At 71.6% G+C, this 56459-nt stretch carries 52 protein-coding genes (1 of these 52 only partly in view); 20 read left to right on the forward strand and 32 right to left on the reverse strand.

Annotated elements, in window-relative coordinates:
- Nucleotides 1–37: 37 nt before the first annotated feature.
- The 4 genes from dnaG to ACIP63_RS04115 form a co-directional block, all read right to left on the reverse strand.
- Nucleotides 38–1945, reverse strand: coding sequence for a DNA primase (gene dnaG, locus ACIP63_RS04100; RefSeq protein ID WP_401511267.1), 1908 nt, complete (start codon nucleotides 1943–1945; stop codon nucleotides 38–40).
- Between the two features lie 96 nt (nucleotides 1946–2041).
- The gene (locus ACIP63_RS04105; RefSeq protein WP_401511269.1) at nucleotides 2042–3301 is read right to left on the reverse strand and encodes an NAD(P)/FAD-dependent oxidoreductase; all 1260 of its coding nucleotides are present in this window, start codon (nucleotides 3299–3301) and stop codon (nucleotides 2042–2044) included.
- A 118-nt stretch (nucleotides 3302–3419) separates the two neighbouring features.
- Nucleotides 3420–4730, reverse strand: coding sequence for a deoxyguanosinetriphosphate triphosphohydrolase (locus ACIP63_RS04110; protein WP_401511271.1), 1311 nt, complete (start codon nucleotides 4728–4730; stop codon nucleotides 3420–3422).
- A gap of 36 nt (nucleotides 4731–4766) precedes the next feature.
- Entirely contained in the window at nucleotides 4767–5672 is a 906-nt protein-coding gene (locus ACIP63_RS04115) for a sirohydrochlorin chelatase (protein ID WP_401511273.1), read from the reverse strand.
- Between the two features lie 246 nt (nucleotides 5673–5918).
- On the opposite strand from ACIP63_RS04115, the gene ACIP63_RS04120 reads away from it, so the two are divergent.
- Together ACIP63_RS04120 and ACIP63_RS04125 are read left to right on the forward strand one after the other, a co-directional pair.
- The gene (locus ACIP63_RS04120) at nucleotides 5919–6674 is read left to right on the forward strand and encodes a vancomycin high temperature exclusion protein (protein WP_401511275.1); all 756 of its coding nucleotides are present in this window, start codon (nucleotides 5919–5921) and stop codon (nucleotides 6672–6674) included.
- Nucleotides 6675–6741: 67 nt separating this feature from the next.
- Nucleotides 6742–8817 carry a molybdopterin oxidoreductase family protein gene (locus ACIP63_RS04125; protein WP_401511276.1) on the forward strand — a complete coding sequence of 692 codons (2076 nt, stop codon included), beginning with the start codon at nucleotides 6742–6744 and terminating at the stop codon, nucleotides 8815–8817.
- On the opposite strand, the gene ACIP63_RS04130 is transcribed toward ACIP63_RS04125, so the two are convergent.
- The 3 genes from ACIP63_RS04130 to ACIP63_RS04140 are packed head-to-tail and all read right to left on the reverse strand — an operon-like array spanning nucleotide 8780 to nucleotide 10258.
- Complete coding sequence (locus tag ACIP63_RS04130; protein WP_401511278.1) at nucleotides 8780–9289, reverse strand: gamma-glutamylcyclotransferase family protein; 510 nt, start codon at nucleotides 9287–9289, stop codon at nucleotides 8780–8782. The genes ACIP63_RS04125 and ACIP63_RS04130 overlap by 38 nt on opposite strands.
- Nucleotides 9286–9624: a divalent-cation tolerance protein CutA gene (gene cutA, locus ACIP63_RS04135; RefSeq protein WP_401511280.1), complete on the reverse strand. Its 339-nt coding sequence runs from the start codon at nucleotides 9622–9624 to the stop codon at nucleotides 9286–9288. The genes ACIP63_RS04130 and cutA overlap by 4 nt, the downstream gene beginning before the upstream one ends.
- Before the next feature lie 55 nt (nucleotides 9625–9679).
- On the reverse strand, nucleotides 9680–10258 hold the full coding sequence (locus tag ACIP63_RS04140) for an NADPH-dependent FMN reductase (protein ID WP_401511282.1): 579 nt from the start codon (nucleotides 10256–10258) through the stop codon (nucleotides 9680–9682).
- A 69-nt stretch (nucleotides 10259–10327) separates the two neighbouring features.
- Between ACIP63_RS04140 and ACIP63_RS04145 the strand changes: the two genes are divergently transcribed.
- The 4 genes from ACIP63_RS04145 (at nucleotide 10328) to ACIP63_RS04160 (ending at nucleotide 13369) form a co-directional block, all read left to right on the forward strand.
- Nucleotides 10328–11122: an aminotransferase class IV family protein gene (locus ACIP63_RS04145; RefSeq protein WP_401511283.1), complete on the forward strand. Its 795-nt coding sequence runs from the start codon at nucleotides 10328–10330 to the stop codon at nucleotides 11120–11122.
- A 28-nt stretch (nucleotides 11123–11150) separates the two neighbouring features.
- Nucleotides 11151–11627, forward strand: coding sequence for a DUF5990 family protein (locus tag ACIP63_RS04150; RefSeq protein WP_401512254.1), 477 nt, complete (start codon nucleotides 11151–11153; stop codon nucleotides 11625–11627).
- Between the two features lie 356 nt (nucleotides 11628–11983).
- Nucleotides 11984–12694: a hypothetical protein gene (locus ACIP63_RS04155; RefSeq protein WP_401511285.1), complete on the forward strand. Its 711-nt coding sequence runs from the start codon at nucleotides 11984–11986 to the stop codon at nucleotides 12692–12694.
- A 42-nt stretch (nucleotides 12695–12736) separates the two neighbouring features.
- Entirely contained in the window at nucleotides 12737–13369 is a 633-nt protein-coding gene (locus ACIP63_RS04160; protein ID WP_401511287.1) for a class F sortase, read from the forward strand.
- Here ACIP63_RS04160 and ACIP63_RS04165 read toward each other — a convergent pair whose 3' ends face one another.
- A complete protein-coding gene (locus tag ACIP63_RS04165; RefSeq protein WP_401511288.1) occupies nucleotides 13370–14158 on the reverse strand; it encodes a sulfite exporter TauE/SafE family protein in 789 nt (262 codons plus the stop codon). It abuts the gene before it with no gap.
- A 147-nt stretch (nucleotides 14159–14305) separates the two neighbouring features.
- Here ACIP63_RS04165 and ACIP63_RS04170 point away from each other — a divergent pair, with 147 nt between their 5' ends.
- From ACIP63_RS04170 to ACIP63_RS04185, 4 genes are all read left to right on the forward strand, one after another.
- The gene (locus ACIP63_RS04170) at nucleotides 14306–15568 is read left to right on the forward strand and encodes an NAD(P)/FAD-dependent oxidoreductase (protein WP_401511290.1); all 1263 of its coding nucleotides are present in this window, start codon (nucleotides 14306–14308) and stop codon (nucleotides 15566–15568) included.
- Nucleotides 15568–18153, forward strand: a complete 2586-nt coding sequence (gene nirB / locus ACIP63_RS04175) for a nitrite reductase large subunit NirB (RefSeq protein ID WP_401511292.1) — start codon at nucleotides 15568–15570, stop codon at nucleotides 18151–18153. The genes ACIP63_RS04170 and nirB overlap by 1 nt, the downstream gene beginning before the upstream one ends.
- Nucleotides 18153–18512 carry a nitrite reductase small subunit NirD gene (nirD, locus tag ACIP63_RS04180; RefSeq protein ID WP_356707647.1) on the forward strand — a complete coding sequence of 120 codons (360 nt, stop codon included), beginning with the start codon at nucleotides 18153–18155 and terminating at the stop codon, nucleotides 18510–18512. Before nirB ends, nirD begins: the two co-directional genes overlap by 1 nt.
- A gap of 116 nt (nucleotides 18513–18628) precedes the next feature.
- The gene (locus ACIP63_RS04185; protein WP_401511294.1) at nucleotides 18629–19795 is read left to right on the forward strand and encodes an alkaline phosphatase PhoX; all 1167 of its coding nucleotides are present in this window, start codon (nucleotides 18629–18631) and stop codon (nucleotides 19793–19795) included.
- Between the two features lie 58 nt (nucleotides 19796–19853).
- Here ACIP63_RS04185 and ACIP63_RS04190 read toward each other — a convergent pair whose 3' ends face one another.
- The gene (locus ACIP63_RS04190) at nucleotides 19854–20264 is read right to left on the reverse strand and encodes a VOC family protein (RefSeq protein WP_401511296.1); all 411 of its coding nucleotides are present in this window, start codon (nucleotides 20262–20264) and stop codon (nucleotides 19854–19856) included.
- Nucleotides 20265–20429: 165 nt separating this feature from the next.
- On the opposite strand from ACIP63_RS04190, the gene ACIP63_RS04195 reads away from it, so the two are divergent.
- Entirely contained in the window at nucleotides 20430–21014 is a 585-nt protein-coding gene (locus ACIP63_RS04195) for a hypothetical protein (protein WP_401511297.1), read from the forward strand.
- A gap of 4 nt (nucleotides 21015–21018) precedes the next feature.
- On the opposite strand, the gene ACIP63_RS04200 is transcribed toward ACIP63_RS04195, so the two are convergent.
- From ACIP63_RS04200 to ACIP63_RS04215, 4 genes are all read right to left on the reverse strand, one after another.
- On the reverse strand, nucleotides 21019–22020 hold the full coding sequence (locus ACIP63_RS04200; RefSeq protein ID WP_401511299.1) for an ArsR/SmtB family transcription factor: 1002 nt from the start codon (nucleotides 22018–22020) through the stop codon (nucleotides 21019–21021).
- 528 nt (nucleotides 22021–22548) lie between these two features.
- Nucleotides 22549–25260, reverse strand: a complete 2712-nt coding sequence (gene ppdK / locus ACIP63_RS04205; RefSeq protein WP_401511301.1) for a pyruvate, phosphate dikinase — start codon at nucleotides 25258–25260, stop codon at nucleotides 22549–22551.
- 573 nt (nucleotides 25261–25833) lie between these two features.
- Nucleotides 25834–26982 (reverse strand): tRNA dihydrouridine synthase DusB, encoded by a 1149-nt coding sequence (gene dusB, locus ACIP63_RS04210; protein ID WP_401511303.1) that lies wholly within the window; start codon nucleotides 26980–26982, stop codon nucleotides 25834–25836.
- 45 nt (nucleotides 26983–27027) lie between these two features.
- Entirely contained in the window at nucleotides 27028–27999 is a 972-nt protein-coding gene (locus tag ACIP63_RS04215) for a helix-turn-helix transcriptional regulator (RefSeq protein ID WP_401511305.1), read from the reverse strand.
- Between the two features lie 101 nt (nucleotides 28000–28100).
- Here ACIP63_RS04215 and ACIP63_RS04220 point away from each other — a divergent pair, with 101 nt between their 5' ends.
- A complete protein-coding gene (locus ACIP63_RS04220; RefSeq protein ID WP_401511307.1) occupies nucleotides 28101–29570 on the forward strand; it encodes an MFS transporter in 1470 nt (489 codons plus the stop codon).
- A gap of 102 nt (nucleotides 29571–29672) precedes the next feature.
- Here ACIP63_RS04220 and ACIP63_RS04225 read toward each other — a convergent pair whose 3' ends face one another.
- From ACIP63_RS04225 to ACIP63_RS04235, 3 genes are all read right to left on the reverse strand, one after another.
- The gene (locus ACIP63_RS04225; protein WP_401511309.1) at nucleotides 29673–29876 is read right to left on the reverse strand and encodes a DUF6243 family protein; all 204 of its coding nucleotides are present in this window, start codon (nucleotides 29874–29876) and stop codon (nucleotides 29673–29675) included.
- A gap of 185 nt (nucleotides 29877–30061) precedes the next feature.
- A complete protein-coding gene (locus ACIP63_RS04230; protein WP_362933032.1) occupies nucleotides 30062–30265 on the reverse strand; it encodes a hypothetical protein in 204 nt (67 codons plus the stop codon).
- Nucleotides 30266–30359: 94 nt separating this feature from the next.
- The gene (locus ACIP63_RS04235; protein WP_356707657.1) at nucleotides 30360–31742 is read right to left on the reverse strand and encodes a glycine--tRNA ligase; all 1383 of its coding nucleotides are present in this window, start codon (nucleotides 31740–31742) and stop codon (nucleotides 30360–30362) included.
- Between the two features lie 258 nt (nucleotides 31743–32000).
- Between ACIP63_RS04235 and ACIP63_RS04240 the strand changes: the two genes are divergently transcribed.
- The 4 genes from ACIP63_RS04240 (at nucleotide 32001) to ACIP63_RS04255 (ending at nucleotide 35187) form a co-directional block, all read left to right on the forward strand.
- Nucleotides 32001–32969, forward strand: a complete 969-nt coding sequence (locus tag ACIP63_RS04240; protein ID WP_401511310.1) for a metal ABC transporter substrate-binding protein — start codon at nucleotides 32001–32003, stop codon at nucleotides 32967–32969.
- Nucleotides 32970–33011: 42 nt separating this feature from the next.
- Nucleotides 33012–33788, forward strand: a complete 777-nt coding sequence (locus ACIP63_RS04245) for a metal ABC transporter ATP-binding protein (protein WP_401511312.1) — start codon at nucleotides 33012–33014, stop codon at nucleotides 33786–33788.
- Nucleotides 33788–34687 (forward strand): metal ABC transporter permease, encoded by a 900-nt coding sequence (locus tag ACIP63_RS04250; RefSeq protein ID WP_401512256.1) that lies wholly within the window; start codon nucleotides 33788–33790, stop codon nucleotides 34685–34687. Before ACIP63_RS04245 ends, ACIP63_RS04250 begins: the two co-directional genes overlap by 1 nt.
- A gap of 65 nt (nucleotides 34688–34752) precedes the next feature.
- Nucleotides 34753–35187: a Fur family transcriptional regulator gene (locus ACIP63_RS04255; protein WP_104785532.1), complete on the forward strand. Its 435-nt coding sequence runs from the start codon at nucleotides 34753–34755 to the stop codon at nucleotides 35185–35187.
- A gap of 64 nt (nucleotides 35188–35251) precedes the next feature.
- Here the strand turns inward: ACIP63_RS04255 and ACIP63_RS04260 are convergent, their stop codons facing one another.
- The 7 genes from ACIP63_RS04260 to leuA all read right to left on the reverse strand — a co-directional run bounded on the left by ACIP63_RS04260 (nucleotide 35252) and on the right by leuA (nucleotide 43828).
- A complete protein-coding gene (locus ACIP63_RS04260; protein WP_401511314.1) occupies nucleotides 35252–36064 on the reverse strand; it encodes an isoprenyl transferase in 813 nt (270 codons plus the stop codon).
- A 22-nt stretch (nucleotides 36065–36086) separates the two neighbouring features.
- Nucleotides 36087–36833, reverse strand: coding sequence for a DNA repair protein RecO (recO, locus tag ACIP63_RS04265; protein ID WP_401511316.1), 747 nt, complete (start codon nucleotides 36831–36833; stop codon nucleotides 36087–36089).
- 43 nt (nucleotides 36834–36876) lie between these two features.
- Nucleotides 36877–37551, reverse strand: a complete 675-nt coding sequence (locus ACIP63_RS04270) for a response regulator (protein ID WP_401511318.1) — start codon at nucleotides 37549–37551, stop codon at nucleotides 36877–36879.
- Complete coding sequence (locus ACIP63_RS04275) at nucleotides 37548–38825, reverse strand: sensor histidine kinase (RefSeq protein WP_401511319.1); 1278 nt, start codon at nucleotides 38823–38825, stop codon at nucleotides 37548–37550. Before ACIP63_RS04275 ends, ACIP63_RS04270 begins: the two co-directional genes overlap by 4 nt.
- Before the next feature lie 32 nt (nucleotides 38826–38857).
- A complete protein-coding gene (locus ACIP63_RS04280) occupies nucleotides 38858–40966 on the reverse strand; it encodes an MMPL family transporter (protein ID WP_401511320.1) in 2109 nt (702 codons plus the stop codon).
- 164 nt (nucleotides 40967–41130) lie between these two features.
- Nucleotides 41131–41832 (reverse strand): TerB family tellurite resistance protein, encoded by a 702-nt coding sequence (locus tag ACIP63_RS04285; RefSeq protein WP_401511322.1) that lies wholly within the window; start codon nucleotides 41830–41832, stop codon nucleotides 41131–41133.
- Nucleotides 41833–42034: 202 nt separating this feature from the next.
- Nucleotides 42035–43828 (reverse strand): 2-isopropylmalate synthase, encoded by a 1794-nt coding sequence (gene leuA / locus ACIP63_RS04290; RefSeq protein ID WP_401511324.1) that lies wholly within the window; start codon nucleotides 43826–43828, stop codon nucleotides 42035–42037.
- A gap of 293 nt (nucleotides 43829–44121) precedes the next feature.
- Here leuA and ACIP63_RS04295 point away from each other — a divergent pair, with 293 nt between their 5' ends.
- Nucleotides 44122–45198 carry a M4 family metallopeptidase gene (locus ACIP63_RS04295; protein ID WP_401511326.1) on the forward strand — a complete coding sequence of 359 codons (1077 nt, stop codon included), beginning with the start codon at nucleotides 44122–44124 and terminating at the stop codon, nucleotides 45196–45198.
- Nucleotides 45199–45260: 62 nt separating this feature from the next.
- A complete protein-coding gene (locus ACIP63_RS04300) occupies nucleotides 45261–45527 on the forward strand; it encodes a protealysin inhibitor emfourin (RefSeq protein ID WP_401511327.1) in 267 nt (88 codons plus the stop codon).
- A gap of 128 nt (nucleotides 45528–45655) precedes the next feature.
- Here ACIP63_RS04300 and era read toward each other — a convergent pair whose 3' ends face one another.
- From era to ACIP63_RS04315, 3 genes are read right to left on the reverse strand one after another with little or no spacing between them, the layout of a single operon-like run.
- Entirely contained in the window at nucleotides 45656–46630 is a 975-nt protein-coding gene (gene era, locus ACIP63_RS04305) for a GTPase Era (protein WP_187281951.1), read from the reverse strand.
- Nucleotides 46631–46682: 52 nt separating this feature from the next.
- Complete coding sequence (locus ACIP63_RS04310) at nucleotides 46683–47036, reverse strand: cytidine deaminase (RefSeq protein WP_104785542.1); 354 nt, start codon at nucleotides 47034–47036, stop codon at nucleotides 46683–46685.
- A gap of 49 nt (nucleotides 47037–47085) precedes the next feature.
- A complete protein-coding gene (locus tag ACIP63_RS04315) occupies nucleotides 47086–47994 on the reverse strand; it encodes a helix-turn-helix transcriptional regulator (protein WP_401512258.1) in 909 nt (302 codons plus the stop codon).
- Nucleotides 47995–48122: 128 nt separating this feature from the next.
- Here ACIP63_RS04315 and ACIP63_RS04320 point away from each other — a divergent pair, with 128 nt between their 5' ends.
- A complete protein-coding gene (locus ACIP63_RS04320; protein WP_401511330.1) occupies nucleotides 48123–49535 on the forward strand; it encodes an MFS transporter in 1413 nt (470 codons plus the stop codon).
- 21 nt (nucleotides 49536–49556) lie between these two features.
- Here ACIP63_RS04320 and ACIP63_RS04325 read toward each other — a convergent pair whose 3' ends face one another.
- The 5 genes from ACIP63_RS04325 to ACIP63_RS04345 form a co-directional block, all read right to left on the reverse strand.
- Nucleotides 49557–49910: an MmcQ/YjbR family DNA-binding protein gene (locus tag ACIP63_RS04325; RefSeq protein ID WP_401511332.1), complete on the reverse strand. Its 354-nt coding sequence runs from the start codon at nucleotides 49908–49910 to the stop codon at nucleotides 49557–49559.
- The gene (locus ACIP63_RS04330; RefSeq protein WP_401511334.1) at nucleotides 49907–51190 is read right to left on the reverse strand and encodes a hemolysin family protein; all 1284 of its coding nucleotides are present in this window, start codon (nucleotides 51188–51190) and stop codon (nucleotides 49907–49909) included. Before ACIP63_RS04330 ends, ACIP63_RS04325 begins: the two co-directional genes overlap by 4 nt.
- On the reverse strand, nucleotides 51187–51684 hold the full coding sequence (gene ybeY / locus ACIP63_RS04335; RefSeq protein WP_277334053.1) for an rRNA maturation RNase YbeY: 498 nt from the start codon (nucleotides 51682–51684) through the stop codon (nucleotides 51187–51189). Before ybeY ends, ACIP63_RS04330 begins: the two co-directional genes overlap by 4 nt.
- Before the next feature lie 12 nt (nucleotides 51685–51696).
- Nucleotides 51697–52719: a PhoH family protein gene (locus ACIP63_RS04340; RefSeq protein WP_401511335.1), complete on the reverse strand. Its 1023-nt coding sequence runs from the start codon at nucleotides 52717–52719 to the stop codon at nucleotides 51697–51699.
- Nucleotides 52720–52846: 127 nt separating this feature from the next.
- On the reverse strand, nucleotides 52847–53950 hold the full coding sequence (locus tag ACIP63_RS04345) for a carbohydrate kinase family protein (protein WP_393761877.1): 1104 nt from the start codon (nucleotides 53948–53950) through the stop codon (nucleotides 52847–52849).
- 405 nt (nucleotides 53951–54355) lie between these two features.
- On the opposite strand from ACIP63_RS04345, the gene ACIP63_RS04350 reads away from it, so the two are divergent.
- The gene (locus ACIP63_RS04350; RefSeq protein WP_401511336.1) at nucleotides 54356–55693 is read left to right on the forward strand and encodes an MFS transporter; all 1338 of its coding nucleotides are present in this window, start codon (nucleotides 54356–54358) and stop codon (nucleotides 55691–55693) included.
- On the opposite strand, the gene ACIP63_RS04355 is transcribed toward ACIP63_RS04350, so the two are convergent.
- Nucleotides 55678–56459, reverse strand: the 3' portion of a protein-coding gene (locus ACIP63_RS04355) for an adenosine deaminase (RefSeq protein ID WP_401511338.1). 211 nt of this gene lie beyond the right edge of the window; only the last 782 of its 993 coding nucleotides appear in the window; the start codon falls outside the window, past its right edge — the gene reads right to left on this strand; the stop codon is at nucleotides 55678–55680. The genes ACIP63_RS04350 and ACIP63_RS04355 overlap by 16 nt on opposite strands.

The raw sequence follows: 56459 nt of genomic DNA on the forward strand, positions 1-56459 counted from the left end.
TGGACGCCGCGGGACAACTCCACACAGGCCCTGAGGCTCAGAGGGCGTCGGCGCCGTGGCTCCGCAGCGACTGTGCGTACTGCTGGAGGACCCAGACCTCGTTCTGCGCGGCGGCCAGATGGTCCGGGGCGACATTGCTGCCGAGGCGGGCGAGGCTGCTCTGTACGTCGTCGATCCTGCGGTCGACGGCGCGGAGGCGGACGTTGACGAGGTGCTGGCCCGCGTACGACTCGTCGATGGTCTTGCCGTGGAAGACCTCGACCGCGAGCTCGGTGACGAGCTTGCGCACCGTGTCGTCGGGGGTCGCGTCGAGCACCTGGACCAGATACTCGCGGGTCTCCGCGACGCCCAGCTCCGCGCCGCCCGCCTCCGCGATGCACTGGCGCACGGCGGCATAGGGCGGGGCGGTGAACTCGTCGACTCCGTAGGCGTCGAACGCCGGGGAGACCAGGGCGGGCTTCTGCAGAGCGAGCTTGAGCAGCTCGCGCTCGGTGCGGTGCGCGGGGCTGCGGAGGTTGAGCGCGGGGCCGGGCGGGACCGCGGGGGCCTGGGCCTGCTGGTGCTGCGCGTTGCCGGCGCGCGAGGCCGGCGCGGGTCCTCGCTGGTCTCCCCGCCCGCGGGCCCACTGGGCGAGCTGGTTGACCCGGTGGACGACGAATTCCTGGTCGAGGATGCCGACGAAGCCGGCGAGCTGGACGGCCACCTCTCGCTGCACGCTGCTCGTCTTGATCTTGGCGACGACGGGCGCGGCCTCGTCGAGCGCGGCGGCCCGGCCGGCCGGGGTCTCCAGGTCGTACCGGCCGACGATCTGGCGGAGCGCGAACTCGAAGAGCGGGGTGCGGGGCTCGACCAGGTCCCGGACGGCGTCGTCGCCCTTGGCGAGCCGCAGGTCGCACGGGTCCATGTTGTCCGGGGCGATCGCGATGTACGTCTCGGCGGCGAACTTCTGGTCGTCCTCGAAGGCGCGCAGGGCCGCCTTCTGGCCCGCGGCGTCACCGTCGAAGGTGAAGATGACCCGGGCGCTGCCGTTGTCCATCAGGAGCCGTCGGAGGATCTTGATGTGGTCGTTGCCGAACGAGGTGCCACAGGTGGCGATGGCGGTCGTGACCCCGGCGAGGTGGCAGGCCATGACATCGGTGTAGCCCTCGACGACGACGGCGCGGCTCGCCTTGGCGATGTCCTTCTTGGCCAGGTCGATGCCGTACAGCACCTGGGACTTCTTGTAGATCGAGGTCTCGGGGGTGTTGAGGTACTTCGGGCCGTTGTCGTCGTCGCGGAGCTTGCGGGCGCCGAAGCCGACGATGTCGCCCGAGGTGTCGCTGATCGGCCACATCAGCCGGCCGCGGAAGCGGTCGATGGGGCCTCGGCGGCCGTCCTGGGAGAGACCGGAGCTGATGAGCTCCTTGTCGCTGAAGCCCTTGCCGCGCAGATAGCGGGTGAGGTGGTCCCAGCCCGCGGGGCTGTAGCCGACGCCGAAGTGGGCCGCCGCGTCCTGGTCGAAGCCGCGCGCGGCGAGGAAGGCCCGGCCGATCTCCGCCTCCGGGCCGTTCAGCTGCTCCTGGTAGAAGTCAGCGGCGATCTTGTGGGCCTCGACCAGGCGGATGCGCTCGCCGCGCTGGTGGGAGGGGTTGTAGCCGCCCTCCTCGTACCGCAGGGTGATGCCCGCCTGGCCGGCGAGGCGTTCGACCGTCTCGGAGAAGGTGAGGTGATCGATCTTCATCACGAAGGCGATCGTGTCGCCGCCCTCCTGGCAGCCGAAGCAGTGGAACAGGCCCTTGGCCGGACTCACCTGGAAGGAGGGGGACTTCTCGTCGTGGAAGGGGCAGAGTCCCTTGAGGTTTCCGCCGCCCGCGTTGCGCAGCTGAAGGTACTCGGACACGACGGCGTCGATCGGGACCGCGTCCCGGACCGCCTTCACGTCGTCGTCATTGATCCTGCCTGCCACGCGTGAAGTCTACGGGTGGGGCCGGGCATCCGGGACCGGCGGCAGCGGGGGCACACCCCCGGGCGCCGGCCCCGTCCCGGATGTCCGGGCCACCGGTCAGACCAGGGATTCCAGGGGCACCGAGGGGTCGCCCAGGGTGTCCGGGTCGACCGGCCGGGCGGCCTTGATCAGCTTCTGGATGCTTTCGGTGACGTCCCACACATTGACGTTCATCCCGGCGAGAACCCTGCGGTCCTTCAGCCAGAAGGCGATGAACTCGCGCTTGCCGGCGTCGCCCCGGATGACGACCTGGTCGTACGAACCGGGCGGGGCCCAGCCGGAGTACTCCAGGCCGAGGTCGTACTGGTCGGAGAAGAAGTACGGCACCCGGTCGTACGCCACGTCCTGGCCGAGCATGGCCTTCGCGGCGACCGGTCCGCTGTTCAGGGCGTTCGCCCAGTGCTCCACGCGGAGCCGGCCGCCGAAGAGCGGATGGTCCACGGACGCGATGTCCCCGGCGGCGTAGATGTGCGGGTCGGACGTGCGCAGGGAGGCGTCGACGACGACGCCGCCGCCCTCGGCCCGGCGCGCCATGTCGAGCCCCGCGGCCTCGGCGAGCGAGGTGCGGGGGGCCGCGCCGATGGCGGCGAGCACGTCGTGGGCGGGGTGCTCCTCGCCGTCGTCGGTACGGGCCGCCAGGACCAGGCCGTCCTGACCGGTGATCTCGGTGAGGCGGGCGCCGAAGTGGAAGCGGACGCCGTGCTCCGCGTGCAGCTCGGTGAAGATCTGGCCGACCTCCGGGCCGACGACGTGGTGCAGCGGGGTCGGCGAGGGGGCGACGACGGTGACCTCCGCGCCGTAGCCGCGGGCCGCCGCGGCGACCTCCAGGCCGATCCAGCCGGCTCCGGCGATCACCAGGTGGCCGTTGTCGCGGCCGAGGGCGGCGAGGACGTTGCGCAGCCGGTCGGAGTGGGCGAGACGCCGCAGGTGGTGGACGCCGGCGAGGTCGGTGCCCGGGATGTCGAGACGGCGGGGCTCCGCGCCCGTGGCGAGCAGCAGCTTGTCGTAGTGGAGGACCGTGTTGTCGCCGAGCTGCACGGAGCGGCCGGCCCGGTCGATGGAGGTGACGACCTGGCCGAGGTGGAGCTCGATGTCGGCGCCCGCGTACCAGGCGGTTTTGTGGACGAAGACCGAGTCCCGCTCGTCCTTCCCCAGCAGGTACCCCTTGGACAGGGGCGGCCGCTCGTACGGGTGGTCGCGCTCGTCGCCGATGAGGATCACCCGGCCGCTGAAGCCCTCCGCCCGGAGTGTCTCGGCCGCCTTCACTCCGGCGAGCCCCCCGCCGATGATGACGAACGTCCGATGTGCGTCGACCACTTGATGCCTCCTCGGTACTGTGCTGCGCGGCGCCGCCACCTGCGAGCGTCCCGCACGCAGCGTGATGGCGAAAGAGGGTGTGCCCCGATCAGGTCACCGCCGCTGGCATGTGGCCCGGTCATGCTCCAGTCTGCCCAACACCCGTGAGGCTCCCGTGGAGGGTTCGTGCGGAGGCGTCCGTGAGCGCGGCGATCTGGTCGACGAGGACCCTCTTGCGGGCCCGGTCGTCGGCGGCCGCCGCGTACAGCGCACGGAACTGCGGTTCGAGTCCTTCGGGCGCGCGGGCGGTGAGCGCGGCCGCCAGCTCGGCGATGACGATCCGCTGATCGGCGCGGATGACCTCCTGCTCGGCGCGCTGCATGACGTAACGGTCCGCGACGGCCTTGAGTACGGCGCACTCGTTGCGCACCTCGCGCGGGACGATCAGCTCGGCGCCGTACCTGCCGAGCCTGCCGGGTCCGTACGCGGCATGGGTCGCGGCCTCGGCGGCGAGACAGAACCTGCCGATGAGCTGGCTCGTCGCGTCCTTCAGCCGGGCCTGGGCGACCGCCGTGCCGTCGTAGCCGTGCGGCCACCACTCCTGGGCGGTGAGCCGGTCGAGGGCGTCGGCGAGCTCCTGGGGGTCGGTGCCCGCCGGGACGTACCGCCCGACGGCGACGCCCCAGATCTCCGCGCGCTCCGGCTCGGAGAAGAGGCAGCCCGGGTCGATGTGCCCGGCGTGCAGCCCGTCCTCGAAGTCGTGCACCGAGTAGGCGACGTCGTCGGACCAGTCCATGACCTGGGCCTCGAAGCATCTGCCGTCCTGGGGCGCGCCCTCGCGGACCCATGCGAAGACCGGCAGGTCGTCCTCGTACACCCCGAATTTCGGCGAGTCGGGGTCGGTGGGGTGCGCGCCCCGGGGCCAGGGGTACTTCGTGGCGGCGTCCAGGGCGGCACGGGTCAGATTGAGCCCGACGCTGACGAGCTCCCCGCTGCGGGGATCGCGGACGAAACGCTTGGGTTCCAGGCGGGTCAGCAGGCGCAGCGACTGCGCGTTGCCCTCGAAGCCGCCGCAGTCCGACGCGAAGTCGTTGAGCGCCTGTTCGCCGTTGTGCCCGAAGGGCGGATGGCCCATGTCGTGGGAGAGGCAGGCCGCCTCCACGAGGTCGGGGTCGCAGCCGAGCGCGGCGCCGAGCTCCCGGCCGACCTGGGCGCACTCCAGGGAGTGGGTGAGCCGGGTGCGGGGGCTGGCGTCCCAGGACAGGCCGCGGGTGCCCGGGGTGACGACCTGGGTCTTGCCGGCGAGCCTGCGCAGGGCGGCGGAGTGGAGCACCCGGGCGCGGTCGCGCTGGAAGGCCGTACGTCCGGGCCGTTTGTCGGGCTCGGTGTCCCAGCGCTCGGTGTCAGCTGTGCCGTAGGGCGTGTCCCTTGGGTCGTGCGTACCGTCCATGTTCCCGAGGTTAGACCGGCGGGCTGACAGGAACGGTCAGGCGGTGGCGAGCAGGGGTGGGTGTGCCAGGGGTGCGTGGGCGGACGCGGTACCGGTGAGCGCCTGGTCGTAGCGGTGCAGCAGGAGGCGCGCCATGGCGGGGTGGGCGCCCAGCGGGGCGGCGGCGACGCCCGGGGCCGCGGCGGCCGAGACGGTCGCGAAGCGGCCGGGCGCCGTGAAGTAGGAGGCGAGGGCCACCCGGTGGCGGCCGCGGGCGGCGAGTGCGCGCAGGGCGGTGGGCACGTCGGGAGTGGCCGCCGAGGCGTAGGCGGGCACGACGGGCACCCCGCCGAGGCGGTCGCTGAGCATGGCGGCGGTGCGGCGGGCGTCGACGTCCGAGTCGGGGTCGCGCGATCCGGCGGCGGCGAGCACGACGGCGGCGTCGCGGCTCGTGCCGTCCTCGTCCCGCCAGCCGGCCTCGGCGAGTCGCTCGTACAGGGCCTCGACGAGCAGCGGGTGCGGTCCGAGCGGGGCTGCCACCCGGGTACGGAGGTGGCCCGCGGCCGCCGCGGCGAGGGGCAGGTCGTGCCGGACGTGGTGGCCGCGGCCGAGCAGCAGGGGCACGAGTACGGCGTCACCCCGTCCGATGCCGTCCAGTGTGTCCGGCAGCAGGGGTTCGTTCAGCTCGATGTGGCCGAGCCGGACGTCGAGGGCGGGCCGCAGCTCCCGTACCCGGTCCAGGAGCTCCAGGACGGTGCGCAGGGCCTGCGGGTCCCGGCTGCCGTGCGCGACGGCGACCAGGGTCGGGGCGGATCTCGGGATGCGGTGCATGGGCCTGCGGGTTCCGTTCGGGGAGACGAGGCTGAGCTGGGTTCCGAGCTGGGCGGTGATACGGGTCAGGAGTTGCGCCGTGCTGTCGAGGGGCAGGGACTCACGAGGGTGTTCCGGTGCCGTCTCCGTCATGGACCGATGGTGCCGGGCGGACGTTGCCGGGCCGTTTCGCACCGGTGACGGGTGTTTGCCTCCGCCTCACAGGGCGGGGGGCCCAGGGTGTCAGTGCGTGTTCACACCGGAGCGTGAATTCGCGTGCGCCGCGAACCTTTCGTTCTCGTCGTTCGTCCCATTCCTGAGGCATCGGGTTCCTGAGGGATCGGGTTCCTGAGGCATCGGGTTCCTGAGGGATCGGGTACGAGCGCGGGGGGCGCGGGCATGCTGCTGAGGACACCGGGAGGGCTCCGCCATGTGGGGCGCGTGGCGCTGGGAGGGCTCACCGCCGCGCGTCCGCGGCTGCCGCGGACCCGGCGGGGGCAGCGGTGGCTGGTGCAGGCGCTGATGGTCGTCTGCGCGGTGGCGCTGGCGCCCGCGGCCTGGCTGCACACCACGGCCGACGCCCGGGTGCGGTCGACGGCCGACGCCCCGGCGCGGGAGGTCGCCGTGGTGTTCGGGGCGGGGCTGTGGGAGGGCCGGCCGTCGCCGTATCTCGCGCACCGGCTGGACACCGCCGCCGAGCTGTACAGGGCGGGCAAGGTCCGGGCCCTGCTGGTCACCGGGGACAACAGCCGCGTGGAGTACGACGAACCGGACGCCATGCGCACGTACCTCAGGGCGCGCGGGGTGCCGGACGGCCGGATCGTCAGCGACTACGCGGGCTTCGACACCTGGGACTCCTGTGTCCGGGCCAAGAAGATATTCGGGGTCGACCGGGCCGTCCTGGTGAGCCAGGGCTTCCACATACGGCGGGCGATCGCCCTGTGCCGCTCGGCCGGGATCGACGCGTACGGGGTGGGAGCCGACGACGTACACGACGTGACCTGGTACTACGGCGGGACGCGGGAGGTGTTCGCGGCGGGCAAGGCGCTCCTGGACGTGGTGTTCGAGCCGGACCCGCACTTCCTGGGGCCGCGGGAGCCTGGGGTGGAGGAGGCCCTCGCGGGTGACCTCACGGCGGCGGGCGGGGCGGGCTGAGGTGTGCGTACCGGGGGCGTAACCGGACGCACCGGCACTCGTAATACCCGCCTCGCACGCTGGGGGTATGGCCCGCACCGAGACGTCCACCCACTGCCCGTACTGCGCGCTCCAGTGCGGGATGAAGCTGCGACCGGTCACCGACGGCGGGGTGGTCGAGGTCGTGGAGCGCACGGAATTCCCCGTCAACCGGGGAGCCCTGTGCGGCAAGGGGCGCACGGCTCCCGCCGTGCTCGCCGCGGGGGTGCGGCTGACGGGGCCCCTCGTGCGCGGCGAGGGCGGTGAGCTGGCGCCGGCGAGCTGGGACGAGGCGCTGGAGAGGATCGCGGAGGGGCTGCGCGGGACGCGCGCGGAGCACGGCGCGGACGCGGTCGGCGTCTTCGGCGGGGGCGGTCTCACCAACGAGAAGGCGTACGCCCTCGGGAAGTTCGCCCGGGTGGTGCTCGGCACCTCGCAGATCGACTACAACGGCCGCTTCTGCATGTCCTCGGCGGCCGCCGCGCACCAGCGGGCCTTCGGTCTCGACCGTGGGCTGCCGTTCCCGCTGGAGGACATCCCCCGGACCGGGTGCGTGATCCTGGTCGGCTCGAACCTCGCGGAGACGATGCCGCCCGCGCTGCGCTATCTGACCGAGCTGCGGGAGAACGGCGGCCGGCTTATCGTCATCGATCCCCGCCGGACCAGGACCGCCGAGCAGGCGGATCTCCACCTGGCGCCCCGGCCGGGCACCGACCTCGCCCTCGCGCTGGGCATGCTGCATCTGGTCGTCGCGGACGGCCGGGTGGACGAGGAGTTCGTCCGCGCCCGGACGAGCGGCTGGGACGAGGCCAGGGCAGGCGCCATGGCGCACTGGCCGGAGCTGGTGGAGCGCCTCACCGGGGTGCCGGTGCCGCAGCTGCGCGAGGCCGTGGAGATGTTCTGCGGGGCGGAGAGCGGGATGGTGCTCACCGCGCGGGGTCCCGAGCAGCAGTCGAAGGGGACGGACACGGTCGGCGCGTGGATCAACTTCTGCCTGGCGACCGGCCGGGCGGGCCGTCCGCTGTCCGGGTACGGCTGTCTGACCGGGCAGGGCAACGGGCAGGGCGGCCGGGAGCACGGCCAGAAGGCCGACCAGCTGCCCGGCTACCGCAAGCTCACCGATCCGGCTGCCCGGCGCCATGTGGCCGGGGTCTGGGGCGTCGACCCCGATGCGCTGCCGGGCCCGGGGCGCAGCGCCTACGAGCTGCTGGACGCCCTGGGGCGGGATGTGCGGTCGCTGCTGGTCATGGGGTCCAACCCGGTCGTGTCGGCGCCGCACGCGGGGCACATCGAGGAGCGGCTGAAGTCGCTGGACTTCCTGGCGGTCGCGGATGTGGTGCTGTCGGAGACGGCGGCACTGGCCGATGTGGTGCTGCCGGTGACGCAGTGGGCGGAGGAGAGCGGGACGACGACCAGTCTGGAGGGCCGGGTGCTGCTGCGGCAGCGCGCGGTCACCCCGCCGGAGGGGGTGCGCAGCGACCTGGAGGTGCTGAACGCGCTGGCCGGCCTCCTGGGGCACGGGAAGGGCTTCCCGGCCGATCCGGAGGAGGTCTTCGACGAGCTGCGGAGGGCCTCGGCGGGCGGTCCCGCCGACTACGCGGGCATCACCTACGCCCGGATCGTGGCGGAGGACGGGGTGTTCTGGCCGTGCCCGGACGAGGAGCACGCCGGGACGCCGAGGCTGTTCCTGGAGCGGTTCGCCACGGACGACGGCCGGGCCCGGTTCGTCCCCGTCACGCACCGGGCCGCCGCGGAGGAGACGGACGCGGAGTACCCGGTGGTGCTGACCACCGGGCGGGTCGTGTCCCAGTACCAGTCGGGGGCGCAGACCCGCCGGGTGGCCGAGCTGAACGCGGCCGCCCCCGGGCCTTTCGTGGAGCTGCATCCCCGGCTCGCCGAGCGGATCGGGGTGGCCGAGGGCGAGGACGTCGCGGTCACCTCGCGGCGGGGGCGGGCGGTGGCGCCGGCGCGGATCACCGTGGCGATCCGGCAGGACACCGTGTTCATGCCGTTCCACTGGCCCGGCGCGGGCCGGGCCAACTCCTTGACGAACCCGGCGCTGGACCCGGTGTCGCGCATGCCGGAGTTCAAGGTGTGCGCCGTGCGGGTGGAAGCGGCCGGCTGAGCCAGTCACCGCCCGGTACGGGTGTGCCGCCGGTGCGCAGGGAGCGGGCGACGGCCGTGGCCGCGAGGTACACCCAGGCGCGCACGGGCTCGGCGGAAACGGGCCCGGCCGAACCGGGCCCGGCCGAACCGGGCACGGCAGCGACGGGCGCGTCCGGCAGTGGCGTGGGGACGGCCCGGCGGACCACCCGCTCGTACAGATTGCGCGGGTGGTCCGGCCCCAGGTACTGCTCCAGCTCGTCCAGGAGCCCGAGCAGTCCCGCGTACGCCCCGGGCGCGGCGGTGACCAGCGCGCCGTGGACGGTGCCGTGGCCGTCGATCGCGTACGGATAGCCCGGGCCCTCGTAGAGGAGGGCGCCCGGCAGCACGGCCGGCCGTTCCCCACGGGTGCGGCCCCGGAGGAACCGGTCGTGGTTGGGCTCCCCCGGGAGCAGCGTGCCGTATACGAAGAAGGGCAGGGGGACGCCGGTCACAGCGTCGCGTCGGGCGCCGTCTCCGCGGACACCCAGGCGAGGTAGCGGTCGCTGCCGCGCACGATCGGCGTCGCGATGATCTCGGGCGTTTCGTAGCCGTGGGCCGCGACGAGATGGGCCTCCAGCTCGTCGTAGCGCGCGGCCGCCGTCTTGAACAGCACCTGCCATTCCTGGGCGGTCTCGACGGCGTCCTGCCACCGGTAGACGGAGGTGACGGGCGCCGAGATCTGGGCGCAGGCGGCGAGCCGCGCGTCCACCGCGCCCCGGGCCAGGGCGTGGGCCTTCTCCTCGCTGTCCGTCGTGGTCAGTACGGTCAGCCATGCGGGCTCGGTCATCCCGGCTCTCCTCGGTTTCGGCGTCCGTGCCCCTCGATTGTCGGCGCTCGCGGGGTCAGCCGGCGTACGGGTGCCGGGCCTTGGCCTCGCGCAGGGCGCGGCCCCACCAGACCAGCTGGTCGAGCATCCTCTTGGCCGCCCCGTCGACCTGAGCCGGGTCCTTGTGCACGCCCCGGTCGTCGAAGAGCGCGCCCGCGTTGTGGAAGGAGACGGTGTCGCGGACGGAGACGGCGTGCAGTTCGGCGAAGACCTGGCGGAGGTGTTCGACGGCCCGCAGGCCGCCGGAGATTCCGCCGTACGACACGAACGCGACGGGCTTGGCCTGCCATTCGGCGAAGTGCCGGTCGATGAGGTTCTTCAGCGGGGCCGGGTAGGAGTGGTTGTACTCGGGGGTCAGCACGACGAAGGCGTCGGCGTCCGCCAGCCGGGGGGCCACCTCGGCGGCCCCGGTGGCGGGCGGTTCGGTCTCGGCGACATCGATGAGCTCGGTCTCGATGTCCGGGTGGCCGGCCGTCCGCCCGAGGAACCATTCGGCGACGACGGGCCCGAAGCGGCCCTCGCGGTTGCTGCCGAGGATGACGGCGACCTTCAGCGGGGCGTCGGACGGAGTGGTGACAGCTGTGGTGAGGTCCATGCACCGCAGCCTCACACCTCAACCATGATTGAGGTCAAGCGCCGTGGCGCGCCACCTACGCTGGAGGCCATGACGCTCTTCGCACCGGACCTCTACGTCGAGTTCGACGGCCGCCCCGCCACCGGGGACGATCTGCGGATCCCGGCCTTCGCGAGCTACGGCCACTTCACCGCGATGCAGGTCAGGGACCGCACCGTACGGGGCCTCGCGCTGCATCTGGACCGGCTGGACTCCGCGAACCGCGAGCTGTTCGGCCTGCCACTGGACGGGGAGCGCGTGCGTGAACTGATCGGGCACGCGCTCGACGGCGCCGGGGTACGGGACGCGTCGGTCCGGGTCCACGCCTTCATGCCACCGGACAGCGCGGCGACGGTGCCGATGGTGACGGTGCGGGAGCCCGCCCGTGCGGACGGCGCACCGCAAAGCCTGATGTCGGTCCCGTTCGCGCGCTCCCTGCCGCACATCAAGCGGCCCGGCGAGTTCTGCCAGATCTATTACGGGCAGCAGGCCCGGCGGGCGGGGTTCGACGAGGCGCTGCTGACCTCGCCCGGCGGCATGGTGACCGAGGGGTCGATCACCAACATCGGCTTCTGGGACGGCACTTCGGTCGTCTGGCCGGACGCGCCGGCGCTGGCCGGCATCACCATGACGCTGCTGGAGAGCGGACTCGCGCGGACGGACCGGCCTTCGGTGCGGCGCGGAGTGACGCTGGACGGGCTGGACGCGTACCGGGCGGCGTTCGTCACGAACTCGCAGGGCATCGCGCCGGTCCACCGGATCGACGACACGGCCTTCACCGTCGACGAGGACCTGATGAAGCTGCTCGGCCAGGTGTACGAGGCCATCCCTCGCGACGCCGTCTGACCATCCCGGCATGCGGGAGCATGGGGCCATGCAGATCCATATCGAAGCATCGGAGCTCCCGGGCCGCACCTGCGGCCCCGACACCGACTTCGCCGGTTTCGACAACATCCACGTCGGCGTGCAGCGCAAGGACCGGCCGGGCGAACTGCTCGGCCTGCACCCGGGCGACGCGCCTCGCGCCTCCTGGACCCTGGACTGCACCGCCGCACCCACCGCGGAGGGCGTCGAGGTGTCGGGGCCGTACGTCCAGAACCGGCTCGGAGGGCGCTTCGTCTATCTGTCCTGGGGCACCGTGGACGACTCCGGCCTCTTCACGATGTTCCGCCGCGCCAAGCTGATGATGAGCGACATCGGCCCGGAGGTCCTGGAGGCGGCCTCGCGATCGGGGCATCTCACCGCGCGGCTGCGCCTGACCGACGGCAGGGGTCAGCCACGGTGCGCACGCGTACGCCCGCCGGACATCGAGTGGTCCGCGACCGACGGCAACGATCCCCGGGGAAGCTGAAGCGCGGAGAAAAAGGACACCGCCCTCACCGGTCCCAAGGGGGGGTGGGCCGGTGAGGGCGGTTGCCGTGGGGCCGGCGGGGGGCTGCCGTCCCGTGGGGGGGTAGAGACCGTTTGCCCGGCCGACAGAGGCCCATTCGTGTGATCTACGTCACACTCGCCTGAGAGCGGGCTCACCCGATCGGCACCGGACGGGGTGATCGGCCTCCGTCACCGCCGCGACCTGCGCGGGGCCGGTCGGACGGACGCGTTCCCCGGGTCCGTACGGGTGAAAGCTGACCACGCGTCAGCATGCAGCCGGGGGGCGGGGCCACTTACCTCGGAGGCAGGACACATCCGTCTGCCCGGAGGATTCCCATGCGCAGCCCTGCCCGCCTCGTGACCGGTACCGCCGCCGCGGCCCTCACCGCCGCCGCGCTCGGCCTCGCCCTCCCGTCCGCGCACGCGGACAGCCTCGGCAGACCGGAGCTCACCGCGGCGGCGGCCGCGCCCGGCGCGGCGGACTGCGCCGCCGGGGAAGGCTCGGCCGACGTGGACGCGGCCGCCTTCTGCGGGAGCGGCGGGGCGGCCGATGACCTGGGGGCGTTCGAGGACCTGGAGGCCGGGGACCCCGGACCGGCCGACGGTCCGGATCCGCTCGCGGGCCTGGAGACGGCCGAGGATCCGGCAGCGGTTCCGGGGTCCTCCTGGCCGGAGACGGAGACGGAGGACACGGAGGACGAGGCCGGCACAGGGACCGGGGACGAGGCCGGGGCGGGGGACGAAGCCGGGACGCTCCAGCGGCCCGGGACGGGCGCGGGGACAGCACCCGGGACGGGAAACCGCCCCGAGCCCGTGCCTCCGCACGCGACCGCCCCGGGATCCGCCGAACCGCCCCTGCCGCCGGGGCACAGGCCCACGACCGCGCCCAGCCCCAGCCGGCCTTCCGGCCATGTCGGGACGGGCGTCGGAGGCAGCGCCGCCCCCGACACCGCCCAGCTCGCCGCGGGCGCCGGCCTCGTCGGAGCGGCGGCCGTGAGCGGTCTCCTGCTCATGCGCCGCCGCCGAGCCGACGGCCCGCGTCACTGAGGACGGCACGCGGCACCGAGGACGACCGGCGAAGGACGAGACGTGGACAGGACGGCACTGAGAGCGAGGGCCTGGCTGGCGGGCGTCGCCGCACTGTGCGGCATATGGCTGGTCCACAACGGCGCGGTCATCCGGACCGTCGCCCCCCAGCCGTCCACCGCCGAGGCCTTCGCGGCGGGCCCCGAGCCGCGCCCGGGCACCCGGGTCGCCGGCCCGCTCCGCCCCTCCGAACCGGTCAGGATCCGCATCCCCGGCATCGGTGTGGACGCGCCCATGACGGGTCTCGGGCTGACCGCCGGCGGCAGCCTCGACGCACCGCCCGCCGCGAACCGCAATCTCGCGGGCTGGTTCGAGGGCGGCACACCGCCCGGCGCCAAGGGCACCGCGATAGTGGCCGGGCACGTCGACAACGCCGAGGGGCCGTCGGTGTTCTACGGCCTGGGGTCCCTGAGGAAGGGGGCCGGGGTCGAGATCGACCGCGGGGACGGCAGCACCGCCGTCTTCTCGGTCGACGCGGTCGAGGTGTACGAGAACGACGAGTTCCCGGACAAGCGCGTCTACGGCGCCACGCCGCACGCCTCGCTGCGGCTGATCACCTGCGGCGGCGGTTTCACCCGCGAGACGGGCTACCAGGCCAACGTGGTGGCGTACGCCCACCTCACCGAGGTGCGCTGATCAGGCCGTCCACTGGTCGAAGCCGAGCTTGGCGACCAGCGAGAACACCACGACCAGCAGCACCCCGCGGACGAAGTCGCTGCCCTTCCTGAGCGCCATCCGCGCGCCGAGCATCCCGCCCGCCAGATTGAATACGGCCATCAGCGCGGCCAGCTGCCACAGGACGGTGCCCTGGTAGGCGAACATCGCCAGCGCCCCGCCGTTGGTGCAGACGTTCACGATCTTCGCGGTCGCGGAGGCGGTGACGAGGTCGAGGTGGAGCACCGCGGTCAGCGCCAGCACCAGGAAGGTGCCCGTGCCCGGCCCGAAGAGCCCGTCGTAGAAGCCGATGCCTCCGCCCACCAGCACGATCGCGGTGACCGTACGGGCCCGGGTGACCTTCTTGCCCGTGTCACCGGCCGCCGCCGTGCCGAAGGACGGGCGCAGCATCACGAAGGCCGCGACGGCGAGCAGCACCACCATGATCACCGGACGCAGGACGTCGCTGCTGATGCCCGCCGCGAAGAAGGCGCCCGTCATCGATCCCGCGAGCGCCATGAGCCCGATCCGCACGGCGGTGCCCACCCGCACCGGCGCCTTGCGTACGTAGGTCACGGCGGCGCCCGAGGTGCCGACGATGGCGACGGCCTTGTTGGTGCCGAGCACGTGCGCGGCGGGGACGTGCGGGAGGCCCAGCAGCAGTGCGGGCAGGAGGAGCAGCCCGCCGCCGCCCACCACCGCGTCGATCCATCCGGCCACGGCGGCGGCCAGGCAGAGCAGGACGAGGGTGGTCAGCGTTATCTCGGGCATGTCCGCGACCTTAGGCAAGCGACAGGTGCCCGGTCCAACCGGTTGCCCGGCCCTCACAGAGGGCCTTGGCGCACGCTGAGCGCAAGGTTCCTCCCGGGAAACAGGAGGGATGCGGTCGGGTAACACCCGCCGCGCACTCTCATCGGTATGAGGACACAGACGGAGAACGCGGCACGGGTGGTGGTGATCGGCGCCGGGATGGCGGGCGCGCGGCTCGCCGCCCGGGTCCCCGGTGTCACCGTCATCGGCGAAGAGGCCCACGCACCGTACAACAGGGTGCTGCTGGCCGAGGTGCTCGCCGGCCGGTACGAGCCGGACGTCATCGCGCTGCCGCCCGCCGAGGTGCGGCGCGGGGTGCGGGTCGTGCGGATCGACCGGGCGGACCGGCTGGTGCACTGCGACGACGGCAGTGTCGTCGGGTACGAGCGCCTGGTGCTGGCCACCGGCTCCAACCCGGTGCTGCCACCGCTGCGGGGCCTCGGCCACACGCTGCCGGACGGGGTGCACCCGTTCCGCACCCTGGACGACTGCCTGGCCCTGCGTGGGGCGGTACGCCCCGGAGTGCGCGCCGTCGTCATCGGCGGCGGGCTCCTCGGGGTGTCGGCCGCCCGTGCCCTGGCCGAGTGCGGCGCCCAGGTGGTGCTGGCCCAGCAGGGCGAGCACCTCATGGAGCGGCAGCTGGACGCCGAGGCCGCCGGGATGCTGCGCCGCCACCTGGAGGGCCTCGGCGTCGAGGTGCACACCGAGTGCCGGGTGCGCGGACTGCGCTGCACCGACGGGGACACCCCGGCGGTGCGGGCCGTGGAGATGGCCGACGGCTACGAGCTGGAGGCCGAGATCACGGTGCTGGCCTGCGGGGTCCGGCCCAGGACGGGTCTGGCACAGGCGGCCGGCCTGGAGGTCCGCAAGGGCGTCGTCGTCGACGACGAGCTGCGCACCTCGGACCCGTACATCCACGCCGTGGGCGACTGCGCCGAACACGCCGGGACGGTCTACGGGCTGGCGGGCGCGGCGCTCGAACAGGCCGACGTCCTGGCCGAGGTGCTGGCGGGCCGCCCCGCCCGCTACGCGGGCACCAGGGCTCTGACCAGGCTCACCCTTCGCTCCCCCGCCACCGCGGGAGCCGCCGGAAACGCCGGAGCCGCCGTCGTCTCCGGGGCCGCCGGCGGGCTCGACCTGGCCGCCTTCGGCGACTCCCGCCCGATGCCCGGCGACGACGTGATCCGGCTGGCCGACGCCACCCGGGGCGCCTACCGCACGGTCGTCGTCCGGGGCGACCGGCTCGCGGGCGGGGTGCTGTTCGGCGATCTCGCCGCGGTCGGCACCCTCGCCCGGACCTGGCAGGACGACGACGCCCTTCCCGCCGACATGTCCCTGCTCCACCTGCTCACCAACGACGGAGGCTTCTGATGCCGGTGTCCACTCCCCCGACCGCCCCCACCGCAGGCGTGCCGACGATCGTGGTCGTCGGGCACGGCATGGTCGGGCAGCGGTTCCTGGAAGCGCTCGCCGACCGCGGCCTGACCGCCGCCGAGGGCACCGCCCGGGTCGTCGTGCTCTGCGAGGAGCCCCGCCCCGCGTACGACCGGGTGCAGCTCACCTCGTACTTCTCCGGGAAGACCCCGGAGGACCTCTCGCTCGTCGAGCCGGACTTCATGGAGCGGCACGGCATCGAGCTGCGCGTCGGTGACCCGGCGGAGAGCGTCGACCGTGAGGCGCGCACCGTCACCGCGCGCTCCGGGGAGACGTTCTCCTACGACACGCTGGTGCTGGCCACCGGCTCGTACCCCTTCGTGCCGCCCGTGCCCGGCAAGGACGCCGAGGGCTGCTTCGTCTACCGCACCATCGAGGACCTCCTCGCGATCGAGGAGTACGCGAAGACCGCGACGACCGGCGCGGTCGTCGGCGGCGGGCTGCTCGGCCTGGAGGCCGCGGGCGCGCTGAAGGGGCTCGGACTCGACACGCACGTCGTGGAGTTCGCCCCCCGGCTGATGCCGGTGCAGGTGGACGACGGGGGCGGCGCCGCGCTGCTGCGCACCATCGAGAACATGGGCCTCTCCGTCCACACGGGTGTGGGCACCCAGGAGGTCACCGCGGGTGAGGACGGCCGGGTCAACGGCATGTCCCTGTCGGACGGCTCCTCGCTGGAGACCGACCTCGTGGTGTTCTCCGCGGGTGTACGCCCCCGGGACCAGCTGGCCCGCGACTGCGGTCTGGCGGTCGGCCCGCGCGGCGGGATCATCGTCGACGACGAGTGCCGCACCTCTGACCGCGACGTCTTCGCCATCGGCGAGTGCGCGCTGGCCTCGGACGGCCGGGTCTACGGGCTGGTGGCGCCGGGTTACGAGATGGCGCTGGCGGTCGCCGAGGTGATCGCGGGCAACGCGGCCTCCTTCACCGGCGCCGACCTCTCGACGAAGCTGAAGCTGCTCGGTGTGGACGTCGCCTCCTTCGGTGACGCGCACGGTGCGGCCGAGGGATGCCTCGACGTCGTGTACGCGGACTCCCGCTCGGGTGTCTACAAGAAGCTGGTGATCGGCCAGGACGGCACGCTGCTCGGCGGTGTCCTGGTGGGCGACGCCGACCAGTACGGCACGCTGCGGCCGATGACCGGCACCGTCCTGCCCGTCGCCCCGGAGCAGCTGGTGCTGCCGGCCGGCGCGGGCGGCCCTGTCACCCTCGGCCCGTCCTCGCTGCCCGACGAGGCCGTGATCTGCTCCTGCCACAACGTCACCAAGGGCGCGATCTGCGAGCACACCACGCTGCCCGAGGTGAAGAAGTGCACCAAGGCCGGCACCGGCTGCGGGAGTTGCGTCAAGGTCATCGGCCAGCTGCTGCCGCAGCCCGAGGACCAGGGGCTGTGCGGCTGCTTCGAGTACACCCGCAGCGAGCTGTACGAGATCGTCCGCACCCTCGGTGTCACGACGTACGCCGGCCTCCTCGACTCGCACGGCCGTGAGGCGGCCCGGGGCGGGGACGGCTGCGAGGTCTGCAAGCCCACGGTCGGTTCGATCATCGCCTCGCTGGCCCCGACGGTCGGCGCGAGCGGCTACGTCCTGGACGGCGAGCAGGCGGCGCTCCAGGACACCAACGACCACTTCCTGGCCAACCTCCAGCGCAACGGCTCGTACTCGATCGTGCCGCGCATCCCCGGTGGCGAGATCACCCCGGAGAAGCTGATCGTGATCGGCGAGGTGGCCCGGGACTTCGGTCTCTACACGAAGATCACCGGCGGCCAGCGGATCGACCTGTTCGGCGCCCGCGTCGACCAGCTACCGCTGATCTGGACGCGTCTGGTGGACGCGGGCTTCGAGTCCGGGCACGCGTACGGGAAGTCGCTGCGCACGGTCAAGTCCTGTGTGGGGCAGACCTGGTGCCGCTACGGCGTGCAGGACTCGGTGAAGATGGCGATCGACCTGGAGCTGCGCTACCGGGGCCTGCGCTCGCCGCACAAGCTGAAGTCGGCGGTCTCGGGCTGCGCCCGGGAGTGCGCGGAGGCCCGCGGCAAGGACTTCGGGATCATCGCCACGGCGCAGGGCTGGAATCTCTACGTCGGCGGCAACGGCGGCGCCACCCCGCGCCACGCGGACCTGCTCGCCCAGGACCTCTCCGACGCCGAACTGGTGCGCCTCATCGACCGGTTCCTGATGTTCTACATCCGCACGGCGGACCGCCTGGAGCGCACCTCGACCTGGCTGGACCGGATCGAGGGCGGCCTGGACCACGTCCGTGACGTCGTCGTCCACGACTCGCTGGGCCTCTGCGACGAGCTGGAGCGGCTGATGGCCGACCACGTCCGCGGCTACCGCGACGAGTGGGCCGAGACCATCAACGACCCGGAGCGGCTGCGGCGCTTCGTCACCTTCGTCAACGCCCCCGACGCACCCGACCCCTCGGTCAAGTTCGTCCCGGAGCGCGACCAGGTCAAGCCCGACCTGGACATCCTCGCGGGCCCGGTGCTCGCCATCCGTACTCTTGAAGGGACTCCCTCCTGATGACGACCCAGGCGATGGAAACGGCGCAGGACACCCGGACGATCCAGCTCGCGGACGGGGACGGCTGGCTGACGGTCTGCGACCGTGCGCTGCTGACCCCGGGGCGGGGCGTGGCGGCGCTCCTCCCGGACGGCCGGCAGGTCGCGCTGTTCGTGGACCGCGCGGGCCGGGCGTACGCGATCGACAACCGCGACCCGTTCACCGGTGCGTACGTCCTCTCCCGCGGGCTGGTCGGCTCCGCGGGCGGGCGGCCGTTCGTCGCGTCGCCGCTGCTGAAGCAGCGCTTCGACCTGGAGACGGGCGCCTGCCTGGACGACGACGACGTCACCGTGCCGGTCTTCCCGGTCCGCGGGGACTGACTCCACTCCGTTCACCAGTTGTTGACGTTCCGTCAACTACGCGCCTCTACTGTCCTGACGTTCGACCCGCCGGGCCGACCGGTCCGGCGGGCCCGCACGTCACCTGTGGAGTGATCGTGGAACGTCGGACCTTCTTGCGCACAGCGGTGATCGGCAGCTCGGCGGCGGCTTTCGGCGGCACGCTGTGGCGGGGTGCCGCCTTCGCGGACCCGGCCCAGCCGGCCGCGGGCCCCTACGGTGCGCTGCAGGCGGCGAACGGCAACGGCATCCTGCTGCCGAGCGGCTTCACCAGCAGGATCATCGCCCGTTCCGGGCAGACCGTCCCGGGCACCTCGTACACCTGGCACAGCGCACCTGACGGCGGAGCCACCTTCACCGACGGCAGCGGCTGGATCTACGTCTCCAACGCGGAGGTGTCCGCGAGCAGCGGCGGCGGTGCGAGCGCGGTGCGCTTCAACTCCTCGGGGACCGTCACCTCCGCCTACCGGATCCTGTCCGGCACGAACACCAACTGCGCGGGCGGCCGTACCCCGTGGGACACCTGGCTCTCCTGCGAGGAGGTCACCCGCGGCTTCGTGTACGAGACGGACCCGTGGGGCGTGAACGCCGCCGTGCAGCGTCCCGCGATGGGCCGGTTCAAGCACGAGGCGGCGGCCGCGGACCCCGACCACGGCTACGTCTACCTGACCGAGGACGAGACGGACGGCCGCTTCTACCGCTTCCGCCCCACCACCTGGGGCAATCTGTCCTCCGGCACGCTCCAGGTGCTGGTGGCGGGCACCGGCACCTCGGGCCCGGTGACCTGGACGACCGTTCCCGACCCGGACGGATCACCCACCCAGACCCGCTACCAGGTCTCCGGCGCCAAGGTCTTCAACGGCGGTGAGGGCTGCTTCTACGCGGCGGGCACCTGCTGGTTCACCACCAAGGGCGACAACCGGGTGTGGGCGTACGACGCGAACGCCTCGTCCCTGTCGCTCGCCTACGACGACTCGCTCGTCACGGGCGGCGGCGCGCCGCTGACCGGCGTCGACAACGTCACCCGCGCCGCCTCCGGTGACCTGTACGTCGCGGAGGACGGCGGGAACATGGAGATCTGCCTGATCACCCCGGACGACACCGTCGCCCCGTTCCTGCGGATCAGCGGCCAGTCGGGTTCGGAGATCACCGGTCCGGCCTTCTCCCCGGACGGCCGGCGGCTCTACTTCTCCTCGCAGCGCGGCACCAGCGGGAGCTCGTCCGGCGGTATCACCTACGAGGTGACGGGGCCGTTCCGCTCCTGATCCGGCCCGTACGGCAGCGGTCGCGGCGCCGGCTCCGCGACCGCTGCCCGGTCGGGTGTCAGGCCTGTCCCTCGGCCGCTGACGGGTCCATCCAGACGACCTCCCAGATGTGGCCGTCCGGGTCCTGGAAGGAGCGGCCGTACATGAAGCCCATGTCCTGGGTCTCGTTGGCGGGCGAGCCTCCCGCCGCGAGCGCGGCGTCGGCCATCTCGTCGACCTTCTCGCGGCTCTCCGCGCTCAGGGCGAGGAGGACCTCGGTCGTTCTCGACGCGTCGGCGATCTCCTTCTTGGTGAAGTCCTTGAAGCGCGGCTCGCTGATCAGCATGGCGAAGATCGTGTCGCTGATGACCAGACAGGCCGTCGACTCGTCGCTGAACTGCGGGTTGAAGCCGAAGCCGAGCTTCGAGAAGAAGTTCTTGGTCGTCCCGAGGTCCTTGACCGGCAGGTTCACGAAGATCATCTGAGGCATGGTTCCCAACTCTTCCGTCCGGCACCCTGGGTGCTCCCGCGCGCTCCGTACGAGCGCTTACGAGGGGTAGACGACGGCCGCGCCGGGAACTCATCGCTCCGGGCGCGGGCAGTTCCCCGCGCGCCGTGGACCCGCGCCCCGTGGGCGCATCTAGCGTCTCGGACCATGAGCGGATCGACGGGCAGAAGAATCACCGAGAAGCTGTCGGACGAGGCCCTGCGCGGGGCCACCGGCCGGGACTGGGCGGGCTGGTTCGCCGTGCTCGACGCCTGGGACGCCACCCGGCGCAGCCACGCGGAGATCGCCGCGTTCCTCGGCACCGAACACAGGATGGGCGGCTGGTACGCCCAGTCGGTCGCCGTCGGGTACGAGCAGTCACGCGGTCTGCGCCAGGTGGGGCAGTCCTCCACCGGCGACTGGAACACCTCGGGCAGCCGGACGCTCGCGGCCGCTCCGGAACGCGTGCTGGACGCCTTCACCGACCCGGAGACCCGTGAGCGCTGGCTGCCCGGCGTGGAGCTGTCCGTGCGCGGCCTGCGCCCGGGGAAGTCGCTGAGCGCCGGCTTCCGCGACGCGTCCGGGGACGCCGGGCGGCTCACGCTGTGGCTCCAGGAGCTGCCGGACGGCCGTACGCGCCTCGGTGTGGGCCACGAGAAGCTGGCGGACGCGGAGGCGGTCGCCCGGTACAAGGCGTTCTGGAAGGAGCGCCTGGCCGCGCTGAAGGCCCTCCTGGAGGGCGGGCCCCGCTGACGGGTCAGGGCACGGCGATCGGTGCTCCGCCCCTGAGCAGGGCGGAGCCCAGCGGGGTGAGGGTGTGCAGGACCGAGCTGCCGTGGCGCAGGGTGCGGACCAGGCCGGCCTCGCGCAGCACACACGCGTGCTGGCTCGCCGAGGCCAGGGAGACCCCGGTCCTGCGGGCCAGCTCACTCGTCGTACAGCCGTTGCCTATGGCCCGCAGGACCGCCGAGCGGGTGTGGCCCACGAGCCGGCCGAGCCAGGGGCCGGGTTCGGCCACGGCCGGGGCTCCGGGGTGGGTGACGGGGTAGACGAGGACCGGCGGGAGGCACGGGTCGCGGTAGACGACGGGGGTGCCCCGGCAGAAGTACGACGGCTGGAGGAGCAGGCCCCGCCCGTCGAGGCGCAGTTCCCTGTCGACCGGGTAGTCCGCCTCCAGCACGGGGGCCCGCCAGCGGATCATCGGCGGCAGGGTGGCCAGGAGCTCGTCCGCGCCGCCGTCCAGCAGGGCGCGGCCCCGGACGGCGCGGTCGGCCTCGACGCTCGCCCGGATGTGCGGCCAGTACGGCTCGACCGCGGCGCGGTGGTAGGCGCGCAGGGTGGAGATGAGCCGCCCCAGCGGCTCCGTACGCCCTTCGGCCAACGCCTCCGAGAGGGCGCCGCCGGACAGCCGTCGCCGATGGGGGGCGTCCCCCGCCAGCAGCCCGAGTTCCTCCCGGATGCGGTCCGCGGGTGTGTCGCGCAGGGCCTCCATTCCGGCGTCGAGCGCGAATGGCTCGGCGCCCGGCCCGGCAGGCGTCAGGAAGTCGGGGAAATAACCCCGCGGCGGAACGACCGCGGACAGCAGCCGTGCTTCACCATTCAACCGGGTCCGGGATTCCTTCCGCCATTTCCCGAACACCGTGGAACCCCGGCGGTCTCTCAGCCGGTGAAAACTGAGAACGGTCTCCCACATCGCGTCCGGCCTCGTGGCCATCCGCACACGCGAAAGGTCCACCCCGGACACATGGATACGCAGCACCGATCCCCCACCTGTTGCACCCGCAATTGCCCCCACCGAAGCGTATGCACAGCGTCACAGGAGGTCACCACGGGGTTTCGGCCACAGTTGAAACGGCTCGCCCGTATTCTCGCCAGCCGAAAAGCTGTACGGCGTCGGGTACGCATCCGGCGTCACCGAATGAGCGGGTGAGGGCCGTGGGGGGCTTCGCCTGTTCGGCGGCGGTGAGCGACGGTGCGGCTCCGTACCCGGCAGGGGTAAGCGGGTGCGGCCCGGGGGTGGGGATCCCCGGGCCGCACCCGGACCGCGCGCCCCCGATTTGCGCATCGAATGGTGAAAAGCCAACCACTTTGCATGGTTCGTCGTTCAAATGGTCCATCGTCAATTGGTTCGGCGTTCATCGGTTCGCCGTTCAATTGACGAAGCGGCGGCACCCCCGCACAGGGTGCCGCCGCTTCCGGGGAATCCGGTTTCCGCCGTGGGACCGGTGAGGGTCTCCGTGGTCCGCCGGCGGTGTCCGGAGTCGTGGCGGTCGCAGGCCGCCGGGCCTCAGCGGCTGTCGCTGCCCCGCGATTCGGCGGCGGCCCGGCCCGCTTCCAGCCGGGCGACCGGAATGCGGAACGGCGAGCAGGAGACGTAGTCGAGGCCCACCTCGTGGAAGAAGTGCACCGACTCCGGGTCCCCGCCGTGCTCACCGCAGATGCCGAGCTTGAGGTCCGGACGGGTGGCCCGGCCCGCTTCCACGGCGCTGCGCACGAGGGAGCCGACGCCGTCCTTGTCGATCGTCTCGAACGGCGACACCCCGAAGATGCCCTTCTCCAGGTACGCGGTGAAGAACGAGGCCTCCACGTCGTCGCGGGAGAAGCCCCACACCGTCTGGGTGAGGTCGTTCGTGCCGAAGGAGAAGAACTCGGCGGCCTCCGCGATCTGACCGGCGGTCAGCGCGGCTCGGGGCAGCTCGATCATCGTGCCGATGCTCAGCTTCAGCTCCGTACCGGTGGCCGCCTCGACCTCCGCGATGACACCGTCGGCCTCCTCGCGGACGATCTCCAGCTCCTGGACCGTGCCCACGAGCGGGATCATGATCTCGGCGCGCGGGTCGCCCTTGGCGTTCTTGCGCTCCGCCGCCGCCTCCGCGATCGCACGGACCTGCATCGCGAACAGCCCCGGGATGACCAGGCCGAGACGGACACCGCGCAGACCCAGCATCGGGTTCTGCTCGTGCAGCTTGTGCACGGCCTGCAGGAGGCGCAGGTCGTTCTCGTTGGCGTCCTTGCGGGACTCGGCGAGAGCGACCCGCACGGAGAGCTCGGTGATGTCGGGCAGGAACTCGTGCAGCGGCGGGTCGAGCAGCCGTACGGTGACGGGCAGCCCGTCCATCGACTCGAACAGCTCGATGAAGTCGGCCTTCTGGAGCGGCAGCAGCGCGGCCAGCGCGGCCTCACGCTCGTCGTCGGTGTCCGCGAGGATCAGCTTCTCGACCATCTCGCGGCGCTCACCGAGGAACATGTGCTCGGTGCGGCACAGGCCGATGCCCTGGGCGCCGAAGCGACGGGCCCGCGAGGCGTCCTCGGCGTTGTCCGCGTTCGCCCGTACACGCAGCCGGCGCACCCGGTCGGCGTACGCCATGATCCGGTGCACGGCGGCGACGAGCTCGTCGGCGTCGTCGGCGCCCGCGTGCATACGGCCCTCGAAGTACTCGACGACCGGGGAGGGTACGACCGGTACCTCGCCGAGGTACACCTTGCCGGTGGAACCGTCGACGGAGACGAGGTCGCCCTCCTCCACGACGGTGTCCCCGACCGTGAGCCGGCGGCGCTTGGTGTCGACCTCGATCTCCTCGGCACCGCAGACACAGGTCTTACCCATGCCGCGGGCGACGACGGCGGCGTGCGAGGTCTTGCCGCCGCGCGAGGTCAGGATGCCCTCGGCGGCGATCATGCCGTCCAGGTCGTCGGGGTTGGTCTCCCGGCGGATCAGGATGACCTTCTCGCCCGACCGCGACCACTTGACCGCGGTGTACGAGTCGAAGACGGCCTTGCCGACGGCCGCGCCCGGCGACGCGGCGATGCCGCGGCCCAGCAGGACGGTGCTGGCCTCGTCGTCGAAGCGCGGGAACATCAGCTGGGCGAGCTGCGCGCCGTTGACCCGCTGGAGCGCCTCCGCCTCGTCGATGAGGCCCTGGTCGACGAGCTGGGTGGCGATCCGGAAGGCGGCACCGGCGGTGCGCTTGCCGACCCGCGTCTGGAGCATCCAGAGCTGACCGCGCTCGATGGTGAACTCGATGTCGCAGAGATCCTTGTAGTGGGTCTCCAGCGTCTCCATGATCTTCATCAGCTGGTCGTACGACGTCTTGTCGATGGACTCCAGCTCGGCGAGTGCCACCGTGTTGCGGATGCCCGCGACGACGTCCTCGCCCTGCGCGTTCTGGAGGTAGTCGCCGTAGACGCCCTGGTGGCCGCTGGCCGGGTCACGGGTGAAGGCGACGCCCGTACCGGAGTCGGGGCCGAGGTTGCCGAAGACCATCGAGCAGATGTTGACGGCCGTGCCGAGGTCGCCGGGGATGCGCTCCTGGCGGCGGTAGAGCTTGGCCCGGTCGGTGTTCCACGAGTCGAAGACCGCCTTTATGGCCAGGTCCATCTGGTCGCGCGGGTCCTGCGGGAAGTCGCGTCCCGCGTCCCGCTTGACGATCTTCTTGAACTCCTTGACCAGCTTCTTGAGGTCGGCCGCGTCCAGGTCCACGTCGACGGTGACGCCCTTGGCCTCCTTCGCGGCCTCCAGCGCCTCCTCGAAGAGATGGCCGTCGACCCCGAGCACGGTCTTGCCGAACATCTGGATGAGGCGGCGGTACGAGTCCCAGGCGAAGCGCTCGTCGCCGGCCTGGGCGGCGAGGCCCACGACCGAGGCGTCGGAGAGGCCGATGTTGAGGACCGTGTCCATCATGCCGGGCATCGAGAACTTCGCGCCGGACCGGACGGAGACCAGCAGCGGGTCGTCGGCCTGGCCGAGGTTCTTGCCCATCCGCTTCTCGAGCGCTTCGAGGTGCGCACTGACCTCGTCGCGCAGCTCGGCCGGCTCGTCACCGCTGTCGAGGTAGACCTTGCACGCCTCGGTGGTGATGGTGAAGCCCGGAGGGACGGGCAGCCCGAGGTTGGTCATCTCGGCGAGGTTGGCACCCTTGCCGCCCAGCAGATCTTTCAGATCCTTGTTGCCCTCGGTGAAGTCGTAGACGAACTTCTGGGGATCTTTGTGTTCCGACACGGGTCTCGACTCCTCGAGGACGCGGTGGCTGCCCTGACGGCGAGGAACATACCCAGATCGAAGGTGTCTGGGTACGGCCACTTGCGCGTCATGAGGGCTCAACCACCCGTCCGCCAGCAGATCGAAAGTAACGCGCCGGTACACGACGCAGGCACCATTCGTTCACCTATTGAAGGCATCAGTACGATGAGTGTGCGAAACCATTCGATGTGATGACGGAGGGTGAGGGATGCTTTGATCGATCAAAGTAAACCCACCTGGCACCCAGTGCCGCCATTTGAGAAGTACAGCAACCAAAAGAGCGCTCATCTGAGCCAAACACCCCTCAGGGGTGGCGAGAATCACGCCCCTGACCGCGCTCAGATGTCATCATCCGGACGCTCACGCGCCAACAAATGGTCACCCTGAAGCCTTCATGCCACACAGAGCGTGACGTGACGGGCCTTCGAAGAGAGCGGGCACACACCGCTGCCGCGAAATCGCGAGGGAACGCACCGTATCCGAGCAGAAAAGCCCGCTCATGTGAGCGGGCTCTTCATGGGGCACTCGGTGCCCCCGGTGCGGGGGTCGTACTCAGCCGCCCGAGGTGTCCAGCTCCGCCTCGGCACCCACGCCCGCGCAGTCGTACGGGTCCTTGAGCCAGCCGTCCGGCAGCGCCACCCGGTTGTTGCCGGACGTACGGCCACGGGGGCCGTCCGCGCCGTCCGGCCAGGGCTGGTCCAGGTCGAGCTCCTGGAGCTGTCCGCCCAGCTCCTCCAGCGACGAGGTGACCGCGAGCCTCCTGCGCATGTCCGAGCCGACCGCGAAGCCCTTGAGGTACCAGGCCACGTGCTTGCGGAAGTCGATCACGCCACGACTCTCGTCGCCGATCCACTCCCCCAGCAGCGTCGCGTGGCGCAGCATGACGTCCGCGACCTGGCGCAGGGCGGGCGCCTGCCTCGTCCCCGTGCCCTCGAAGGCGCTGACGAGGTCGCCGAAGAGCCAGGGGCGGCCCAGGCAGCCGCGGCCGACGACGACGCCGTCGCAGCCCGTCTCACGCATCATCCGCAGCGCGTCGTCGGCGCTCCAGATGTCGCCGTTGCCGAGGACGGGGATCTCGGGGACGTGCTCCTTGAGGCGCGCGATGGCGTCCCAGTCGGCCGTGCCGCCGTAGTGCTGGGCGGTGGTCCTGCCGTGCAGGGCGACGGCCGTGACGCCCTCCTCGACGGCGATGCGGCCCGCGTCGAGGTACGTGGTGTGGTCGTCGTCGATGCCCTTGCGCATCTTGATGGTGACCGGGAGGTCGCCCGCCTGCGCCACGGCCTCGCGCAGGATCGCGCGCAGCAGGGGCCGCTTGTACGGGAGCGCGGAGCCGCCGCCCTTGCGGGTGACCTTGGGGACGGGGCAGCCGAAGTTCAGGTCGATGTGGTCGGCGAGGTCCTCGTCGACGATCATGCGGACCGCCTTGCCGACGGTGACCGGGTCCACCCCGTACAGCTGGATCGAGCGCGGGGTCTCGCTCGCGTCGAAGTGGATGAGCTGCATGGTCTTCTCGTTGCGCTCGACCAGCGCCCGCGTGGTGATCATCTCGCTGACGAACAGCCCCTTGCCGCCCGAGAACTCACGGCACAGGGTGCGGAAGGGCGCGTTGGTGATGCCGGCCATGGGGGCGAGCACGACCGGCGGCTGCACGGTGTGCGGGCCGATCCGGAGCAGCGGGAGGGCGGGGGCGAGCGTGGTCATGGCCCCATTGTCCCGTACGCCGGCCGCAGGCGGACGCCCGCCCGCTCAGGCCTCGGCGACGGACCCGGTGAGGGCCGCCGTGCGCGACCCGGCGAGGGGCTCCGCGTGCGGTCCGGCCTGCGGATCCGTGTGCGGCCCGGCCTGCGGATCCGTGTGCGGCTCCACGAGGACCGACTCCATCAGCCGCTCCAGTCCGAGCCGTGACTCCTCGTCCGAGGGGACGTACGTCACCATGCGCGGGCCCGCGGAGGGGCCGAGCCACAGGTCGGTGTGGTCGAGCCTGAGCAGTCCCACCCGGGCGTTACGGAAGATCTTGGTGCGGTTCGAGGGTCCGACCACCTCGTGGCGGGCCCAGATCTCGCCGAACTCGGGCGAGGTGGCCTCCAGCCGCCGCAGCAGCGCCTTCCAGGCGGGCTCGGCCAGGTGTTCCGCCATCGAGGCGCGGAACTTGGCGGCCATCACCCGGTGCATGGCGGGCAGATCGACGACGGAGGCGCGCCAGTCCTCGTTGTTGTAGGCGAGCAGCAGGCAGTTGCGGTCCTCGGGGGCGACGGCGTCCAGGTCGCACAGGAGCCTGCCGTAGGTGCGGTTGTACGCGAGGATGTCGTACCGGCTGTTCTGGATGCAGGCCGGGAAGGGCTCCAGGCGCCTGAGCATCTCGTGGAAGGCCGGGGTGACGCCCGTGCAGTCCGAGCCCGGCGCGGGGTCGACGGCCCCGGCGAGGGAGAAGAGGTGGGTGCGTTCGCTGCGGTCGAGCAGCAGGGCGCGGGCCAGGGAGTCGAGGACCTGCGGGGAGACCTGGATGTCGCGGGCCTGCTCCAGCCACGTGTACCAGGTGACGCCGACGGCCGAGACCTGCGCGACCTCCTCGCGGCGCAGCCCGGGGGTCCGCCTGCGGCGCCCGCGGGGCAGACCCACCTGCTCGGGGGTGATCCGCTCACGACGGCTGCGGAGGAATCCGGCCAGCTCGTGCCGCCGGATGTCTGTCTCGGGTACCTGGGCCGCCGCGGTGGTCATGCTCCCAGGGTGCCGAATGCCCGGACGTATTGCCAGGTGCTCCGTGTACCAGGATAAGGAGACTCTGGTACCAGGCTGAGTACGGGTCCATCGTCGATGGCGTGAGTGAATCATCTGTACTGACCAACGCATCCGCCACCCGCGTCCCCGGGGCGCGGTACGACCACCCCGCGCCGGTGCTCGGCGGGCTCGGGCTGTTCACCGTGCTGCTCGGCGCGGCCCTTCCGCTCATCGACTTCTTCATCGTCAACGTCGCCCTGCCCACCATCGACCACGACCTGGCCGCGGGCCCCGCTCTGCTGGAGCTGGTCGTCGCGGGCTACGGCCTCTCCTACGCCGTGCTGCTCGTCCTCGGCGGGCGGCTCGGCGACATGGCCGGGCGCCGCAGGCTCTTCCTCGTCGGGATGGCCGCCTTCGGTCTCACCTCCCTCGCCTGCGGGCTGGCCCCGGACGCCTGGACCCTCGTGGGGGCACGGGTGGCCCAGGGCGCCGCCGCGGCCCTGATGCTGCCGCAGGTGCTCGCCACCATCCAGGCGGGTACGACCGGCCACCACAGGGCTCGGGCCATGAGCCTGTACGGGGCGACCGCCGGGCTCTCCATGGTCGCCGGCCAGATCCTCGGCGGTGTGCTGGTCTCCGCCGCCCCGCTGTCCTCCGTCTTCGGGGAGAGCGCGGGCTGGCGGTCGGTGTTCCTGGTGAACGTCCCCGTGGCGGTGGTGGGGCTGTTCCTGGCCGCCCGCGCGGTGCCGGAGAGCCGCTCGGACCGGCCCGCGCCCGTCGACGTGCCGGGCACGCTCCTGCTGGCCGTCTCCCTGGTGACGCTGCTGGCCCCGCTGACGGAGGGCCGGGCGGCGGGCTGGCCGCTCTGGACCTGGGTGTCCCTCGGCCTGTTCCCGTTCGCCGCGGTGGCCTTCTACCGGGTGGAGCGGCGGGCCGACGCGCAGGGGCGGACACCGCTCGTGCCGCCGAGCCTGCTGCGGCTGGAGTCGCTGCGCCGCGGCCTGATCCTGGTGGTGCCGTTCTCGATCGGCTTCGGCGGCTTCATGTTCGTGATCGCGGTGGCCCTCCAGCAGGGTCTGGAGATGGGCCCGGCCGCGGCCGGGCTGTCCCTCGCGCCGATGGCCGCCGCCTTCTTCGCGGCCTCGCTGGCCGGCCCCCGGCTCGTACGGCGCTTCGGCAGCCGGGTGGTGACGGCCGGCGGTCTGATCCAGGGCGTGGGCGTCTCGGTGCTGGCGCTGACCGTGTGGAGCTCCTGGCCGGATCTCGGGCTGCTGGGCCTGCTGCCGGGCATGGCGGTCTCGGGACTGGGGCAGGGGCTGCAACTCCCCGTCCTGATCCGGATCGTGCTGTCCGACGTGCCGTCCGAGCGGGCGGGGGTGGGCGGCGGCGTGATGACCACCACCCAGCAGGCCGCCCTGGCGCTCGGGGTCGCCACGCTCGGGACGCTGTTCCTCGCGCTGGCACCCGGCTCGGGGATGCGGGACGCCCTGGTCGTGACGCTGCTGGTGCAGCTGGCGGCCGTCGTCCTGACGACCCTGCTGAGCCTGCGGCTGCCCCGCACGGTGAGGTGAGGGCGGACGGACACGGGCCCGGATCACCGAGGTGATCCGGGCCCGCGGTCGTACGGGTGGTGCGTCGTACGGGTGGTGCGTCGTACCGGTGCTGCGAGGAGGTCAGCTCTCGGCCGGTGCGTCCTGCGCCGGCGCGGCCTCGGCGCCGGCGGCGCGCTCACGCATCTTGCGCACCAGCTCCTGCTTCTTGTCCTCAGCGGCCTTGCGGTCGTTGTCACGCGCGGGACCCGCGCCCTGCTGTTCGGCGCGGGACAGCTTCTTGCGCTGTCCGCCCACGCCGAGGAGGTTGTTGCGGCTCTTGGCCACGGCGTTCTCCCGTTCTTGAGTTGAGGAAGTGAGGATGACGTGTCGTGTATCGATCCGATGGGCGACGGGCGGTGGGCCCGTCGCGCGCTCACTCGTAGATCTGGAAGAACGAAGACATGCCGAAAAGGTACCCCGGCCGGAGGGGTGCCTCATCCGGTTTTTTTCGGCCGCGCCCCGTTGCGGGCTCAGGCGGTCGGGTCGACCGTGGCCTGATGGGCCTCGGTCAGGTGCTCCTCGGCCTTGAGCCAGGGCAGGAACTGCGCCCCCTTGCGCCACCCGCACGTGTCGCAGGTCAGCTGCCGCTGCATCCCCGACTTCCTTACGTGGACGACGTGTTCACGGCCGTGCTGGTCCCATCTGGTGACCTTGCTCGTGGTCATGGACGGCATGTGGGGCCTCCCTGTGGACGAGTGCGCCCAGTGTGCACGAAGCCCCCGGTTCCGTACGCCGGAACCGGGGGCATCGTTATGAGGCCGAGTGCGTTCAGCAGCCCAGGAGGCGGGAGCCGAGGTAGCTCTGGATCTGGTCCAGGGAGACGCGCTCCTGCTTCATCGTGTCGCGCTCGCGCACGGTCACCGCGTTGTCGTCCAGGGTGTCGAAGTCGACGGTGACGCAGAACGGCGTGCCGATCTCGTCCTGGCGGCGGTAGCGGCGGCCGATGGCGCCCGCGTCGTCGAACTCGATGTTCCAGTTCTGCCGCAGGTCGGCGGCGAGGCCCTTGGCCTTCGGCGACAGCTGCGGGTTGCGGGACAGCGGCAGCACGGCGACCTTGACCGGCGCGAGGCGCGGGTCGAGGCGCATCACGGCGCGCTTCTCCATGACGCCCTTGGCGTTGGGGGCCTCGTCCTCGTTGTAGGCGTCGAGGAGGAACGCCAGCAGCGAGCGGCCGACACCGGCCGCGGGCTCGATGACGTACGGCGTGTAGCGCTCGCCCTTCTCCTGGTCGAAGTAGGAGAGGTCCGTGCCGGACGCCTTGGAGTGCGCCGTGAGGTCGTAGTCGGTGCGGTTGGCGACGCCCTCGAGCTCGCCCCACTCACTGCCGCCGAAGCGGAAGCGGTACTCGATGTCGGCGGTGCGCTTGGAGTAGTGGGAGAGCTTCTCCGCGGGGTGCTCGAACCACCGCATGTTCTCCTCGCGCAGGCCGAGACCGGTGTACCAGTTCCAGCGCTGCTCCATCCAGTACTCCTGCCACTGCTCGTCCTCGCCCGGCTTGACGAAGAACTCCATCTCCATCTGCTCGAACTCGCGCGTGCGGAAGATGAAGTTGCCCGGAGTGATCTCGTTCCGGAAGGACTTGCCCATCTGCGCGATGCCGAACGGCGGCTTCTTGCGCGAGGTCTGCTGCACCTGGCCGAAGTTGGTGAAGATGCCCTGGGCGGTCTCGGGGCGCAGGTAGGCGACCGAGCCGGAGTCCTGGGTCGGGCCGAGGTGCGTGGAGAGCAGGCCGGAGAACTGCTTGGGCTCGGTGAAGGTGCCCTTGTTGCCGCAGTTGGGGCAGTTGAGGTCGGCCAGGCCGTTCACGGGAGGCTTGCCGTGCTTCTCCTCGTACGCCTCCTCCAGGTGGTCCGCGCGGTAGCGCTTGTGACAGGAGGTGCACTCGGTGAGCGGGTCGGAGAACGTGGCGACGTGACCGGACGCGACCCAGACCTCGGGGGCCAGGATGACCGACGAGTCGAGACCGACCACGTCCTCGCGCGAGGTGACCATGTAGCGCCACCACTGGCGCTTGAGGTTCTCCTTCAGCTCGACGCCCAGGGGCCCGTAGTCCCAGGCGGCCTTCTGGCCACCGTAGATCTCACTGCAGGGGTAGACGAAGCCACGGCGCTTGCTCAGGCTGACGATGGTGTCGATCTTGTCGGCGGCCACGGTGCTCTCTTCATTACGACGGCGGAACTGGACAGGTGGGCGGCGCGAACGCCTCGGTGAAAAATGACGTACAGACAGGGGCGCGGAGCGCCTCGGTGGGGGTGGTGGTCGGGTGACGGGCGGGCGAATACCCCAGATTACCGGCGGGCGCACCCCCCATATCAAATCGGTGGGGCGCATCGCGGTCACCCGGTCCGGATCCGGGCATCTCATCAGCCTTGTTGACAATCGTTTCCACTTTTGTTGAAAATGACTGTCATGAACGTACGTCGCCTCATACCCACAGCCGCCGTCGCCGGAGCAGTCGCCCTCGGCCTCACCGCACTCTCCGCCTGCTCCTCCTCCGACGCGGCCGAGGGCGGGAGCGACGGCAAGCTGGACGTGGTGGCGTCCTTCTACCCGATGCAGTTCCTGGCCGAGGAGATCGGCGGGTCGCACGTCTCCGTCACCTCACTGACGAAGCCGGGGGTGGAGCCGCACGACCTGGAGCTCTCCCCCCAGCAGATCGGCGGTCTGAGCGACGCCGACTACATCCTCTTCCTCAAGAACGTCCAGCCCGCCGTCGACGACGCCGTCGCGCAGGCCGGTGTCAAGAACACCGTGGACGCGGCGACCCTCACCACGCTCGAGAGCCACGGCTCCGAGGTCGACGGCCACGACCACGGTTCCGAGGAGCACGAGGGTGAGGAGCACGCCGAGAAGGCGGGCCTCGACCCGCACATCTGGCTGGACCCCGTGAAGTACGCCGAGGTCGCCGAGGGCGTCGGGAAGTCCTTGGAGAAGGCCGACCCCGACAACGCCGCCGACTACCGCAAGAACACCGAGACCCTCGTCGCCGAGCTGACCAAGCTGGACAAGGCCTACGAGTCCGGGCTGAAGAACACCGCGACGAAGACGTTCATCACCACGCACTCCGCCTTCGGGTACCTCGCCGAGCGCTACGGCCTCACCCAGGAGGGCATCGCCGGCCTCGACCCCGAGACCGAGCCCAGCCCGGCCCGGATCGACGAGATCCACCACGTCGCCGAGGAGAACAAGGCGACCACCGTATTCTTCGAGACGCTCGCCAGCGACAAGACCGCCAAGACCTTGGCGAAGGACCTCGGCCTGAAGACCGGCGTCCTGGACCCGCTGGAGGGAATTACCGACAAGTCCGCCGGCGCTGACTACATCGAGGTCATGGAGTCCAACCTGGCCGCGCTGCAGAAGGCCCTCGGCGCGAAGTGACCCGCGCAGCACCCCGACCCAGCCGCAGCACCGGAGGCGATCATGCCTGAGCCCAGTACGCCAGAACCCGTGATCAGCATGCGCGGAGCCACGGCGACGCTCGGCGCCCGCCCGGTGCTGCGCGGTGTCGACCTCACCGTCCACCGCGGCGAGGTCGTGGCCCTGCTCGGGGCGAACGGCTCCGGCAAGTCCACCGCCGTGCGCTCCGTCATCGGCCAGGTGCCGCTCACCGGCGGGACCGTCGAGCTGTTCGGCACCCCGCTGCGCCGCTTCCGCCGGTGGGGCCGCGTCGGATACGTACCGCAGCGCACCACGGCGGCGGGCGGCGTCCCCGCCACGATCCGCGAGGTCGTCGCCTCCGGTCGGCTGTCGCGTACGAAGTTCGGACCGCTCGCGAAGGCCGACCGGGCGGCCGTGGACCGGGCCATCGAGCTGGTCGGCCTCACCGACCGCGCCAAGGACTCCGTGAACGCCCTCTCCGGCGGCCAGCACCAGCGGGTCCTGATCGCCCGCGCGCTCGCCGCCGAGCCCGAGGTGCTGATCATGGACGAGCCGATGGCCGGCGTCGACCTGGCCAGCCAGGAGATCCTCGCCATGACGCTGCGCGAGCAGGTCGCCGGCGGGGCGACCGTGCTGCTCGTCCTGCACGAGCTCGGCGCCCTGGAGCCGCTGATCGACCGGGCGATCGTCCTGCGCGACGGCTGTGTCACGCACGACGGGCCGCCCCCCGAGGCCGTGGGCCAGCACGCCCTGCCCGGCCACGACCACGTACACCCCCACGCGGCCTCCGAGCCCGTCCGGACGGGACTGCTGACCTGATCATGCTGGAATTCCTGAACCCTCCCTTCATGCAGCGGGCGCTGCTCGCGGCCGTCCTGGTCGGGATCACCGCCCCCGCCATCGGCATCTATCTGGTCCAGCGCCGCCAGGCCCTGATGGGCGACGGCATCGGACACGTCGCGATGACCGGCGTCGGCCTCGGCTTCCTGCTCTCCACCAACCCCGTCTGGATGGCGACGCTCGTCGCCGTGGCGGGCTCGGTCGTGATGGAGCTGATCCGCTGGTACGGACGCACGCGCGGCGACATCGCCCTGGCCATGCTGTTCTACGGCGGCATGGCGGGCGGGGTGATGCTGATCAACCTCTCGGACACCGGCTCCAACGCCAACCTGACCTCGTTCCTCTTCGGCTCCCTGTCCACGGTCTCCGAGGAGGACATCACCGCGATCGTCGTGCTGGCCGCCTTCGTGGTGCTGGTCACCGTGGGGCTGCGGCGGCAGCTGTTCGCGGTCAGCCAGGACGAGGAGTTCGCCCGGGTCACCGGGCTGCCGGTGCGCGCGCTCAACCTGCTGGTCGCCGTGACGGCCGCCGTCACCGTCACCGTGGCGATGCGGGTCGTCGGCCTGCTGCTGGTCAGCGCGCTGATGGTGGTGCCGGTCGCCGCCGCCCAGCAGATCTCGAAGTCCTTCAAGGTGACGTTCGTCCTGGCCGTCGTCATCGGTACGGCCGTCACCCTGGCCGGTACCGTGACCTCGTACTACCAGGACGTGCCGCCCGGCGCGACGATCGTGCTGCTGGCCATCGCCGCGTTCGTCCTGCTGACGGCGCTCGCCACGCCGCTGGCCCGAAGGCGGGCCAAGGGCCGCGAGAGCGAGAAGGACCGGTGCACCCTTGAGGTACCGGCGGCCCGCCCTGCCTCGGACGACGTTCGGGTGTGACCGTGCCGCCGGGACGGGCTGGCACAATGGCCCGACATACGTACGGGCGACATGAGGAGGCAGCTGTGGCGACGGCGCCGATCAGTGGCACGAACGCGGCTCCGGTGCGCGGCCGGTCCACCCGGCAGCGGGCGGCGGTCGCGGCGGCGCTCGACGAGGTCGACGAGTTCCGCAGTGCCCAGGACCTGCACGATGTGCTCAAGCACCGGGGTGACTCGGTCGGGCTGACCACGGTCTACCGCACGCTCCAGTCCCTGGCCGACGCCGGCGAGGTCGACGTGCTGCGCACGACCGACGGTGAGGCGGTCTACCGGCGGTGCTCGACCGGTGACCACCATCACCATCTGGTCTGCCGCGTCTGCGGCAAGGCCGTCGAGGTGGAGGGCCCCGCCGTGGAGCAGTGGGCCGAGACCATCGCCTCGCAGCACGGCTATGTGAACGTGGCCCACACGGTGGAGATCTTCGGGACCTGCTCGGACTGCGCGGGCGCCAAGGGCTGAGCCCCGGGCACAGGACGACCTACCCCGGAGGGGGCCCCGGCGACGGGGCCCCCTCCTCGTCGTCTCAGGACTTGGTGATCTCCTCGGCACCGCCGAAGCGCCGGTCGCGCCGGGCGAATTCCAGGCAGGCGTTCCACAGGTCGCGCCGGTCGAAGTCCGGCCACAGGACGTCCTGGAAGACCATCTCGGCGTACGCGCTCTGCCAGATCAGGTAGTTGGACGTGCGCTGCTCCCCGCTGGGGCGCACGAAGAGGTCCACGTCCGGCATGTCCGGGTAGTAGATGTACTTCGCGAAGGTCTTCTCGTTGACCTTCGCGGGGTCGAGCTTCCCCTCCGCCACGTCCTGCGCGATGCGCTGCGCCGCGTCGGCGATCTCGGCCCGGCCGCCGTAGTTGACGCAGAAGTACAGTGTCATCTTGTCGTTGTCCTTGGTCTGCTCCTGCGCGACCTGGAGCTCCTGGACGACGGACTTCCACAGCTTCGGCATGCGGCCGACCCAGCGGATACGGATGCCGAGCTCGTCCATCTCGTCGCGGCGGCGGCGGATGACGTCCCGGTTGAAGTTCATGAGGAACTTCACCTCGTCCGGCGAGCGCTTCCAGTTCTCCGTGGAGAAGGCGTACAGCGAGAGGTTCTTGACGCCCATCTCGATGCAGCCCTTGAGGACGTCCATGACGACGCCCTCACCGACCTTGTGGCCCTCGGTGCGCGGAAGACCCCGCTCCTTGGCCCAGCGGCCGTTCCCGTCCATCACGACGGCGACGTGCTTGGGCACGAGCTCGCCGGGGATCTTCGGCGGGGTGGCGCCGGAGGGGTGCGGCTCGGGGGTCTTGTACTCACGCCGGTTACGGCCGCCGAGCATCCCGCGTACTGCCATGGGCTTCTCTCGTCTCCCTGTGTCACTTCTCTACATACCGCAGCGAGCGCAGGCCGCGCTCCAGATGCCAGTGCAGATAGGCGGACACGAGCCCGCTCCCCTCCCTGACATGACGCGCCTCGGACGCGTCCGCCGTCTCCCAGTCGCCGCTGAGCAACGCGCTCAGCAGTTCGACGGCCTCCGCCGAGGGTACGACGCTGCCGGGCACCCGGCAGTCGCCGCATACGACGCCGCCCGCGGCGACGGAGAAGAACCGGTTCGGGCCGGGCATTCCGCACCTGGCGCAGTCGACGAAGCTGGGGGCGTAGCCGTTGACGGCCAGGGAGCGCAGCAGGAACGCGTCCAGGATGAGGTTCGGCGCGTGTTCGGCGCGCGCGAGGGTGCGCAGCCCGCCGACGAGCAGCAGGTACTGCTGGACCGCGGGCTCGCCCTCGTGGTCGGTGAACCGCTCCGCGGTCTCCAGCATGGCGGTGCCGGCGGTGTAGCGGGCGTAGTCGGAGACGATCCCGCCGCCGTACGGAGCGATCGTCTCGCTCTGGGTGCAGAGGGGGAGGCCCCGGCCGATCAGCTCGCTGCCGCGCGCGAAGAACTGCACGTCCACATGGGAGAAGGGTTCGAGCCGCGCCCCGAATTTGGACTTGGTGCGGCGCACCCCGCGCGCCACAGCGCGCACCCGCCCGTGGCCGCGGGTCAGGATCGTGATGATCCGGTCGGCCTCGCCCAGCTTCTGCGTACGCAGCACGACGCCGTCGTCCCGGAACAAGCTCATGCACCCATTGTCGCCCACCGGGGCGGGCGCCCGTCGGCGGTCCTCATTCCTGGTGCCCCGCGGGCACCACCAGCCCGGACTCGTAGGCGATGATCACGAGTTGCGCGCGGTCCCGGGCGCCCAGCTTGCCCATGATCCTGCTCACATGGGTCTTCGCGGTGAGCGGGCTGAGGCCCAGTGTCCCGGCGATCTCCGTGTTGTTCCGGCCGCGCGCCACGAGCGTCAGCACCTGGCGCTCGCGGTCCGAGAGGCACTCCGGGCCACCCCCCTGCCCGAGGGCGGGCGCACCGGGGCCGCTGAGGACCCGGGCGATGAGACGGGCGGTCGGGCCGGGCGAGAGCAGCGACTCCCCCGCGGCCACCGTCCTGATGGCGGCGAGGAGTTCGGCGGGCCGGGTGTCCTTGACCAGGAATCCGGAGGCGCCGGCGCGCAGCGCCTCCAGGACGTGGTCGTCGGTGTCGTACGTCGTCAGGACGAGCACCTTCACCCCGGCGAGGTCCTCGTCGGCGGCGATGAGGCGGGTGGCCTCGATGCCGTCGAGCTCAGGCATCCGGATGTCCATGACGACGAGGTCGGCGCGGGCCGAGCGGGCCCTGTCGACCGCCTCCAGGCCGGTGGCGGCCTGGCCGACGACGGTCATGTCCGGGTCGGACTCGACCAGCATCGCGAAGGCCGCCCTGACGAGGTTCTGGTCGTCGGCGAGCAGGACGCGGATCACCGGAGGACCTCCTCGGGGCCGGCGGCCGGAGCCGGGCACCCGGCCGGGGACCCGGGCAGCGGCAGCACGGCGTCGACCCGGAAGCCCCCGCCCGCCAGCGGACCCGCGTCCAGGGTGCCGCCGCAGGTGCGGGCCCGCTCCCGCATGCCCACGATGCCGAAGCCGGGCCCGGGGCCGGCCTCCACGGCGCCGCCGGGCCCCGAGGGCGCCCCGTCGTCGATGACGGTCACCCGCAGCGCCGGGTGGCCGGGCTCGGGCTCCACCGTCACCTCCGTCCGTACTCCCGGGCCCGCGTGCCGTACGGCGTTGGTCAGCGCCTCCTGCACGATCCGGTAGGCCGCAGCGCCGGTCGCCGGCGCGATCCTGTGCTCCGGGGCCCGTACGGACAGCTCCACGGTCGCTCCGGCCGTCCTGGCGGCCCGCACGAGGGCGGGGAGCGCGTCCAGGCCGGGCAGCGGCCCGTCACCGCCGGTGGAGCCGTCCCGCAGGACCTGCAGGGTGGTACGCAGCTCGGCGCGGGCCTCGCGGCAGGTGCCGGCGATGTCGTCGAGGGCCTGTGCGACGGCTGTGCGGTCCAGCCGGTCCGGGTCCACGGTCAGGATGTGCGAGGCCACGGAGGTCTGCACCCCGATGACGGTGATGCTGTGGGCCAGCAGGTCGTGCAGGTCGCGGGCGATCCGCAGCCGCTCCTCCACCACCCTGCGCCGGGCCTCCTCCTCCCGGGTGCGCTCGGCCCGTTCGGCGCGCTCCACCACGGAGGCGACGTACTGCCGGTAGATCCGCACGTCCACGCCGCAGAACAGCACCGCGACGATCCAGCCGGAGATTCGCAGGAGTTCGAGCCCGTGGTGTGCGTCGATGATTCCGACCACGGACACCATCACGGTGATCACTACGCAGCCCGTGAGCAGGGTGCGCAGCGGGCGGCCGGTCACCGCCACGGTGTAGAGCACCACAAAGGTCTGCGGCATCGGCGCCGAGTGGGCGTTGTCCAGGAGGTGGTAGGCCATGAGGACCGGGATCATGGCGAGCAGCACCGCGACGGGGTTCCTGCGCCGCCATACCAGCGGCAGGGCGCTGGACAGCAGGAGGACCCAGCCGAGTGCGTCGGGGAACCGCCCGTCGTCGGTCACGAAGGCCAGGACGGCCGACAGCGCGCCGGCGCCCGTGGCGACGAGGGAGTCGGTGCGCAGCTTGTGCGGCGCGTCCATGGGGTCGCGGTTGACCACGGCCAGGACGCGCTCGCCGCGGCGCGTGATTCGGGGAGCGGACACGCTGCCATCCTCGGTCGGTCGAGTGTCTGCCGTCAGCGGATTGCGACGAGTTCCGGTTCGCCGGGGAGGTTCTCGGCCGGTTTGCGGCCGAGCCGTCCCGGCCACCAGATCCGCCGTCCCAGGGCCACGCTCGCCGAGGTCACGAGATAGGTGCGGACCAGGAAGGTGTCCAGCAGCACCCCGACGGCGATGACGAAGCCCATCTCGACCAGCGCCGTCATCGGCATGCTCGTGAGCACGGCGAAGGTTGCCGCGAGCACCAGCCCGGCGGAGGCGATGACGCCTCCCGTCGTCCGCAGCGCGGTGAGGGCGGCGTCGGTCGGTCCGGCTCCGGCCAGGGCCTCCTCCCGCATCCGGTGCATCAGGAAGATGCCGTAGTCGACGCCGAGCGCCACGAGGAAGACGAAGGACAGCAGGGGCAGTCCGGGATCGGTGCCCTCCAGGCCGAGGAGCGGCTCGAGTACGAGACCCGCGATGCCGAGGGCGGCGCCCCAGACGGCGACGACGGCGGCCACGAGCAGCAGCGGGGCGACGAGACTGCGCAGCAGCACGACCAGGATCAGCAGGACCGAGAGGACGACGAGGGGGACGACGGTCTTCAGGTCACGGGCGTTGGTCTCCTCCAGGTCCGCCTGCTGGGCACTGGGACCGCCGACGTGGCTGCCGTCGAGCCGGTCGCGCAGGGCGGCGATGGTGGCCCGCTCCCCCGACGACTCCGGCGGCGCCTGGGCGGTGACGGTGAGCTCGGTCCAGCCGCCGCCGCTGCGGCCCCTTACCGCGTCGGCGACGCCTTCCGTGGCGCGGGCCTCCGCCAGCGTCCTGTCGGCCTGTCCGGTGGGGGTGATCACGGTGATCGGCTGGGTGGACCGCTCCGGGAAGGCGGTGGCGAGCGTCTCCATCGCGGTGATCGACTCCGGCTTGCTGGTGAAGGAGTCCTCCTGCTTGAGGTCACCGGGCAGGCTGAACACGCCCAGCGCCAGCGCGCCGAGCAGCACGCCCCCCGAGACGAGCACGGCCACGGGCCGGCGTCCGGCGGAACCGCCCATGGCGGCGAAGACCGAGCGGCGGCGCCGGGGCTCGGCACCGTACGCGGGCACCAGCGGCCAGAAGACGCGTCGCCCCAGGAGGACGAGCAGGGCGGGCAGGAGGGTCGTCATGGCGAGGAGCGCGCACAGCACACCGACGGCGGCGATGGGTCCCATGCCGCGGCTGCTGTTGAGGTCGGCGGCGAGCAGGCACAGCATGCCCGCGGCGACGGTGCCCGAGGAGGCCAGGACGGCGGGCCCGCAGCCGCGCAGCGCGGCGGCCATGGCGTCCACGGGCCGTGCCAGGCGCCCGAGTTCCTCCCGGTAGCGGGCCACCAGCAGCAGGGCGTAGTCCGTGCCGGCGCCGAAGACCAGGATGGTCATCACGGCGGAGCTCTGGCCGCTGACGGTGGTGCCGAAGCCCTGGTTCAGCCCGTACGCCACCGCCATCGACAGGAGGTCCGCGAGACCGGCGACGACCAGGGGGACCAGCCAGAGGAACGGGCTGCGGTAGATCAGGACCAGCAGGAGCGCGACGACGCCCACCGTGGTGTAGAGCAGCGGCCCGTCCAGGGACGTGTAGACCTCCTGGGCGTCCGAGGTGAGGGCCCCGGGCCCGCCGACCTCGACGCGCAGCCCGCCGCTGCCCTCGGCCCGTTCGCGTACGTCGGTGACGAACGCGGTCCTGGCCTCCGGGTCCTGGCCGGGCGCGGTCGAGGAAACCGGGAACATCAGCGTCGTACCGTCCTCGGACCCGATTCCCTCGGGGGGCGCGGGGAGGCCGTGCTCACGCGTGACCGTGGCGATCTGTTCGCCTGCCGTGCTCCGGTCGGCCGCGGTGAGCCCGCCGTCCCGGTGGTAGACGAGGACGAGATCGGTGGACTCCCCGCCGGGCAGCGTGTCCTGGACCTTCGCGACCTGGGTGGAGTCCGCGCCTGCCGGCAGGTAGTCGACGGCGCGGTCGCGCTGGACGTCCCCGAGCTTTCCGGCGAACGGCATCGCGACGGCGATCAGGACGACCCAGAACCCCACGACCAGCCACGGCAGCGCACGCCTCCGTCCGGTCCCCCGCTCCTGCCGTGGTGGTGTACCGCTCGTTCCCGCTTCGGCCCGCATGACGGGGCCTCCCCTCCTGGACGGTGTCGGACCTGTCCAGACTCCCGTCCGGGGATGGCCGGTTCGTCGCGCGCGGGAAGGACTTGACCGCTACTGCCCGGGGTGGCGGGCGACGGTGGTTACTCCCGGGGGAGTACTCCGGCGCCGCACGGCGAAGGCTTCGCCTACGAAGGCGTACGCGCCGCCTCCAGCAGCTTCGCCGTGTCCGTGGGGCAGAGCTGGAGCGCGCTGCCGACCGTGGTCAGCACCTCGCGTTCGGCCGGGCTGTAGGGACCGTCGGCGAGCGCGATCCTGGCGCCCTGGAGCAGAACCGATTCCCGTCCCGCGGCGGCCAGGTGCGGCGCGAGCGGCTTCAGGACCTCGTGGAGCTCTATGGCGAGGGCGGCGCCGCAGGCCTCGGCCGCGGGGTCGGTCCCGTCGCCGGAACCGGTGTCGGCGGCGAGCACCTCGACGATGGTGAAGAGCTGTTCCTGGGAGCAGTCGTCGAGTCCCGCGTCGCGGACGGTGGCCGCGGCGGTCTCCAGGACCGTACGGGAGGTGGTGCCGCCAGCGGCGAGCACGGCGAGTGTGACGGTGTGCACGGCCTCCCGCAGCATGGCCGAGAAGCGGGTGGTGGTGGGGTGGTCGAGGGCGTCGGGCGCGAAGTGCGTCCCGCAGGCGGCGCATTCGACGACGGGCCCGGCGCTTCCCCGGGCGAGCAGCGGCAGCCCGAGGACGGTGAGGCGGTGGCGTCCTGTGAGGCGCCGGTAGTTGCGGTCGCCCCCGCAGCACGGGCAGAAGAACTCTCCGTCGCCGACGGTGTCCCAGACGGTACGGATGCCGTAGATGCGCAGTCTTACGGCGCGTTGTCCTTTGGCTGTCCGCACGTCGCACACCTCCGTAACCCCACGGCAACATTGCCGCGCTGGACGTGATGTTAGCCACATGCGTGAGGTGGCGTCAGTATCCCGGAGGTCAAAACCCCGGTATATGGCCGAACCCCGCCCACCCTCGGCGGGTGAACGGGGCTCTCGGGCCGGGCAGTTCAGCGGCGTATCGGACGTATGCCCGGAATGCCGCGTGGCGGGGTCAGCGGGTCGCGCGGTTGACCGCGGAGACGACCGCCTTGAGGGAGGCGCGCGTGGTGTTGGCGTCGATACCGATGCCCCACAGCACCTTGCCGTCGATCGCGCACTCGATGTAGGAGGCGGCCTGCGCGCTCGCGCCCTCGCTCATCGTGTGCTCGGTGTAGTCCAGCAGACGGGCGTCGATGCCGATGGCCTGCAGCGCTTCGAAGAACGCGGAGATCGGGCCGTTGCCCGTGCCGGTCAGCATCGTGTCCGAGCCGTCGACGGTGGCCTCGACGGTGATCGTGTCCTGGCCGTCGGAACCGGTCGTCGTCTGACCCGAGCGGATCTGTACGCGTCCCCAGGCGTTCTCGGGGCTCGGCAGGTACTCGTCCCGGAAGGTCGACCAGATCTGCGTCGGCGTGACCTCGCCGCCCTCGGCGTCGGTCTTGGCCTGAATGATCCGGGAGAACTCGATCTGCATCCGGCGCGGCAGGTCCAGCTTGTGGTCGTTCTTCAGGACGTAGGCGATTCCGCCCTTGCCGGACTGCGAGTTGACCCGGATGACCGCCTCGTAGGAGCGGCCGACGTCCTTCGGGTCGATCGGCAGGTAGGGCACCGCCCACTCGATGTCGTCGACGGTCTTCCCCTGGGAGGCCGCGTCGGCCTCCATGGCGTCGAAGCCCTTCTTGATGGCGTCCTGGTGGGAGCCGGAGAAGGCGGTGTAGACCAGGTCGCCCGCGTAGGGGTGGCGCGGGTGGACCTCCATCTGGTTGCAGTACTCGCTGGTGCGGCGGATCTCGTCGATCTGCGAGAAGTCGATCTGCGGGTCGACGCCCTGGGAGAAGAGGTTCATGCCCAGGGTGACCAGGTCGACGTTGCCGGTGCGCTCGCCCTGGCCGAACAGGCAGCCCTCGATGCGGTCGGCACCCGCCATGATCGCCAGCTCGGCGGCGGCGACGGCGGTGCCCCGGTCGTTGTGCGGGTGCACCGACAGGCAGACGTGCTCGCGGCGGGACAGGTTGCGGGACATCCACTCGAAGCGGTCCGCGTGGGTGGAGGGCGTCGAACGCTCCACGGTCGCGGGCAGGTTGAGGATGATCTCGCGGCCCTCCTCCGGCTGCCAGACGTCACAGACGGCCTCGCAGACCTCCAGGGCGAAGTCCAGCTCGGTGTCGGTGAAGATCTCCGGGCTGTACTGGTAGCCGAAGATCGTCTCGTCGCCCAGGATCTTGTCCGCGTACTCCATGACCAGGCGGGTGCCGTCCACGGCGATCTGCTTGACCTCTTCCTTCGAGCCGCGGAAGACCACGCGGCGGAAGGTGGGGGCGGTGGCGTTGTACAGGTGGACGGTGGCACGCCGCGCGCCGACCAGCGACTCGACGGTGCGCTCGATCAGCTCCTCGCGGGCCTGCGTCAGGACGGAGATCGTCACGTCCTCGGGGATCGCGCCCTCTTCGATGATGGAGCGTACGAACGCGAAGTCGGTCTCGCCGGAGGACGGGAAGCCGACCTCGATCTCCTTGTAGCCCATGCGTACGAGCAGGTCGAACATCTCGCGCTTACGGGCCGGCGACATGGGGTCGATCAGGGCCTGGTTGCCGTCACGCAGGTCGGTGGACAGCCACCGGGGCGCCACGGTGATGCGGTTGTCCGGCCAGGTGCGGTCGGAGATGTCCACCGCCTCGTAGCCGCGGTACTTGTGGACCGGCATCCCGGAAGGCTTCTGCAGCTGCTTCGCGTTGGTCACCGGGGTGGGGCCACCGACGGGGGCGGGGACGGCATCGGTGTGCGCGGGGGAATTCACTGCGGTCATGGCGTACGGCTCCTCTGAGGTCCAGCAGGGGCGGCCGACTGTGTCGCTGGCAACAGCGAACTCCGCGGGGAGGGAGCCGGCCTACGACTACAGGCCCTCGCCGCGGCAGCTAAGAAGGAGCAGCCCGAAACGCATGATGCGGCAACACTAACCGAGGGGCGCCTGGTGCGTCGGTCCGTATCAGTATGCGGGATCGCCTCTTCATGGAGGCGGAACAGTGATACATCACTCTATTTCGTCAATCACGATCGCAACCAGTGACAGCGCGGTGACGGAGTGCCACAGTCATTTGCATGCAGCCTCGACCGAACAACGGGCTCCAGCCCGTCTTCTGCACCATCGTGCCGCCCCACCTCCTCGACAAGCTGTCCCAGGCCGACGACCCCCTCCTGGCCGATCCCGCACGGCGCACCCTGGACGCCGACGCCGCCCGGCGCCATCACCGGCGGGTGACCGCTCTGGCCTGGACCCCCCAGGCCGTCCTCACCTCCGACCCGGTCCCGACCAAGCCCCACCGCACCCTCTACGACTGCGGGCACGGCACGGACCTGCCGGGCGTCAAGGTCCGTGACGAGGGCGAGGAAGCGACCCAGGACGCCAGCGTCAACCGTGCGTACGCGGGACTCGGCGCCACCTTCGATCTGCTGCTCACGGAGTACGGCCGCAGCTCGATCGATGGCAAGGGGCTGCCGCTCATCGGCTCCGTGCACTACGACGAGAAGTACAACAACGCGTTCTTCGACGGCGAGCAGATGGTCTTCGGGGACGGCGACGGCGAGATCTTCCTCGACTTCACCGTCGCGATCGACGTGATCGCCCACGAGCTGGCGCACGGCCTCACCCAGTACACGGCCAACCTCGCCTACCAGGGCCAGTCGGGCGCGCTCAACGAGTCCGTCTCGGACGTCTTCGGCTCCCTGGTCAAGCAGTACTCGCTGGGACAGAGCGCGGACCAGGGCGACTGGCTGATCGGCGCGGGGCTGCTCGCCCCCCGGGTCAGCGGCGTCGCACTGCGCTCGATGAAGGCTCCGGGCACGGCGTACGACGACGACGTGCTCGGCAAGGACCCGCAGCCCGGGTCGATGGACGACTACGTCGACACGGACGAGGACAACGGCGGGGTCCACATCAACTCCGGTATCCCCAACCGGGCGTTCTACCTGCTGGCCACGGCACTCGGCGGCAACGCCTGGGAGCGGGCGGGGCGGATCTGGTTCGACGTGCTGACCGGCGGTGAGCTGGGCCAGGAAGCGTCCTTCAAGGACTTCGCCAAGCTGACCGTCGCGGCGGCGCAGCACAGGTTCGGGGAGGGCGACGAGGCCGAGGCGGTGCTCAAGGCGTGGTCGGAGGTGGGCGTGCCGACCCGTTGACCGGGTAGATACACGCGGGGCCGTCCGAGCGGGGTCAAGGTGTCAGGCAGGAGCCGGTACGCATGCGCATCCAGGTGAGCCGGACCGGCGGGTTCGCCGGCATCGCACGCCACGGCGAGATCGAGACCTCGGGGCGGCCCGACGCCGGCGACTGGGAGGCCCTGGCCGAGTCGGCGCTCGCCGCCGGCCCGGGCGGCCCGTCCGCGGGTGTGCCGGACGGCTTCCGCTACCGGATCACGGTGGGCGACCGGACGGTCGACTGCGCGGACCCACGGCTGACCGAGGCGCAGCGGACGCTGATCTCCCGGGTCCTCAAGGAAGGCGCGTAGGCGCGGTCCCGCCGGGCCCGGGCGCCGGATGCCGAACAGCCCTGGACCGGCCTCAGAACCCCAGCCTCCGGGGCCTCAGCGGCTTCGCACGGCTGCGCCGGCCTCCGGCCGGCGGTCCGTGGCCCCGCTCAGAACCCCAGCTTCCGCAGCTGCTTCGGGTCGCGCTGCCAGTCCTTGGCGACCTTCACGTGCAGGTCGAGGAAGACCGGCGTGCCCAGGAGCGCCTCGATGTGCTTGCGTGACTTGGTGCCGACGTCCTTGAGCCGCTTCCCCTTCGGGCCGATGATGATGCCCTTCTGGCTGGGCCGCTCGATGTAGACGTTCGCGTGGATGTCCAGCAGCGGCTTGTCCGCCGGCCGGTCCTCACGCGGCAGCATCTCCTCGACGACGACGGCGATGGAGTGCGGCAGCTCGTCCCGTACGCCCTCCAGCGCGGCCTCGCGGATGAGTTCCGCGACCATGACCATCTCGGGCTCGTCGGTGAGGTCGCCCTCCGGGTAGAGCGGGGGGCTCTCCGGCAGCAGCGGAGCGATCAGGTCGGCCAGCAGGCTCACCTGCTGGTCCTTGACCGCCGAGACCGGGATGATCTCGGCCCACTCGAAGCCGAGCTCGTCGGCCAGCGCGGAGACGGCGAGGAGCTGCTCGGCGAGCGCCTTGGACTCCACCAGGTCGGTCTTGGTGATGATCGCGATCTTCGGGGTCTTCTTGATCCCGGCGAGCTCCTTGACGATGAACTTGTCGCCGGGGCCGAGCTTCTGGTCCGCGGGCAGGCAGAAGCCGATGACGTCGACCTCGGCCCAGGTGGTCCGCACGACGTCGTTCAGCCGCTCCCCGAGCAGCGTGCGCGGCTTGTGGAGGCCGGGCGTGTCGACCAGGATCAGCTGGGCGTCGTCACGGTGCACGATGCCGCGCACCGTGTGCCGGGTGGTCTGGGGGCGGTTGGAGGTGATCGCCACCTTCTGACCGACCAGAGCGTTCGTGAGGGTGGACTTGCCCGCGTTGGGGCGGCCCACGAAGCAGGCGAAGCCGGCCCGGTGGGGGGCAGTGTTCTCAGCCTGCTGCGCAGCAGCTTCTGTGTTCGGTCGAGCGCTCATGGCGCCCATTCTCCCCGATCCCGGCGGCGGCGTTGCACAGCAGGGCGCCGCCGGGCCCGAATCAGCCCGCGGCGGTCGTGGACCGGAGCGTCCCGTCGGGCCCCGCGAGCAGCACGGGAGTGTCGGGCCCGCCCAGGTCACGGACGGCTGCCCGGTCGGCGTCCGAGGAGGTCGCGGCCTCGGAGACGACGGCAGCCGCCTCCAAGGACGTGGCGCCGCTGGCCACCGCCATGGCGACGGCGGTCTGCAGCGCGCTGAGCTTCAGCGAGTCCAGTGTCACGGTGCCGGCGGCGTACGTACGCCCCGTCTCGTCCCGTACGGCGGCGCCCTCCGGCACCCCGTTGCGGGCGCGGACACTGCGCGCCAGAGTGACGATCTTGCGGTCCTCGGCGCCGAGGTCGGTGCTATCGGTCATGTGCTGAGCATACGAAGGGGGCGTGCGCCCGCCTCTCGACGGGGTCCGATCATCCCGGGACCGGGTACATCGAGCCGCGCCGGCCCTCGGGCGAGTCGAGCCACTGGAGCTTGGCCTCCGTGCCGGTGTCCGGGAGCGGCGTGTGGAGCACGATCACCAGGTCGGGGCGCGCGGGCACCCGCAGCTGGGTGGATTCCACGTGCAGGGTGCCGACGAGCGGATGCTGGAGTTCCTTGCGGACCTGGCCGCCCGGGGCGACGTCGCGCCGGTCCCAGAGCGCCGCGAACTCGGGGCTGAGCTCCTTCACCTCGGCGACCACGGCCCGGAATCCCTCGTCCCCGGGGTGCTCGGAGCACGCCGCCCGGAACTGGGCGACGACCTGGTGGGCGATGGTCTCCCAGTGCTTCGATCTGGCCCGGTACACCGGGTCGGTGAAGAACACGATCATGCAGTTCTGCACGATCCCGGGGCGCATGCCGAGCACCGCCGACGCCGCGTCGTTGTAGGCCACGGTGTTCCAGTAGCGGTCCATGATGTGGGCCGGGAAGGGCATCCAGGCGTCGATGAGCCGGTTCAGCCCCGCGCACATGTCCTGGTGGGCCGGGTCGACCTCCAGGGCCGGCGGATTGAGCCCGGCCAGCGCGTAGAGGTGGCGGCGCTCCGCGCTGCTGAGGCGCAGGACCCGCGCCACGGCGTCCAGGACCTGCGGTGACACGGTGATGTCGCGGCCCTGCTCCAGCCACTGGTACCAGGAGACGCCCACGCCCGCGAGGACGGCGACCTCCTCCCGGCGCAGGCCCGGCGTGCGCCGGCGCGCCCCTCCGTCCGGCAGGCCGGCCTCGGCCGGGGTGACCCGGGCCCTGCGGCTCATCAGGAACTCCCGCAGCTCGCCGAGCCGGTGGGACTTGCCGTCGGTGCCGGTCCGGACCGTGCCGGTCCGGACCGTGCCGGTCCGGATCTCGCTGTTCTGGGCCGGTGAAGCCACGTACTCCCCCTGGTGTCCGTGCGCGTGCCTGCCTGGTGGTGCGGCCAACAGGATAAGTGCCCGCTCCCCACGGATATTCCGGTGGATCCAGGCTGTGGGACATGCCGATCGAAACCCCGACTCATGCTTCCGTGTCCGCCGCCGCTCCCGTCGCTCCCGCGCCGCCCGCGCTCTCCGGGCGGGACCGGCTGGTGCTCTTCGTGCTGTGTGCCGCCCAGTTCATGGTGGCGCTCGACTTCTCCGTACTGAATGTGGCTCTGCCCGTCCTCGGTGAGGACCTGGGGCTGAGCCGGTCCGGGCTCCAGTGGGCCGTCACCGCGTTCGCCCTGCCGTCCGGCGGCTTCCTGCTGCTCTTCGGCCGGATCGCCGATCTCTACGGCCGGCGCAGGCTGTTCCTCACCGGTCTCGCCGTCTTCGGGGTGTCCTCACTGCTGGCGACGCTGGCCTGGGACCCGGCGTCCTTCCTGGCCGGGCGGGCGCTCCAGGGGCTCGGGGCCGCCGTGATCGTGCCGACCGGGATGTCCCTGCTGACCACGACGTTCCCGGAAGGCCCGCTGCGGGACCGGGCGCTGGGCATCAGCGGGACGCTGCTCTCGCTGGGCTTCACCGTCGGGATGGTGGCGGGCGGGGTGCTCACCGACACCCTCGGCTGGCGGTCCACGATGGGGCTGCTGGCCGGCGCCGCGGTCGTCGTGTTCGTCCTGGCGCCGAAGGTGCTGTCCGAGTCGCGTACGCCGGAGCGGCCGAAGCTCGACGTGCCGGGTGCCGTCACCGTCACCGGCGGTCTGCTCGCGCTGATCTACTCGCTGTCGACGGCCGCCGAGCGCGGCTTCGGTGGTGCGGACGTGCGGATCACCCTGGTGCTGGGAGTGGCCCTGCTGACCGCGTTCGTGATCGTCGAGTCCCGCTCGGCGGCCCCGCTCGTCTCCCTGCCGATGCTGCGGCGTCGTACGGTCGCGTTCGGCAACCTGGGCGGTCTGGCCACGTTCTCGATGATGAGCACGATCGTGTTCGTCCTGACCCTGTACCTCCAGGACCTGCTGCGCCTGTCGGCCCTCGGGACGGGCCTCGTCTTCGGCGTCCAGGGCCTGGCGTCGGTGGCCGCCGGGGTGTACGCCCCGAGGATCGTCGGCCGGATCGGCGCACGCCGGACACTGGTCCTGTCCCTGATCGGCCAGGGCGTGTTCATCGGGGCGCTGCTGGGCCTGGGCGAGGACTCCGGTGTCTGGCTGGCCACGGTGGCGGTGTCCCTGGCCAGCGCCTTCCACCTGGGCGCCATCATCGCCTACGGGCTGACGGTGACCTCCGGCGTGCCGAACGAGGAGCAGGGCCTGGCGACCGGTCTGGTCACCACGACGCAGCAGGTGGGTCTCACGGTCGGCATCCCGCTGCTGGGGGTGCTGTCGACCACGCAGGGGTCGCTGTTCGAGGGCGTACGGCTGGTGGTGGCCGTCGCGGCGGTCATTCTGGTCGCGACAGGGCTGGCGGTGGGCGCCGGTCTGCGCCGGGCCTGACGCGCGCGGCCCCGCGAGCCCCTACGGCCGGTCCAGGCGCAGCCGTTCCGCCTTGGGGAGCCCGGCCACCACAAGGTCGTAACTGTCCTCCACGAGCTCCCGGACCATCCTGTCCGGGAGCTCGGAGACCGTCACGGTGTTCCAGTGCCGCTTGTTCAGGTGCCAGCCGGGGACGATCGCGGCGTGCTCCTTGCGGAGCCGCAGCGCGTCGTCCGGGTCGCACTTGAGACTGACCTGCAGAGGCCGCCCGTCGAGCGCGCTCAGGGCGAACATCTTTCCCAGGACCTTGAAGACCGAGGCCTCGGGCCCGAAGGGAAACTCCTCCGCGCTCGCGTTGAACTCCAGGCAGAACGTGCGCAGCTCCTGGGGAGTCATGGCGATTCCGTTCCCTCCGGTTCCACCAGCACCGTGACGATCTTGTTCCTGCGGCCCGCCGGGGACTCCGCGGTGAGACGGAGCTTGCGCCCGTCGGGGAGGTCGACGATCGAGGAGGCTCCGGAGATCGGGACCCGCCCGAGCGCCTTCGCCAGCAGTCCGCCGACGGTCTCCACGTCCTCGTCGTCGTACGCGTCGAGGCCGAACAGCTCCCCGAGATCGCCGATGTCGAGCCGGGCGGTCACCCGGAAGCAGCCGTTCTCCAGCTCCTGGACCGGCGGGAGTTCGCGGTCGTACTCGTCGGTGATCTCGCCGACGATCTCCTCGAGGATGTCCTCGATGGTGACGATGCCGGCCGTGCCGCCGTACTCGTCGATGACGACGGCGACGTGGCTGCGGTCCTGCTGCATCTCGCGCAGCAGGTCACCGGCGTTCTTCGTGTCGGGGACGAACGCGGCGGGGCGCATCGCCGTGGAGACCAGGTCCGCCTCCGCGTCCCGGTTGATGTGCGTCTTGCGGACCAGGTCCTTGAGGTAGACGATCCCGACGATGTCGTCCTCGTTCTCCCCGGTGACCGGGATCCGCGAGAAGCCGGAGCGCAGTGCGAGGGTCAGTGCCTGACGGACCGTCTTGTACCGCTCGATGCAGACCAGGTCCGTACGGGGCACCATGACCTCGCGCACGAGGGTGTCGCCGAGCTCGAAGACCGAGTGCACCATGCGGCGCTCCTCGTCCTCGATGAGCGACTCCTGCTCGGCGAGGTCGACCATGGCGCGCAGTTCGGCCTCACTGGCGAACGGGCCCTTGCGGAAGCCCTTGCCCGGGGTCAGCGCGTTGCCGAGGAGGATCAGCAGCTGCGGGATCGGGCCCATGATCCTGGCCAGCGGCAGCAGGGCGTACGCCGCGGCCGTGGCCGTGTTCAGCGGGTGCTGGCGGCCGATGGTGCGCGGCGAGACCCCGATGGCGACGTAGCTGACGAGGACCATGACGCCCATGGCGACGGCGAGCGCCTCCCAGGTCTCCGGCAACTCCTTGAGGCAGGCGTAGGTGACGAGCACCCCGGCCGACATCTCGCAGGCGACCCGCACGAGCAGGGCCACGTTCAGATAGCGGGTGGGGTCGGCGGCGACCTGCTCCAGCTTGGCGCTGCCGCGCCGCCCGGCCCGGACGGCCTCCGCCGCACGGAAGCTGGACGTGCGCGCGATGCCGGCCTCGGCGCACGCCGCGAGCCAGCCGACGACGATCAGCAGGACCGCGCCGAAGACGAGGGGGACGCTCACGAGACGGTGGGGGCGGGGGACGGCCCGGTCAGGCCGCGCTCGCCGCGCCAGCCGTCGACGATCGCGGCCTGGAGGCCGAACATCTCGGCCTTCTCGTCCGGCTCCTCGTGGTCGTACCCGAGGAGGTGCAGCACCCCGTGGACGGTGAGGAGCTGGAGCTCCTCGTCCATCGAGTGCTGCGTCTCGGCGTCCTCGCCCTGCTTCTTCGCGACCTCCGGGCAGAGCACGATGTCACCGAGGAGCCCCTGCGGGGGCTCCTCGTCGTCCTTGGCCGGGGGACGGAGCTCGTCCATCGGGAAGGACATGACGTCCGTCGGGCCGGGGAGGTCCATCCACTGGATGTGGAGCTGCTCCATGGCGGCGGTGTCCACCACGATCACCGAGAGTTCGGACAGCGGGTGGATCCGCATCCGGGCGAGGGCGTAGCGGGCGATGTCGAGGATCGCCTGCTCGTCGACCTCGGTTCCGGACTCGTTGTTGACGTCGATCGACATGGTGCGCTGCGACTACTTCCCGTTGCGGCCCTTGGGGCCCTCTGCGTTGTCGTACTTCTCGTACGCGTCGACGATACGGCCGACGAGCTTGTGCCGGACGACATCCTGGGAGGTGAGCCGGGAGAAGTGCACGTCATCCACGTCCTGGAGGATCTCCTGGACCTGGCGGAGACCGCTCTTGGTGCCGGTCGGCAGGTCCACCTGGGTGACGTCACCGGTGACGACGATCTTGGAGTCGAAGCCGAGGCGGGTGAGGAACATCTTCATCTGCTCGGCGCTGGTGTTCTGCGCCTCGTCCAGGATGATGAAAGCATCGTTCAGGGTCCGACCACGCATGTAGGCGAGCGGCGCGACCTCGATGGTGCCCGCGGCCATGAGCCGGGGGATCGAGTCGGGGTCGAGCATGTCGTGCAGGGCGTCGTAGAGCGGGCGCAGATACGGGTCGATCTTGTCGAAGAGCGTGCCGGGCAGGAAGCCGAGCCGCTCCCCCGCCTCGACGGCGGGCCTGGTGAGGATGATGCGGCTGACCTGCTTGGACTGCAGCGCCTGGACCGCCTTGGCCATGGCCAGGTAGGTCTTTCCGGTGCCCGCGGGACCGATGCCGAAGACGATGGTGTGCTTGTCGATCGCGTCGACGTAACGCTTCTGGTTGAGCGTCTTGGGGCGGATCGTGCGGCCACGGCTGGAGAGGATGTTCTGGGTGAGCACCTCGGCGGGGGTCTCGGCCCCTTCCGCGTTGCCGTTCCCGCTCGCCCTGAGCATGGCGATCGAGCGTTCCACAGCGTCCTCCGTCATCGGCAGCCCGGTGCGGAGCACCAGCACCATCTCGTCGAACAGGCGCTGGATGAGGGCGACGTCCGCCGCGCTTCCAGTCGCGCTTATCTCATTGCCCCGGACATGGATGTCGACGGCCGGGAACGCCGTTTCGATGACGCGCAACAGCGAGTCGCCCGACCCCAGGAGCATCACCATGGGGTGTGCGGCCGGAATGCTGATCTGGGCGCGCGCCTGCGGCTGTGTCGGTGACTGAGTCATGGGCCGGCCCTCGGGCCTGCGCATACCTCCCGTTGCAGGGCAGTCGCTGCTCGACCGCCTCTGGAGTACCAGCGTACGACTCCCCGCCGACAACACCGAGAGGTTTTACCCGGTGATCATCAGGCTTTCACTGGCGGAAGCCGATGGTCGGGACGGCGCGGCGCAGGGGCCACGCCCTGCTGGAGGCGGGCAGCAGCTCGTCCAGGAAGGCGTAGCGCTCCAGTGCCGCCGGGTCCTGGTCGGCGCAGGTGCGTACCTGCTGCCACCAGCCGGCGATCTCCGCCCATCCGGGTGCGGACAGCGATCCACCGAACTCCTGTACGGACAGCGCGGCCGTCAGTCCCGCGAAGGCGAGGCGGTCGGCGAGCGGCCAGCCGGCCAGGGTCCCGGTGACGAATCCGGCCACGAAGACGTCGCCGGCCCCCGTGGGGTCCAGGGCCTCCACCGCGATGGCGGGCACCTCGGCGGCCGTACCGGCCTCCCGGTCCACCGCGTAGGCGCCCTCGGCGCCCAGGGTGACCACGGCCAGCGGTACCCGCTCGGCCAGGGCGTGGGCGGCGGCGCGCGGGCAGTCCGTGCGGGTGTAGCGCATGGCCTCCTCGGCGTTCGGGAGGAAGGCCAGGCAGTGCCCGAGGTCGGGCAGGGCGTCCAGGTCCCAGCGACCCGTCTCGTCCCAGCCGACGTCGGCGAAGACCATCGCGCCGTTCCGGGCGGCCCCGGCCACCCAGGGCTCGCTGCGGCCGGGGGTCAGTGAGGCGACGGCGGCGCGGGCCCGGGGCGGGCAGTGCGGGAACGTACTGCCGGGGGGCACGGCGGCGGCGGGGGCCGGCGCCTCGTGACCGTGCGAGACCATCGTGCGCTCGCCCTCGTACGCCATGGAGACGGTGACGGGCGAGTGCCAGCCGGGGACCGTGCGCGACATGGCCAGGTCGATGCCCTCGCCCTGTTCGAGGGCGTCCCAGCAGTACTCGCCGTAGTGGTCGTCGCCGAAGGCGGCGGCCAGTGAGGTGTGGAGACCGAGCCGGGCGAGGGCAGTGGCCATGTTGGCGACGCCCCCGGGGCTGGAGCCCATCCCCCGGGCCCAGGACTCCGTCCCGCGCACGGGTGCGCTGTCCAGCCCGGTGAAGATGATGTCGAGGAAGACCGTGCCGGTCAGGAAGACGTCACAGGCCGGATCCTGCGGGGCGCGCAGCCCGAGCAGCGGGTCGATGCCTGGATCAGCTGTACTCACCGTGCGCTCCCGGGCCTCGGCAGATCTGAACAGTGGAGGATGCGGCCAGTGTGCCGGATCCGCCGCCGCTTCCGGAGGGCCCGCGCCGTACCGCGCAAACTCACTCCCACCTGCATAAACATGCGCAACTACCCGCCTCGTTCATGCATAAACCTGAACGTGACCCAGATCACATCGAGCCGACTTTCCGTCGCCAGGGCGCGCTTGATACAAATTGCCCCGCGAGCACCGTTCGGGACAGTTGACGAGAGTGCCGCTTCTCCCGCTTTTCCTCGCCTCACCCTCCCCTGCCCTGCCCCGCTCCACCCTCCCCTGCTCCACCTCTGCCTTGCCCTCCCCCGCCTTGCCCCGCTCCACCCTCCCCTGCCTTCTTCCGCCTCTTCTGGCATGTCCTCAGGAACGCCCATGTCCTCGCGCCCTCGCGCCGCGTGGCCCCTGGTCGCCGTGTTCACCGCCGGTTACCTCGCCGCCTATCTCCTCCCCACCATCGTCGGCCGCCTCAGCACCTATCTGGGCCTGAGCTCCGCCCAGGCCGGCCTCGTCGGCAGTGCCCTCCTGCTCAGCTCGGCGTCGGCCGGCTTCGCGCTGGCGGGACGCGTCGAGAGATTCGGGTCGTGCAGACCGGCACGCGCGGGACTGCTGCTGGCGATGCTCGGCTACGGCTGCGCGGCGCTGACCACCTCGATGCCCCTGGTGATCGCGGGTGTCGTGATCGGCGGCTTCGGATCGGGTACGGCGACCGCGGTCGCGGCGTCCGGCATCGCGGCGCAGAGCGACCCGCACCGGACCTCGTCCCTCGGGCTGCTCAGCGTCTCGGCGACGGCGGGGGCCCTCTACCTGACGATCCCTCACCTGGGTGGCGGCCACCGGCTTCCGTTCGCCTCCATCGCGCTGGTCGCGCTGCTCGTCTGGCCCGCGACCTCCCGGCTGGGCGGCCCCGCCCAGGCCGGCGGGGCGTCGCCGGTGCAGGGACGGCTGCCGCACCGGCGGTCGGGGCTGGTCCTGGCGGGCGGGATGCTCGTCTGGTCCATGGCGCAGAACGCCCTGTGGGGCGTGAGCAGCCGCATCGGCGCCGTCCAGGTCGGTCTCTCCGAGGTGACCATCGGCGCGGTGTTCGCCGCCGCGCTGGGAGCGGGACTGCTCGGCGTGATGGGCGCGGGCGTCCTGGGAGCCCGGCTCGGCCGGGCGGTCCCGATCGGCCTCGGGACGATGATCATCGCGGGAAGCATCGTGCTCAGCTCCTCGGCCGAGGACCTGGGGTCGTTCGCGACCGGTGAGATCGTGTGGAACACCTTCTACCCGGTGGTCCTGTCGTATCTGATCGGGCTGGCCGCGTCGCTGGACGTGCGCGGCCGATGGGCGGTCCTCGCGGGTTCGGCGGCATCCGTCGGCACGGCCTGCGGCCCCCTGCTCGGCAGCGTGCTCTCCGAGCAGGCGGGCTACGCGGTGATGGGACTGGTCCTGGGGGCCGCCACGCTCCTGGTCGCGGCTCCCGTCACGGCGGTGGCGCTGCACACCGGCGGCCGGCCGCTGGTGCCCGGTTCCGTCCGGCGCAGGGGCGGTGCCCCGGCCGCGCTCCTCGCCGCCACGACCAACAGCCTCTCCGGCGCGGTGCCCAGGCTGGGCGCGCCGGAGCAGGAGGTCGCGGAGATCAGCGTGCCCGCGCTGCGGCGCAGGCGGCTGGTGCGGAGCGCGATCCGGGCGGCGGGACCGGACGGCGGTTCCGGTCAGTCGAACGTGTAGGCCTCGACCTCGGAGAGGTAGCGCGCCCTGCGCTCCTCGTCGTGGTCGAGGAAGGCCGCCTCGAAGGAGTTACGGGCCAGGGTCCGCAGCTGTTCGCGGTCCAGGCCGAGCGCCTCGTGCACGGCGTGGAAGGTGTCTCCGACGTATCCGCCGAAGTAGGCGGGGTCGTCGGAGTTCACCGTGCAGAGCAGGCCCGCGGCCATCATGGACCGCAGCGGGTGCTCCTCCAGGACGTCGATGGCGCGCAGCCGTACGTTCGAGAGCGGGCAGAGGGTCAGCGGGATCCGCTCGGACACCAGCCGGTCCACCAGCTCCGGGTCCTCCATGCAGCGCAGGCCGTGGTCGATCCGTTCGACACCGAGGACGTCGAGGGCCTCCCGGATGTACTCCGGCGGGCCCTCCTCGCCGGCGTGGGCGACCTTGCGCAGGCCGAGGGCCGCGGCGGCCGCGTACACCTCGCGGAACTTCGCGGGCGGGTGCCCGACCTCCGCCGAGTCCAGGCCCACGGCGCTGATGCGGTGCAGGTACGGCTTCGCGGCTTCCAGGGTCTCCAGCGCGGACCCGGCGGACTTGTCGCGCAGGAAGCACATGATCAGCTGGGTGGAGATGCCGTGCGTCTCCTCGCTGCGGTCCAGCGCCCTGCCGAGCCCCTCGATCACGGTGCCGATCGGGACGCCCCGGTCGGTGTGGGCCTGCGGGTCGAAGAAGATCTCCGCGTGCCGGACGCCCTGGGCGGCGGCGCGGGCGAGGTAGGCGTCGGCCAGTT

Origin of the sequence: Streptomyces sp. NPDC088746 (assembly GCF_044751065.1) — a bacterium.
GTDB lineage: Bacteria > Actinomycetota > Actinomycetes > Streptomycetales > Streptomycetaceae > Streptomyces.

Coding starts and splice junctions, on each gene's coding strand:
- ACIP63_RS04110 (WP_401511271.1), bottom strand. CDS start 4,730: ATGGACGGTACGCACGACCCAAGGGACACGCCCTACGGCACAGCTGAC.
- ACIP63_RS04115 (WP_401511273.1), bottom strand. CDS start 5,672: ATGACGGAGACGGCACCGGAACACCCTCGTGAGTCCCTGCCCCTCGAC.
- ACIP63_RS04120 (WP_401511275.1), top strand. CDS start 5,919: ATGCTGCTGAGGACACCGGGAGGGCTCCGCCATGTGGGGCGCGTGGCG.
- ACIP63_RS04125 (WP_401511276.1), top strand. CDS start 6,742: ATGGCCCGCACCGAGACGTCCACCCACTGCCCGTACTGCGCGCTCCAG.
- cutA (WP_401511280.1), bottom strand. CDS start 9,624: ATGACCGAGCCCGCATGGCTGACCGTACTGACCACGACGGACAGCGAG.
- ACIP63_RS04140 (WP_401511282.1), bottom strand. CDS start 10,258: ATGGACCTCACCACAGCTGTCACCACTCCGTCCGACGCCCCGCTGAAG.
- ACIP63_RS04145 (WP_401511283.1), top strand. CDS start 10,328: ATGACGCTCTTCGCACCGGACCTCTACGTCGAGTTCGACGGCCGCCCC.
- ACIP63_RS04150 (WP_401512254.1), top strand. CDS start 11,151: ATGCAGATCCATATCGAAGCATCGGAGCTCCCGGGCCGCACCTGCGGC.
- ACIP63_RS04155 (WP_401511285.1), top strand. CDS start 11,984: ATGCGCAGCCCTGCCCGCCTCGTGACCGGTACCGCCGCCGCGGCCCTC.
- ACIP63_RS04165 (WP_401511288.1), bottom strand. CDS start 14,158: ATGCCCGAGATAACGCTGACCACCCTCGTCCTGCTCTGCCTGGCCGCC.
- ACIP63_RS04170 (WP_401511290.1), top strand. CDS start 14,306: ATGAGGACACAGACGGAGAACGCGGCACGGGTGGTGGTGATCGGCGCC.
- nirB (WP_401511292.1), top strand. CDS start 15,568: ATGCCGGTGTCCACTCCCCCGACCGCCCCCACCGCAGGCGTGCCGACG.
- nirD (WP_356707647.1), top strand. CDS start 18,153: ATGACGACCCAGGCGATGGAAACGGCGCAGGACACCCGGACGATCCAG.
- ACIP63_RS04190 (WP_401511296.1), bottom strand. CDS start 20,264: ATGCCTCAGATGATCTTCGTGAACCTGCCGGTCAAGGACCTCGGGACG.
- ACIP63_RS04195 (WP_401511297.1), top strand. CDS start 20,430: ATGAGCGGATCGACGGGCAGAAGAATCACCGAGAAGCTGTCGGACGAG.
- dusB (WP_401511303.1), bottom strand. CDS start 26,982: ATGACCACGCTCGCCCCCGCCCTCCCGCTGCTCCGGATCGGCCCGCAC.
- ACIP63_RS04215 (WP_401511305.1), bottom strand. CDS start 27,999: ATGACCACCGCGGCGGCCCAGGTACCCGAGACAGACATCCGGCGGCAC.
- ACIP63_RS04230 (WP_362933032.1), bottom strand. CDS start 30,265: ATGCCGTCCATGACCACGAGCAAGGTCACCAGATGGGACCAGCACGGC.
- ACIP63_RS04240 (WP_401511310.1), top strand. CDS start 32,001: ATGAACGTACGTCGCCTCATACCCACAGCCGCCGTCGCCGGAGCAGTC.
- ACIP63_RS04245 (WP_401511312.1), top strand. CDS start 33,012: ATGCCTGAGCCCAGTACGCCAGAACCCGTGATCAGCATGCGCGGAGCC.
- ACIP63_RS04260 (WP_401511314.1), bottom strand. CDS start 36,064: ATGGCAGTACGCGGGATGCTCGGCGGCCGTAACCGGCGTGAGTACAAG.
- recO (WP_401511316.1), bottom strand. CDS start 36,833: ATGAGCTTGTTCCGGGACGACGGCGTCGTGCTGCGTACGCAGAAGCTG.
- ACIP63_RS04280 (WP_401511320.1), bottom strand. CDS start 40,966: ATGCGGGCCGAAGCGGGAACGAGCGGTACACCACCACGGCAGGAGCGG.
- leuA (WP_401511324.1), bottom strand. CDS start 43,828: ATGACCGCAGTGAATTCCCCCGCGCACACCGATGCCGTCCCCGCCCCC.
- ACIP63_RS04295 (WP_401511326.1), top strand. CDS start 44,122: ATGCAGCCTCGACCGAACAACGGGCTCCAGCCCGTCTTCTGCACCATC.
- ACIP63_RS04300 (WP_401511327.1), top strand. CDS start 45,261: ATGCGCATCCAGGTGAGCCGGACCGGCGGGTTCGCCGGCATCGCACGC.
- era (WP_187281951.1), bottom strand. CDS start 46,630: ATGGGCGCCATGAGCGCTCGACCGAACACAGAAGCTGCTGCGCAGCAG.
- ACIP63_RS04310 (WP_104785542.1), bottom strand. CDS start 47,036: ATGACCGATAGCACCGACCTCGGCGCCGAGGACCGCAAGATCGTCACT.
- ACIP63_RS04320 (WP_401511330.1), top strand. CDS start 48,123: ATGCCGATCGAAACCCCGACTCATGCTTCCGTGTCCGCCGCCGCTCCC.
- ACIP63_RS04325 (WP_401511332.1), bottom strand. CDS start 49,910: ATGACTCCCCAGGAGCTGCGCACGTTCTGCCTGGAGTTCAACGCGAGC.
- ybeY (WP_277334053.1), bottom strand. CDS start 51,684: ATGTCGATCGACGTCAACAACGAGTCCGGAACCGAGGTCGACGAGCAG.
- ACIP63_RS04340 (WP_401511335.1), bottom strand. CDS start 52,719: ATGACTCAGTCACCGACACAGCCGCAGGCGCGCGCCCAGATCAGCATT.
- ACIP63_RS04350 (WP_401511336.1), top strand. CDS start 54,356: ATGTCCTCGCGCCCTCGCGCCGCGTGGCCCCTGGTCGCCGTGTTCACC.